Consider the following 55,747-nt stretch of genomic DNA (forward strand, 5'->3'; position numbering starts at 1 on the left):
CCACGGCCCCCCCCCCCCACAACACCCCCCCCCCCCCCCCCCCCCCCCCCCACCCCCCCCCCCCCGCCGCCCCCCCCCCCCCCCCCCCCCCCCCCCCGGTCCGCCGTCCCGACCTGACGATGGCGACCGAGGACCACAACGTCCCGACGCTCGACGTCCTCAAGCCGATCGCCGACCCGGTCAGCCGCGCGCAGGTCGAGGCGCTGCGCCGCAACGCCGCCGAGTTCGGCATCCGGCTGGCGCCCATGGGCGACCGCGACCAGGGGATCGTGCACGTCATCGGCCCGCAGCTCGGCCTCACCCAGCCCGGCACGACGATCGTCTGCGGCGACAGCCACACCTCGACCCACGGCGCGTTCGGCGCGCTGGCGTTCGGCATCGGCACCAGCGAGGTCGAGCACGTGCTGGCCACGCAGACCCTGCCGCAGTACCGGCCGAAGCAGATGGCGGTGACCGTCGACGGCGAGCTGCCCCCGGGCGTCTCGGCGAAGGACGTCATCCTGGCCGTCATCGCGCAGATCGGCACCGGCGGCGGCCAGGGCCACGTCATCGAGTACCGCGGCAGCGCCATCGAGAAGCTCTCGATGGAGGCGCGCATGACGATCTGCAACATGTCGATCGAGGCCGGCGCCCGCGCCGGGCTGATCGCCCCCGACGAGACCACGTTCGCCTTCCTGGAGGGCCGGCCGCACGCGCCGCAGGGCGCCGACTGGGACGCCGCGGTCGAGTACTGGCGGACGCTGCGCACCGACGACGACGCCGTCTTCGACCGCGAGGTGCACATCGACGCCTCGTCGCTGACCCCCTACGTCACCTGGGGCACCAACCCCGGCCAGGGCCTGCCGATCTCCGAGCGGGTGCCCGACCCGGCCGACTTCGCCGACGAGAGCGACCGCCGCGCCGCCGAGGACGCGCTGGCCTACATGGGCCTGACCGCCGGCACCCCGCTGCGCGAGATCAAGGTCGACACCGTCTTCCTCGGCTCCTGCACCAACGGCCGGATCGAGGACCTGCGCGTCGCCGCCGAGATGCTGCGCGGCAAGCGGATCGACGCCGACACCCGGATGCTCGTCGTCCCCGGCTCGGTGGGCGTCAAGGCGCAGGCCGAGGCGGAGGGGCTGGACCAGGTCTTCCTGGAGGCCGGCGCCGAGTGGCGCGGCGCGGGCTGCTCGATGTGCCTGGGCATGAACCCCGACCAGCTCAAGCCCGGCGAGCGCTCCGCCTCGACCAGCAACCGCAACTTCCAGGGCCGGCAGGGCAAGGGCGGGCGCACCCACCTGGTGTCGCCGGCCGTCGCCGCGGCGACCGCGCTGACCGGCCGCCTGACCGCCCCCGCCGACCTCGAGACGGTCTGACCAGCCCGCCCCGCCACCCCCTCGGAGATCCCCGCCTGATGGACGCCTTCACCACCCACACCGGCACCGCGGCCCCGCTGCGGCGGAGCAACGTCGACACCGACCAGATCATCCCGGCCGAGTACCTCAAGCGGATCACCCGCACCGGCTTCGAGGACGGGCTGTTCATCGCCTGGCGCACCAACGAGCCCGACTTCGTGCTCAACCGGCCGGAGTACGCCGACGCCTCGATCCTGGTCGCCGGCCCGGACTTCGGCACCGGCTCCTCCCGCGAGCACGCCAACTGGGCGCTGCTCGACGGGGGCTTCCGGGTGGTCATCAGCTCGCGGTTCGCCGACATCTTCCGCAACAACTCGACCAAGTCGGGCCTGCTCACGGTGATCCTGCCGCAGGAGGAGGTCGAGAAGCTGTGGACGGCGATCGAGGCCGACCCTGCGCTGCCGGTGACCGTCGACCTGCGGGCGAAGACCGTCTCCTACGCCGACGCCGTCGTGCCGTTCGAGATCGACGACTACGTGCGCTGGCGGCTGCTCGAGGGCCTGGACGACGTCGGCCTCACCGAGCGCCACCTCGCCGACATCGAGGCCTACGAGGCCCGGCGCCCCTCGTGGAAGCCGCAGGCCCTCCCGGCCCGCTGAGAGGACCCCGCTGCCCCCCCCACCGCTCGCACGCTCGCGGCGGGACCCTGCAGAGGGGCCACTCAGGACGGCGCGGCGAAGTCGCGGTAGTAGTCGGCGGCGAGGGCGCCGGGGCGGCCGCCGAGGGCCCAGGTGCTGCCCTTGGCCGACGGCGGCCACAGCGCCCCGCTCACGCCCTCCCAGCGCACGCCGAGGCTCTGCACCACCGAGGGGATCGCGCCGCCCTGGCTGCACAGCACGGTGACCCCCGGCTCGCGCGGGCCGAGGAGCCGCTCGACGACCGCCAGGCCGGCCTCGGGGTCGGCGGAGAACTCCTCCTCGCCGAGCTCCGGGCACGGGAGGACGTCGACCCCGAGGCGCTCGGCCAGCGGCTCGACGGTCTCCCGGCAGCGCGTGCGCTCGGCCGAGAGCACCGTCGTCGGGGCGAACAGCGGCAGCACCTCGGCCAGCCGGGCGGCCTGCCGGCGTCCCTTGCCGTCCAGCGGGCGCAGGTCGTCGGGGCCGTCCCACTCCTGCTTGTTCCCGGCGCTGCCGTGCCGGACCAGCAGCAGCGACGGCGCCCGCGGGACGTCGTCGCGCTCGAGGTCGGCCAGGACGGCGCGGTCGTGGTCGTGGGTGACCAGGTCGAGGGCCTCCTTGACGGTCAGCCAGCGCAGCTCGTCCACCTCGTGGTTCGGGGTGAACTCCCCGCCGACGGCCTGCATCAGCCAGTAGTCGACCTGCTTGTCGCCCTCCGCCACCCGGTACCGGGTGCGCACGCCGCGCCGGCCCGCGACGACGGCCAGCCCGGTCTCCTCGCCGACCTCCCGGACCGCGGTCTGCAGCGGGTGCTCGCCGGCGTCGAGCTTGCCCTTGGGCAGCGACCAGTCGTCGTACTTCGGCCGGTGCACCACCACCGTCTCCAGGCCGCCCTCGGGCGTGGGGCGCCAGACCGCACCACCCGCGGCCAGCACCAGCCCCTCAGCCAGCGTGCTCACCGGCCCGGGCCAGCAGCTGGGCCTGGTAGTCGCGGTCGCCGCGACGGGTCCACGCGCCGTCGGAGCCGAGCTGCCAGCACCGGACGTCGGGTGCCATGGCGAAGTCGACGATCTCCTGCAGCTCCTGCCGCGCGGCGTCGTCGCAGACCTTGAGCAGCACCTCGACGCGCCGGTCGAGGTTGCGGTGCATGAGGTCGGCGCTGCCCAGCCAGAACTCCGGCTCCCCGCCGTTGACGAAGGCCATCAGCCGCGAGTGCTCCAGGAAGCGGCCGACGATCGAGCGCACCCGGATGTTCTCGGACAGGCCGGGCACGCCGGGCCGCAGCGCGCAGATGCCGCGGATGACCAGGTCCACCGGGACCCCGGCGTTGGACGCCTCGTAGAGCGCGTCGATGATCCGCTCGTCGACCAGCGAGTTGACCTTGATCCGGATCCCGGCCGGCCGGCCCTCCTCGGCGTGCCGGATCTCCCGCCGGATCTTGTCGACCAGGCCGCTGCGGATCCCCCGCGGGGCCACCATGAGCGAGCGGTAGGCCGTCTGCCGCGAGTAGCCGGTCAGGGTGTTGAACAGGTCGGTCAGGTCGGCGCCCACCCGCGGGTCGGCGGTGAGGATGCCGAGGTCCTCGTAGGTGCGCGCCGTCTTGGGGTTGTAGTTGCCGGTGCCGATGTGGCAGTACCGCCGGATCACGCCGCCCTCCCGGCGGACCACCAGCGCGGTCTTGCAGTGGGTCTTGAGCCCCACCAGCCCGTAGACCACGTGGCAGCCGGCGCGCTCCAGCGAGCGCGCCCAGCTGATGTTGGCCTCCTCGTCGAACCGCGCCTTGATCTCGACCAGGACGACGACCTGCTTGCCGGCCTCGGCGGCGTCGATCAGCGCGTTGACGATCGGCGAGTCACCGGAGGTGCGGTACAGCGTCTGCTTGATGGCCAGCACGTTGGGATCGGCGGCCGCCTGCTCGATGAAGCGCTGCACGCTGGTGGCGAACGAGTGGTACGGGTGGTGGACCAGGACGTCGCCCTCGCGCAGCGTGGCGAAGACGCTCTTGGGGGTCTCGCCCTCCGACAGCCGCGGGTGGGTGGCCGGGACGAACGGTTCGTCCTTGAGCTCCGGGCGGTCGAGGTCGTAGAGGCCCCACAGCGACGCGAGGTCGAGCAGCCCCGGCACCTCGACGACGTCCTCCGGCCCGATCTCCAGCTCGGAGAGCAGCAGCTCGAGGATCTGCGGGTCCATGGTGTCGGTGACCTCGAGCCGCACCGCCGGGCCGAACCGGCGCCGGGCGAGCTCGCGCTCGAGGGCCTGCAGCAGGTCCTCGTCGCGGTCCTCCTCGACCTCGAGATCGGCGTTGCGGGTCACCCGGAACAGGTGGTGGGCGAGCACCTCCAGGCCGGGGAACAGCTGCGGCAGGTGCGCGGCGATGAGGTCCTCGAGCGGGAGGAACGTCGCCCCGCCGTCCACCGACCCCACCGGCACGAACCGCGGCACGTTGTTGGGCACCTTCACCCGCGCGAAGTGCGACGACCCGCCCTCGGGCTCGCGCACCGAGACGGCGAGGTTGAGCGAGAGCCCGCTGATGTAGGGGAACGGGTGCGCGGGGTCGACGGCGAGCGGCGTCAGGACCGGGAAGACCTGGTCGCGGAAGTACTCGCGCAGCCGCTTGGTGTCGGCCTCGGCGAGGTCCTCCCAGTGGACGATCCGGATGCCGGCGTCCTCCAGGCGCGGCGCGACGTCCTTGAGGAACACGTTGGTGTGGCGGTGCACGAGGTCCTGGGTGCGCTCGATGACCCGGGCCAGCTGCTCGCGGATCGTCAGCCCGTCGGGCGAGCGCACCGTCAGGCCGGTGCTCTGCCGCCGCTTGAGGCCGGCGATGCGCACCATGAAGAACTCGTCGAGGTTGCTGGCGAAGATCGCCAGGAACTTCACCCGCTCGAGCAGCGGGTTCGACTCGTCCTCGGCCAGCTCGAGCACGCGGGCGTTGAAGTCCAGCCAGGACAGCTCGCGGTTCAGGAAACGGTCGGGGGGCAGCCGCTGCTCGACTGAAGGGGTCCGCGCGGACGCGGTTTCCGGTGCCACGCCGTCATCGTGCCGCACGAACGTGAACGGCGTGCCCGCCTCTCACGGCGTCGCGCCGGTCAACCCCGTCCGCCGCGCGAGAGCCGTGGTGACCGGGCCGGCGCCCAGCCGCAGCGCGGCGTGCAGCGCGTCGGCGGTGTCGACGTCGAGGGACAGACCCGGCCAGTCGCCCTCCAGCCGCCGCGCGCCGCTGGCCGCGTGCGCCCGCGCCGAGTCCCGGCCGAAGCGCGGGTCCAGGGCGGTGCCGACGGCGGTGAGCAGCGTGGTGCCGGTGCCGTCGGCGTCGGGCACGAAGCAGCGCGGTGCCCCGGCGGCCGCGTCGAGGGCCGCGGCGAGCTCCTCCGGCCGCAGCGCCGGGACGTCGGAGGAGAGCGCGGCCACCGCCGTCGTCCCGGCCGCCCGGGCCCCGTGCTCCAGCGCGGGGTTGAGGCCCCGGTCCGGCACGTCGGGCACCGTGGCCGCCCCGAGGGCGCGCGCCGTCTCGACCGCGGCCGGGTCGTCGGTGACCACGAGCACCCGCCCCACCCGGGGGCAGTCGAGGGCCGCGGCGACGGTGTCGGCGAGGAAGGCCAGCACCAGGTCGGTGTGCGCGGTGCCGCCGAGGCCGGCCGTGAGCGGCCGCAGCCGGGTCTTGGCGCGGGCCAGCAGCTTCGCCGGCACCACCACCGACCAGGTCGTCACACCCACAATGTGAGCACACCGGTGGGGGCGCGCCGGGGACCCGCCTGCGGTGCTCCGGCGCCGCAGGGTCGATCATGGGCGGGATCACACCGAGGGAGGGGTGGTGCCGGTGGCGGAGCAGCCGCGACCTTCGAAGTGGCGGACGCGCGGGCCCGTGCCGGCCGGCATGGCCCTGTGCATCCTGACCGTCTACCCGACGGCGTCCCTGCTGTTCCGGCTGCGCTACCGGCACGGCGAGCGCATCCCGCCGACCGGCCCGGTCCTCGTGGTGGCCAACCACGTCTCGGTCCTCGACCCCCTCGCCTGCGCGCGGCTGGTCTTCGACAACGGCCGCATCCCGCACTTCCTCGCGAAGGAGTCGCTGTTCAAGGGCGCCGTGGGCTGGATCCTGCGGCACGCCGGCCAGATCCCGGTCGCCCGCTTCACCACCGACGCCCGCGGCTCGGTGTCCGCCGCGCAGGCCGACCTCGCCGCCGGCAACGTCATCGTGATCTACCCGGAGGGGTCGGTGACCCGCGATCCGGACTGGTGGCCGATGGAGTCGCGGACGGGCGTGGCCCGGCTCGCCCTGACCACCGACGCCGTCGTCGTCCCGGTCGCCCAGTGGGGTCCCCAGCGGCTGCACGACTACCACACGAAGAAGTGGCACCTGCGGCTGCGCTCCCCGGCCGACTACCTCGTCGGCGAGCCGGTCGACCTGTCCGCGCTGCGCGCCGAGGTGGCCGCCGGGCGCGCGCTCACGCCCGACCTGCTGCGCGAGACGACGGACCTGATCATGGGCCGCGTGCGCGAGCTGCTCGGCGAGCTCCGGGGGGAGACGCCGCCCACCACGTTCCACCCCCGTCCGCGGCGCGAGCTGCCCGGCGACGTCTCCGGGAGCGCGGCGTGACGCGGGCGGCGGTCCTGGGGGCGGGCTCCTGGGGGACGACGTTCGCCAAGGTCCTCGCCGACGCCGGTTGCGAGGTGGCGCTGTTCGCCCGGCGGCCGGAGCTGGCCAAGGCCATCACCGAGGACGGCGAGAACCGCGACTACCTGCCCGGCATCCGGCTGCCCGGCGGCGTGCGGGCCACCGCCGACGCGGGGGAGGCGCTGGTGGCGGCCGACGTCGTCGTCCTCGCCGTCCCCTCGCAGACGCTGCGCGCCAACCTCACCGAGTGGACGCCGCTGCTGCCGGCCGACGCCAGCCTGCTGTCGCTGATGAAGGGCATCGAGCTGGGCACCACCAAGCGGATGAGCGAGGTGATCTGCGAGGTGAGCGGCGCCGGTCCCGAGCGGGTGGCCGCGCTGTCGGGGCCCAACCTGGCCCGCGAGATCGCCGAGGAGCAGCCGGCCGCCACCGTTATCGCCTGCCCCGATCCGGGCCGGGCGGAGGCGCTGCAGGCGGCCTGCGTCACCCGCTACCTGCGCCCGTACACGAACACCGACCTGGTGGGCTGCGAGCTCGGCGGCGCGGTGAAGAACGTCATCGCGCTGGCCGCGGGCATCGCCGAGGGCCTCGGCTTCGGCGACAACACCCGCGCCTCGCTGATCACCCGCGGGCTGGCCGAGACCGCCCGGCTGGGCCTCGCGCTGGGGGCGGAGCTGACCACCTTCGCCGGCCTGGCCGGGCTCGGTGACCTCGTCGCGACCTGCAGCTCGCCCCTGTCGCGCAACCGCACGTTCGGGGAGAAGCTGGGGCGGGGGATGAGCGTCGAGGAGGTGCAGCGGAGCACCCGGCAGACGGCGGAGGGCGTCAAGAGCTGCCGCTCGGTGCTCGACCTCGCCCGCGCCCACGGCGTCGACGTGCCGATCACCGAGGCCGTCGTCCGGGTGTGCCACGAGGGCGAGTCCCCGAAGAACCTGGTCCGCGAGATCATGAGCCGGGAGGCCAAGCCGGAGTGAGTCCTCCGTACGGGGACGGGACGCGGTCGGTCCGCGCGGGGGAGCCGCCCGCCGTCCCGGGGGCGCCGCTGCGGCCCTCGCCGGTGCTCGCCGCGCCGTTCCACCTCGGCGACGTCCCGCCGCGCACCGGTGGCGCCGACGCCTACGCGCGCACCGAGCACCCGACGCTGCGGGTGCTCGAGGACGCGATCGGTGAGCTGGACGGCGGCCGCTGCCTGGCGTTCGCCACCGGGATGGCCGCGGTGAGCGCCGCCGTGCTGGCCTGCGCGGGGGCCGGCGACCGCGTCGTCCTGCCCGCCGACGGCTACTACGCCACCCGTGTGCTGGCCGCCGCCGAGCTCGGCCGCTTCGGCATGCGCGTCGAGTACGTCGCCACGACCGAGATCGGGCAGGTGGCCGCGCGCGGCGACCTCGACGGCGCGCGGTTCGTGCTCCTGGAGACGCCGAGCAACCCGCAGCTCGACGTGTGCGACATCGCCGCCGTCGCCGCCGCGACCCGGGCCGCCGGCGCCGTCCTGGCCGTGGACAACACGACGGCGACGCCGCTCGGCCAGCGCCCGCTCCAGCTCGGCGCCGACGTCACGATCGGCAGCGACACCAAGGCGCTGACCGGGCACAGCGACCTGCTCCTCGGGCACGTCAGCACGACCGACGACGACCTGCACGCCCGCATGAAGGCCTGGCGGGACGCGACCGGGGCGGTGCCCGGGCCGTTCGAGGCCTGGCTGGGGCACCGCTCGATGAGCACCCTCGACCTGCGCCTGGCCCGGCAGGCCGCCAACGCCGCCGCCGTCGCCGACCTGCTCGCCGACCACCCCGCCGTCACGGGCGTGCGGTGGCCGTGGCGCCCCGGCGACCCGTCGGCCGAGCTGGCGGCGCAGCAGATGCTGCGGCCCGGCGGCGTGGTCTCGGCGACGCTGCCCGGCGAGGACGCCGTCGGCCGGATGCTGGCCGCCAGCCGGCTGTGGACCGCCGCGACCAGCTTCGGCGGGGTGCACAGCACCGCCGACCGCCGGGCGCAGTGGGGCGGCGACGCGGTGGCGCCCGGCTTCGTGCGGTTCTCCTGCGGGATCGAGGACACCGCCGACCTCGTCGCCGACCTCGCGGCCGCACTCGACGCGGTCTGACGGGTGGCCGGCCGGGTCGGGATCCGCGGGCTGCTGGCCTCCCTGCTGCTCTGCGCCCTCCCCGCCGTCACCGGCTGCTGGCGGACGACGGCCGGCTCGGCCACCGCCGCTCCGACGACCGCGCCGCCGTCCTCGCCGGAGGAGCTCGAACGGCTGGTCGTGACCGAGGTGCCCTCGGGCCTGCCCCGCCTGCCCGACGACGCCCTGTCGCCGCCCGCGGGGGAGAAGTGGCCGCCCGACGTCGCCGCCTACGCCGGCGACCCCTCCGACGAGCGGGAGGCGCTGGCCGGCTACGGCTTCCGGTTCGGGTGGGAGCGCTTCTGGGGCACCGACGCCGCGCGGGGCCCGGTGACCAGCGTGTTCGTCTACCAGTTCGAGAGCCGCGCCGGCGCGGCCGCCTACGCCCACGACCTGGCCGGCAACGACGCCGAGCACTACGGCGGCGTGCTGCGCGAGGACGCGCCGGGAGTGCCGGGGGGCTGCCGGCTGATCGAGGTGCCCGAGCCCGCGGACGACCTGCCCGGCCCGGCCGTGCTGGCGTGGTGCGGGGCCGGGGTGTTCAGCGTCTCGGTGACGGCGGTGGCCGGGACCCCGGATGCGGCCGCCGCCGAGGTGGAGGCGCTGCTGGCGGACCAGCTGGAGCGGCTGCCGCCGTCCTGACTCACCGCCCCGGCTGCGGCTCCTGGAACGGCAGGGTCGTGGCGATGATCGTGCTCAGCGCCGTCGCGGGGCCGCTGTCGATCGAGCTCGGGATGCGCACCTCGACGTGGACCGGCCGGTCGACGGCCGTCCACACGACGACGTCGGGGTCGGAGTCGTCGACGAACCACTGGACGGCGTTGATCTGGATGAGGCTGGCCGTCACGTCGAACCCGGCCGGCCGGTCGACGCCGCACCGCAGCACGACCGGCGGATCGCCCCACGCGTAGACGAACGGCGAGTCGGACCGCACCGGCCGCGACAGCTCGCCGGCCAGCTCCAGGGGCATCGCGCCCAGCAGCGTGGTGCAGGGCGCCTCGGCCCCGGGGGCCACCGGCGGGGCCTCGACCGGCAGCGGGGGCAGGTCCTCCCGCTGCAGCGTCGGCGCGCCCTCGACCTGCGCCACGTCGTCGGGCCCGCCGCCGCCGAGGACGTTGACCAGCACGACCAGGGCGGCCACCACCGGCACGAGGACGGCGGTCGCGATCACGGCCAGCCGCCGGAACGGGTCGCGGGGCTGGTCGTCGCGGTCGGTCGTCCCGGGCGCGATCTGCGTGCTCAGGGCGTCAGAGGTTGACGACCGGGCAGGTGAGCGTGCGGGTGATGCCGTCCACCGACTGGACCCGCGCCACCACCAGGCGCCCCAGCTCGTCGACCGTCTCGGCCTCCGCGCGGACGATCACGTCGTAGGGCCCGGTCACGTCCTCGGCCTTGGTGACGCCGTCGATCTCGCTGATGGTCGAGGCGACCTGCGCGGCCTTGCCGACTTCGGTCTGGATGAGGATGTAGGCGTGGACCACGGAAGACCCTTCCTGGGGCAGCGCTGCCATGGGGACGTGCGGCGGAGCGGGCGTGAGCGAGCGGCGGTGTGCCCGCCGTTGCGCCACCTTACGGGAGCGACGGGAGTCACCCCGTGAGTCGCCCGCGCCCCCTCGTCCCGCGCAGCGACCCCGCCGACAGCGTCCAGGTGGTGGGCGAGTTCGGCGTCATCGCGCGCGTGGTGGCGCGGTCGGGCCACGCCACCGCCGCCGAGGTGGGGCCCGGGGACGACGCCGCCGTCCTGCGCGCCCCCGACGGCCGCGTGGTGGCGACGACCGACGTGCTCGTCGAGGGCCGGCACTTCCGGCGGGACTGGTCCTCGGCCGAGGACGTCGGGCACAAGGCCGCCGCGGCCAACCTCGCCGACGTCGCGGCCATGGGCGGCGTGGCGACGGCGCTGCTGGTCGGGCTGGCCTGCCCGCCGGACACCCCGACCGCGTGGCTCGAGGGGGTCGCCGCCGGGCTGGCCGAGGAGTGCGCGCCGCTCGGTGCGGCGGTGGTCGGCGGCGACACGGTGGCCACCGCGCCGGACAGCTCCGCCGTCGTCCTGTCGGTGACGGCGCTGGGCGACCTGGGCGGCCGGGCGCCGGTCCTGCGGTCGGGCGCCCGCCCGGGGGACGTCGTCGCGCTGGCCGGCCGGCTCGGCTGGTCGGCGTGCGGCCTGGCGGTGCTGCGCCGCGGCTTCGCCAGCCCGCTGGCGGCGGTGGCCGCGCACCGGCGCCCGGCGCCGCCGTACGCCGCCGGACCGGCCGCGGCAGCCGCCGGCGCCACCGCCATGTGCGACGTCAGCGACGGGCTGCTGGCCGACGTCGGGCACATCGCGCGGGCCAGCGGCGTGCTCGTCGACCTGGACCGGGCCGCGCTGGTGCGCGTGTGCCTGGAACCGCCCGGCCCGCTGCAGCAGGTGGCGTCGGCGCTGGGTGCCGACCCGATGGCGTGGGTGCTCACCGGCGGGGAGGACCACGCCCTGGTCGCCACCTTCCCGGGGGGCACCGCCCTCCCCGACGGGTGGGTGGCCGTCGGGTCGGTGCACGCGGCGGGGGAGGATCCGGCGGTGCAGGTGAGCGGAGAGCCGGCGGCCGAGGCCGCGCGGGCGGTCGGCGCGGAGGCCCCCGGGCATGTCCACTTCGGCTGAGGCGGTGCTGCGCGACGGCCGCGCGGTGCGGCTGCGGGCCGTGCCGTACGACGACCCGGTCGCGCGCGAGCTGGTCGCCCGCGTGCAGCAGGAGTACACGGTCCGCTACGGCGGACCGGACGGGGCCGTCGTCGACCCGGCCGAGTTCGTGCCACCCGTCGGGCTGTTCCTGGTCGCCGAGGTCGACGGCGTCCCGGCCGGGTGCGGCGCGTGGCGGGTGCACCGGGACGGCGTGGTCGAGGTCAAGCGGATGTACGTCGAGCCGGGCTTCCGGCGGCTGGGGCTGGCCCGGGTCGTCCTGGCGGCGCTGGAGGCCAGCGCGGCGGCCGCCGGGCACCGGGCGGCCGTGCTGAACTCCGGCAACCGGCAGCCCGAGGCGCTCGCGCTGTACGCCGACGCGGGATACGGCCCGGTGCCTGGGTACGGGATCTACGCCGACGCGCCGGACGCCGTATTCCTCGGCAAGGAGCTGCCGTCGGTGGTCCGGGGAGAGGAGCGCTCGTGGGCGTCGTGACGATCTCCGCGGCGTACGGAGCCGCGGGTGCCGAGGTGGCGCGGGCCGTGGCCGAGCGGCTGGGGCTGCCGTTCCACGACCGGGCCATCCCCGCCCAGGTGGCCGGCCGGCTGGGCGTGCCGGTGGCCGAGGCCGAGGCCAACGACGAGACGGTGGTGCGCGGCCTGTGGCGGCTGGTCGCCTCGCTGGGCACCATGCCCGACCCGGTCGGCGGCGTGGTGCCCTCGTCGTCCCTGCCGGACGAGCGGGCCTACCGCCACCAGACCGAGAAGGTGCTGGCCGAGATGGCCGACGGGGCCGGGGGAGTGGTGCTCGGACGGGCGGCCGCGCTCGTGCTCGGGGACCGCCTCGACGCGCTGCACGTGCGGCTCGACGGCCCGCCCGAGCGGCGGCTGGCGGCGGCCGTGGCGCGCTCCGGCCGGCCGGAGGCGGAGGTGCGCCGCGAGATGGAGGCCACCGACCGCACCCGGGAGGCCTACGTGCGGCACTTCTACCGCTGCAACCCGGCCTCGGCGCGGCACTACCACCTGGTGGTCGACAGCACCGTCCTGCCGCTGGAGACGGTGGAGGACGTCGTCGTGCTCGCCGCGACCGCACGGGGGATCGGCCCCCGCTGAGGCGGGGCCCGGCGCCCGTGGTGCGCGTCCACGGCGCATCCCCGGGCCGGAACCCGCCATCGCCGCGCATCGCTCGTGGGCGGACGCGAAGAACCCCGGAGGTCGGCGACCTCCGGGGTTCTCGGGCGTGAGCCCCTCAGCTCAGACGCGGACGACCTTGCCCGCGCGGATGCACGAGGTGCAGGCGTTGATGCGCTTGCGGGTGCCCGGCGCCACGAGGGCGCGCACGGACTGGATGTTCGGGTTCCAACGGCGCGGCGTGCGGCGGTGCGAGTGCGACACCGACATACCGAAACCGGGGCCCTTGCCGCAGACGTCGCAGTTGGCAGCCACGGTGGATCACTCCCAGGAGGTCGTTGCAGATCAGCGGTGCGCGAGAGCGCCCGCGAAGAAGTCCGTCGGTCAGTCTAACCGTTCCCCGCCGAGGACGTCGCCGCAGGCACCCGAGCGGGCGCCGATCCCCACGATCCGGCGGCTCCGTCGCCCTTCCTGGGTACCCTCCGGCCGTGCTGCAGGCGCTCGACGAGGAGGCGGCCGGCCGGTGGTGCCGGGCCGCGTGCGTCGCGCTGTCCGAGGCCCGCGCCCGCCTCGACGACCTCAACGTCTTCCCGGTGCCCGACGGCGACACCGGCACCAACCTCCTGCTCACCGCGCAGGCGGCGCTGGACGCCCTCGACGCGACCGGGGGGGCGACGGCGGAGTCCAGCTGGGCGGTGCTGGCCCGCGGCGCCGTCCTGGGTGCCCGCGGCAACTCCGGCACGATCCTCGCCCAGCTCTTCCGCGGCCTGGCCGACCAGCTCGCCGGTCAGGCCCCGGCCGACGGCCCCACGCTCGCCCTCGCGCTGCAGAAGGCCGCCGACACCGCCTACGCCGCGGTCGCCGACCCCGAGGAGGGCACCTTCCTCACGGTCGCCCGCGGCGGCGCCCGGGCGGCGGTCGCCGCCGTCGACGAGGGGCGCACCGCGCTCGCCGACGTCGTCCGCGCCGCCGCCGACGGCGCCCGGACCGCGCTGGAGGCCACCCCCGACCAGCTGGCGGCGCTGCGCGACGCCGGGGTCGTCGACGCCGGCGGTGCAGGTCTCTGCCTGGTGCTCGACGCGCTGGTCACCACCGTCACCGGCGTCGAGCCGGCCCGGCCGCCGCTGGCCCGCCGCTCGCCGGCCCCCGCACACCGCCACGACGACCCGCCGCACCAGCCCCCGGCCGGCCCCGGCAGCGAGGTGCAGTACCTGCTCGCCGAGGCCGACGAGGAGTCGGTGACCCGGCTGCAGGAGCGCCTCGCCGGGCTCGGCGACAGCCTCGTCGTGGTGGGCGTCGACACCCCCACCGGCCGGGAGTGGAACGTGCACGTGCACGTCACCGACATCGGCGCGGCGATCGAGGCGGGCATCGAGGCCGGCCGCCCCTACCGGATCTCGGTCACCCCGCTGGCCCCCGTGCGGCCGCCGGCGCCGGTGCCCGGCACCCGCGCGATCGTGGCGGTCGTCCCCGGCCCCGGCCTCGCCGAGCTGTTCTCCGGCGAGGGCGTCCGGGTGGTCACCTGCGGTCCCGACGGGGTCGCCGAGGACGACGTCCTGGCCGAGGTGCTCGCCTGCACCGCCGCGGACGTCGTCGTCCTGCCCAACGACGCCGCGCTCACCGCGCAGGCCTCCCGCGCCGCGGAGCGGGCCCGCGAGGAGGGCCGCGACGTCGCCGTCGTCCCCACCCGCTCGCCGGTGCAGGGCCTGGCCGCGATCGCCGTCGCCGACCCGGGCCGCCGCTTCGGCGACGACGTCATCGCCATGGCCGAGGCGGCCGCGGCCACGCGCTGGGCCGAGGTCACCGTCGCCGAGCAGGAGGCGCTCACCTCCGCCGGCCGCTGCCGGCCCGGTGACGCGCTCGGCTCGGCCGAGGGCGACGTCGTCGTCGTCGGCCCGGAGCTGCCGGCGGTCGCCTGCGAGCTGCTCGACCGGCTGCTCTCCGCCGGGGGCGAGCTCGCCACGCTCGTCGTCGGGGCCGACCAGGCGCTGGGCGACACCGTCTGCGCCCACCTCGCCACCGTGCACCCGACGGTCGAGGTGGCCCGGTACGACGGCGCACCGCCCGGGGTCCCGCTGCTCGTGGGGGTCGAGTGAAGGCCGGCATCACCTTGGACACCCCGCTGTCCAAGGTCCTCGGCGCCAAGACCGCGCAGGCGATGGAGGAGTCGCTGGAGCTGCGGACGGTGCGCGACCTGCTGCGCCACTACCCGCGCCGCTACGCGCGGCGCGGGGAGATCGCGCGGCTCGACGACCTGCAGGTCGGCGACCGCGTGACCGTCCTCGCGCAGATCCGCAAGGTCGAGTCGCGCAGGATGCGCAACCGCCCCGGCAGCATGACCGAGGTGACCGTCGGCGACGGCGCGAACTCCATGCAGCTGGTCTTCTTCAACCGCAAGCACGGGTCGCTGCGCGAGGGCGCCTGGGGCCTGTTCGCCGGCACCGTCGGGCAGTACCGCAACAAGCTGCAGTTCGCCCACCCCGACTTCCACCTGCTCACCGGCGACGACGACGAGGACTGGGCCCGCGCGCTCATCCCCATCTACCCGGCCAGCAAGGACGTCTCCAGCTGGGTCATCCAGCGCTCGCTCAAGCTGCTGCTCGACTCGCCCGGCGGCTTCGGCGGCATCGTCACCGACCCGCTGCCGGAGGAGGTGCGGGCGCGCCACGGCCTGCTGTCCCTCGACGCGGCGCTGCTCGACATCCACCGCCCCACCTCCGCCGACGACGTCGAGCGCGCCCAGCACCGGCTCAAGTGGGACGAGGCGCTCGTCCTGCAGCTGACCCTCGCCGCCCGTCGCCGAGCCGCGGCGCTCGAGCCCGGCGTGGCCCGCCCGCGCACGGCCGGCGGCCTGCTCGACGCCGTCGACGCCGCGCTGCCGTTCGCGCTCACCGACGGTCAGCGGGCCGTGGGGGAGGAGCTGGCCGCCGAGCTCGCGGAGGAGCAGCCGATGCACCGGCTGCTGCAGGGCGAGGTCGGCTCGGGCAAGACCGTCGTGGCGCTGCGGGCCATGGCGCAGGTCGTCGACGCCGGCGGGCAGGCCGCGCTGCTGGCGCCCACCGAGGTGCTCGCCGCCCAGCACCACCGCGGCATCTCCGCGCTGCTCGGCCCCCTCGGCCGGGCCGGCGAGCTCGACGGCGACCCCGAGGGCACCCGGGTGGTGCTCCTGACCGGGTCGCAGAAGGCCGCCGCCCGCCGGGAGGCCCGGGCCGCCGTCGCCGACGGCAGCGCGGGCATCGTGATCGGCACGCACGCCCTGCTGCAGGAGGGCGTCGACTTCGCCGACCTCGGCCTGGTCGTCGTCGACGAGCAGCACCGCTTCGGCGTCGAGCAGCGCGACGCCCTGCGGGCCAAGGGCAACCGGCCGCCGCACGTGCTGGTCATGACCGCGACGCCGATCCCGCGGACGGTCGCGATGACCGTCTACGGCGACCTGGAGACCTCCACGCTGCGGCAGCTGCCCAGCGGCCGCGGCGGCGTCGCCTCCTCGGTCGTGCCGGCCGGTGAGAAGCCGGCCTGGCTGGACCGCGCCTGGGCACGACTGCGCGAGGAGGTCGCCGAAGGGCGGCAGGCCTACGTCGTCTGCCCGCGCATCGGCGAGGACGGCGCCGACGCCGACGAGCCCGACATCGACGACGGAGCCCCCGCCGACGACGAGGGCCGCGGCGGCGACCGCCGGCCCCCGCTGGCCGTGCTCGACGTCGCCGAGATGCTGCGCGGCGGGCCGCTCGCCGGCCTGCGGCTGGACGTGCTGCACGGGCGGCTCACGCCCGAGGAGAAGGACGCCCGGATGCGCGCCTTCGCCGCCGGCGACCTCGACGTCCTGGTCGCCACCACCGTGGTCGAGGTCGGCGTCGACGTGCCCAACGCGACCGTGATGGTGGTCATGGACGCCGACCGGTTCGGCGTCAGCCAGCTGCACCAGCTGCGCGGCCGGGTCGCCCGCGGCAAGCACCAGGGGCTGTGCCTGCTGGTCACCGACGCGCCCACGTCCTCGCCCACCGGGCAGCGGCTGGCCGCGGTGGCCGCCACCTCCGACGGGTTCGAGCTGGCCCGCCTCGACCTCGAGACCCGGCGCGAGGGCGACATCCTCGGCGCCGCGCAGTCCGGCAGCCGGTCGGGGGTCAAGCTGCTGTCCCTGCTGGAGGACGAGGAGCTCATCGCGACCGCCCGCGCCGAGGCGAACGCGCTGCTGGCCACCGACCGCGGACTGGCCGGCCACCCCGGCCTCGCCGCCGAGGTGGCCGCGCTGGCCACCGACGAGCGCGCGGAGTGGCTGGAGAAGGCATGACCCGCGTCATCGCCGGCGCCGCCGGCGGGCGGCGGCTCAAGGTGCCGCCGTCGGGCGTCCGCCCCACCGGCGACCGGGCCCGCGAGGGCCTGTTCAACTCCCTGGGCTCGCTGCTCGACCTCGACGGCGCCCGGGTGCTCGACCTGTACGCCGGCTCGGGGGCGCTCGGGCTCGAGGCGCTCTCCCGCGGCGCCGCCGAGGTCGTGCTCGTCGAGTCCGGACCGCGCGTGCTGCCGGTGCTCCGGGCCAACGTGGCCGCGGTCGGGCTGCCCGGCGCCCGCGTCGTCGCCGGCTCGGTGCCCTCGGTGGTCGCCACCGCGTCGCTCGGCGCGTTCGACCTCGTGCTGGCCGACCCGCCCTACGCCACGACCGCCGACGAGGTGCTCGGCGTGCTCCGCGCGCTGGTCACCGGTGGGTGGCTGGCCGACGGCGCCGTCGTCGTCGTCGAGCGGTCGGCGCGGGAGGAGCCGTGGGAGTGGCCGACACCCCTGACCGGACTGCGGGACCGCCGCTACGGAGAGGCGCTGCTCCGGTACGGTCGCTTGCCGTGAGGCGTGCCGTCTGCCCCGGATCGTTCGACCCGGTCACCAACGGCCACGTCGACGTCATCACCCGGGCCGCCGCGCTGTACGACGAGCTGGTCGTCGCGGTGCTCGTCAACCCCGGCAAGGCCGGGCTGTTCACCGTCGAGGAGCGCATCGAGCTGCTCCGCGACGCGGTGTCCGAGCTGCCCAACGTGCGCATCGACAGCTTCCAGGGGCTGCTGGTCGACTACTGCCGCGCCCACGGCATCCCGGTGATCGTCAAGGGCCTGCGCGCCGTGGGCGACTTCGAGTACGAGCTGCAGATGGCGCAGATGAACCGCGAGCTCGCCGGCGTGGAGACGCTCTTCGTCCCGACGGCGCCGCAGGTCGGCCACCTGTCCTCGAGCCTGGTCAAGCAGATCGCGCAGTTCGGCGGGGACGTCTCGACCCTCGTGCCCAAGGCGGTCCTCGACCGGCTGGTGCACCTGCGCAACGGCGGGAGCTGACGTCCGTGACCCGGAGCCACTCGACCGAGGTCGTCTACCGGCTGTACGAGACGGTCGACGAGCTCACCACGGTCATCGAGAACGCCCGCAGCGTGCCCATGTCGGGCTCCTGCATGGTGCCCCGCGACCACCTGCTCGACCTGCTCGACGACCTGCGCGAGACGCTGCCGGCCGAGGTGCAGCGGGCCGGCCGGATCGTCGAGCAGCGCACGGAGATCCTCGAGCAGGCGCAGGCCGAGGCCGAGCGGCTGACCGAGGTCACCCGGGCCGAGTGCGCGCAGATGGTCGACGAGGCCGAGCGCACCCGCGACGAGGTGCTCGGCATGGCCCGCCGGTCGCGCGACGAGCTCATCGCCGAGGCGCGGGCGGAGGCCGAGGAGGTCCTCTCCCAGGCCGACGCGGAGGCCGAGCAGATCGTCGCCGAGGCGCGCGCCGCGGCCGAGGCCCTGCTGGCCCAGGCCCGCGAGCAGCAGGAGCAGGTGCTCGCCGCCGCGCACGCCGAGCACGCGCGGCTGGTCACCGAGACCGAGGTGTACCGCACGGCGGTGGCCCGCTCCGACGAGCTGGGCGCCCAGACGGTCGCCGAGGTCACCCGCATGCGCGCCGAGGTCGACGAGTACGTCGACACCCGGCTGGCCGACTTCGGCAGCACGCTGGAGCGCATGCTCCGCTCGGTCGAGGCGGCCCGGGGCAGCCTCCGCTCCTAGAAGGGCCCCCGTGCCCCCACCGCTCGCGAGCTCGCGGCGGGGCCCTGCACGGGGGCCGCTCCACCACCTCGCCTCCCGGCATCGGGTAGTCTCGTAGGCCGGTCCGAGCGCCGGCGGCACCCCGCCCGGCCGGCCGACCCTCCTGATCCCGACCGCGAGTACCGACATGCCTGCACCAGTTCCGCACCGCTCAGGCGCCGCGTCCACCGACGTCCGGCGTCCCGCAGGCAACCCCTGGGTCGTCGAGCTGCGCGAACTCGGCCGACGGGCCGGGTCGATGCACCCCTTCGAGAAGGTGCTGCCCGCCCCCGAGGGCTGGAAGGTCGAGCTGATCGGCGTCCCCGCGGGCGCCGAGGTCCAGCTGCGGCTGCGCCTCGAGTCGGTCATGGAGGGCGTGCTGGTCTCCGGCGAGGTCGACGTCCCGGTCGTCGGCTCGTGCGCCCGCTGCCTCGACCCGGTCGAGGACACCCTCGAGCTCGACGTCCAGGAGCTGTTCGCCTACGAGGGCAGCACCACCGAGGAGACGAGCGAGGAGGACGAGGTCCGCCTCGTCGAGAACGACCGCATCGACCTCGAGCCCATGGTGCGCGACCTCGTCGTGCTGTCCCTGCCGCTCTCGCCGGTCTGCAGCGAGGACTGCTCCGGGCTCTGCGCCGACTGCGGCCAGCGCCTCGACGACCTCCCTGCCGACCACTCGCACGAGGTCGTCGACCCCCGCTGGGCGGGGCTCGCCGACCGATTCGCTTCCCCGTCGGGCACCCCCGGCGCGGACAACCCAGAGGAGAACTGACGTGGCCGTCCCGAAGCGGAAGATGTCCCGCTCCAACACCCGCGCCCGGCGCTCGCAGTGGAAGGCCAGCGCGCCGTCCCTCACCCCGTGCCCGAACCGTGCCTGCGGCCAGCTGAAGCCGCCGCACACCGCCTGCCCGAACTGCGGCCAGTACGCCGGCCGCCAGGTCCTCTCCGTCTGACCTGCTGACCCCGCTCGCCGTGGCCACCGCTGCCGGACCGTCCCCAGGCCCGGACGGCGGCACGTCCCCGGCCGGGCAGGAGCACGCCGACGCCGCGGCCGCCTGGCTGCACGACGCCCTCGGGGTCGTGCTGCCCGGCGGCTTGCTGGCGTTGGCGCTGACCCACCGCTCCTACGCCTACGAGAACGGCGGCCTGCCCACCAACGAGCGCCTGGAGTTCCTCGGCGACTCGGTGCTGGGCCTGGTGGTCACCGACGAGCTCTACCGCAGCCAGCCCGACCTGCCCGAGGGGCAGCTGGCCAAGCTGCGCGCCTCGGTGGTCAACATGACCTCCCTGGCCCGGGTGGCGCGGTCGCTCGGCGACGGCGGCATCGGCCCGCAGCTGCTGCTGGGCCGCGGCGAGGAGACCACCGGCGGCCGGGAGAAGGACTCGATCCTCGCCGACGCGCTCGAGGCGCTGATCGGCGCGATCCACCTGGGCCGCGGCCTGGACACCGCGAGCGCGATCGTGCACCGGCTGTTCGACCCGCTGCTCGTGCAGGCGGCCACCCGGGGCGCCGGCCTGGACTGGAAGACCAGCCTGCAGGAGCTCGCGGCCGCCCGCGGGCTCGGCCCGCCCAGCTACGTGGTCGAGGACGACGGCCCTGACCACGCCAAGACGTTCACCGCCGCCGTCGTCCTCGCCGGCACCGTCTACGGCAAGGGCTCCGGCCGGACCAAGAAGGCCGCCGAGCAGGAGGCCGCCGAGGCCGCGTGGCGGACCATCTCCGCGGAGGCCTGACACCGTGCCCGAACTGCCCGAGGTCGAGGTCGTCCGGCGCGGGCTGGAGCAGTGGGTGGCCGGGCGCACCGTCGCCGCCGTCGAGGTGCACCACCCGCGCGCGGTCCGCCGGCACCTGGAGGGCACCGACCACTTCGTCGCGGCGTTGACCGGCCGCACGCTCACCGCGGCGCACCGCCGCGGCAAGTACCTGTGGCTCCCGCTCGCCGAGCCCGACGGCACTCCCAGCGGCCGGGCCCTCGTCGGCCACCTGGGCATGAGCGGTCAGCTGCTGGTCGAGAAGCCCTCCCAGCCCGACGAGACCCACCTGCGCGCCCGGCTCACCTTCACCGACGGTGGCCGGGAGCTGCGCTTCGTCGACCAGCGGACCTTCGGCGGGCTGGCGGTCGAGGACGCCGAGGGGGACGGGATCCCGCCGCGGCTGGCGCACATCGCGATCGACCCGCTGGACCCCTCCTTCGACGAGGCCGGGTTCAGCGAGAAGCTGCGGCGCCGGCACACCGAGGTCAAGCGCGCCCTGCTCGACCAGACGCTGATCGGCGGTGTGGGCAACATCTACGCCGACGAGGCGCTGTGGCGGGCCAAGCTGCACGGCGCCCGGCCCACCGACAAGCTGACCCGGCCGCAGGTCGCCGCGCTGCTCGAGGGGGTCCGCGACGTGCTGGGGGAGGCGCTGTCCCAGGGTGGGACGTCGTTCGACTCCCTCTACGTCGACGTCAACGGGCAGAGCGGCTACTTCTCCCGCTTCCTCGCCGTCTACGGCCAGGCCGACCGGCCGTGCCCGCGCTGCGGGACGCCGATCCGGCGCGAGTCGTTCATGAACCGCTCCAGCTACAGCTGCCCGCGCTGCCAGCCGCGGCCGCGCGCTCGACGCGCATGAGCGTCCGGACCGTCGCCGTCGTGTCGGGGCACGTGCAGGGCGTCGGCTACCGGTACTTCGTGCGCGGCCTGGCCGAGGACGCCGGGCTCACCGGCTCGGCGACCAACCTCCCCGACGGCCGGGTCGAGGTCGTGCTGGAGGGCCCGGACGACGCGGTGGCGCGCGTCGTCGCGCAGCTCGACGGTCCGCGGGCGCCCGGCAGCCCGACCCGGCTGGACGTCCGGCACGAGCCGGTGCAGGGGGTTCGGCGCTTCACCGTGCTGTGACAAATGCGACACCGCCACGACACGGTGAGTAGGCATTCTTGGCGTTGACCTGCGTGTCCTGTCCTGTCACCCTGGAGTCACCACTCCCGCGCCGACCGCTTCCCGGGGCGCAGGGACCGATTCCACGCTGCGGAAAGGCCGCCCCAGTCATGGCCAAGGCCCTGTTCGGTCACGTCGTCGCACCCGCGGAGCTCCGAGTAGCCGAGGAGAACGCCGTCCTGCGGGCGAAGGTGCGCCGGCTGGAGCAGGAAGTCGCCCAGCTGCGCGCCGAGCGCGACGCGCACATCGCGTCGGAGCTGATGAAGCTGGCGGACGAGAGCGCCGAGCCGGCGCTGGCCTGAACCCGTCCGTCACAGTCGCACCACACCACCCTCCGGCCCCGGAAGGCCGAGGTCGGAAGGCAGATCGCGGCTAAGATCCAGTTCCCGTGCACCTGTCGAGCCTCACGCTGAAGGGCTTCAAGTCCTTCGCGTCCGCGACCACGCTGCGGCTCGAGCCGGGGATCACCGCCGTCGTCGGCCCCAACGGGTCCGGTAAGTCCAACGTCGTCGACGCCATCGCCTGGGTCCTGGGCGAGCAGGGGGCCAAGAGCCTGCGCGGCGGCAAGATGGAGGACGTCATCTTCGCCGGCACCGCCGGCCGCCCGCCACTGGGCCGGGCCGAGGTGACGCTCACGATCGACAACGCCGACGGTGCCCTGCCGATCGACTACACCGAGGTGTCGATCACGCGCCGCATGTACCGCTCCGGCGAGAGCGAGTACGAGATCAACGGCGACAAGGTCCGGCTGCTCGACGTCCAGGAGCTGCTGAGCGACTCCGGCATCGGCCGCGAGATGCACGTCATCGTCGGCCAGGGCCAGCTCGACGCCGTCCTCTCCGGTCGCCCCGAGGACCGCCGCGCCTTCGTCGAGGAGGCCGCCGGCGTCCTCAAGCACCGCAAGCGCAAGGAGAAGGCGCTGCGCAAGCTCGACGGGATGCAGGCCAACCTCGACCGGCTGGCCGACCTCACCGCCGAGCTGCGCCGCCAGCTCAAGCCGCTGGGCAAGCAGGCCGAGGTGGCCCGCCGGGCGGCGAGCGTGCAGGCGGACCTGCGCGACGCGCGCCTGCGGCTGCTCGCCGACGACCTCGTCCAGCTGCGCGACGCGCTGGACAAGGACGTCGCCGACGAGGCCGCCGCCCGCGCCCGCCGCAGCACCGTCGAGGCGCAGCTGGCCGAGGTCTCCCGGCGCGAGTCGGCCCTGGAGTCGGCCCTGGCCGCCGACGCGCCGCGGCTGCAGACCGCCCAGGACACCTGGTACCGCCTCTCCGCCCTGAGCGAGCGCTTCCGCGGCATCGGCCAGCTGGCCGCCGAGCGGCACCGCCACCTCTCCACCGCCGTCCCCACCGCCGGCACCGGCCGCGACCCCGACCAGCTCGAGGCCGAGGCCGACCGGACCGCCGCGACCGAGGCCGGGCTGGCCGCCAAGGTCGAGGCCGAGCGCGGGCGCCTGGCCGCGGTCGTCGCCGAGCGCGCCGGGCTGGAGGCGGCGCTCACCGAGGCCGAGCGCGCCGTCGTCGCCGCCGCGCGGGCGATCGCCGACCGCCGCGAGCGGCTGGCCCGGCTCTCCGGCGAGGTCGCCGCCGCCCGCTCGAAGGTGGGCGCCGGCGAGGCCGAGATCGAGCGGCTCGCGCTGGCCGCCGGCGAGGCCGCCGACCGCGCCGAGGTCGCCGCCGAGCGGCTCGCCGAGCGCCGCGGCGCTGTCGCCGAGCAGGAGGACGGCGACCTCGCGCTGGTCGCCGCATACGAGGACGCCGTCGCCGCGCACCGGACCGCGGCGAGGCGGGTCACCGAGCTGGCCGAGGCCGAGCGGGCCGCCGAGCGCGACCGCGCCTCGTGGCGGGCCCGTCGCGACGCCCTCGTCCTCGGTCTCGCACCCGCCGACGGCGCCGCCACCGTCCTCACCGCCGGGCTGCCGGGTGTGCTCGGCCCGGTCGCCGAGCAGCTGTCGGTCGACGCCGGGTGGGAGGTCGCCGTGGCGGCCGCGCTGGGCGGGATGGCCGACGCCGTCGTCGTCGCCGGTGTCGCCGAGGCCGCCGGTGCCCTGCGGCACCTCAAGGACACCGGCGGCGGCCGCGCCGGCCTGCTGGTCACCGCCGGGCTGCCCCCGGTGCCGCGCGACGGCTGGCCCGAGCTGCCCGAGGGCGTCCGCTGGGCGCTGGACCTGCTCACCGCCCCCGACGACCTGCAGCCGGCGCTCGCGCGGGCGCTGGAGCGGGTCGCCGTCGTCCCGACGCTCGACGCGGCGGTCGCGCTCGTGCGCACCCACCCCCGCGTGCGGGCGGTCACCAGCGGCGGCGACCTGGTCGGCGCCGACTGGGCCGTCGGCGGCCAGACCGACGCCCCCTCCGGCCTGGAGGTGCGCGCCCGGGTGGACGAGGCCGAGGCCGAGCTGCGGGCCGCCGAGCGGCGCGCCGCCGAGCTCGCCGAGCAGCTCGCCGCCGCCCGCGAGGTGGCCACGGCCCGCTCCGCCGACGTCGACGCCGCGCTCGCCGCGCGCCAGGCCGCCGACAAGAGCCGCTCCGCCGAGGCCGCCGCGCTGGCCGAGCTGGGCGCCGCCGCCCGGTCCGCCGCGGCGGAGGCCGAGCGGTCCGCGGCCGCCCGGGTGCGCGCCGAGCAGGCCCTGGAGACCACCGCCGCGAAGCTGACCGAGCTCGAGGCCCGGCTGGCCGCCGCCGGGGCGGAGCCGGTCGAGGAGGAGCCGTCGACCGAGGAGCGCGACCGGCTGCGCCTCGAGGTCGCCGCCGCCCGCCAGTCGGAGACCGAGGCGCGGCTGGCGGTCCGCACCGCCGAGGAGCGGGCGCGGGCGCTGACCGGGCGCGCCGAGTCGCTGCGCCGCCAGGCCCGCCAGGAGCGCGCCGCCCGCGAGCGCGCCGCCGCCGCCCGGGCCGCCCGTGAGCGCGGCGCCCGCGTCGCGGCCGCCGTCCGGGCCGACGCCGAGGTCGCGCTGGCGGCGCTGGAGACCTCGCTGACCCGCGCCGCCGCCGAGCGCGACGCGCTGGCCGCGGCCCGCACCGGCCGGGAGGCCGAGCTGCTCGAGGTGCGCGCGCAGGTGCGCACCGCCACCGCCGAGCTGGACCGGCTCACCGACGAGGTGCACCGCGACGAGGTCGCCCGCGCCGAGCAGCGCTACCGCATCGAGTCGCTGGAGACCCGCGCCGCCGAGGAGTTCGGCGTCGACCTGCCGACGCTGATCGCCGAGTACGGGCCGGCCGCGCCGGTCCCGCCGGCGGCGGAGGAGGCCGCCGCGGCCGAGGCGGCGGGGGAGCCCGAGCCGGCGCCCACCGTCTACGACCGCGCCGTCCAGGAGCGCCGCGCCGCCAAGGCCGAGCGCGACCTGGCCACCCTGGGCAAGGTCAACCCGCTGGCCCTGGAGGAGTTCGCGGCGCTGGAGGAGCGGCACGGCTTCCTCGCCACCCAGCTGGAGGACCTCAAGGCCACCCGCCGCGACCTGCTCACCGTCGTCCGCGAGGTCGACGAGCGCATCCACGACGTCTTCGCGAACGCCTTCGCCGACGTGGCGCGGGAGTTCGAGCAGGTCTTCGCCGTCCTCTTCCCGGGCGGCTCGGGCCGGCTGGTGCTCACCGACCCCGAGGACATGCTCACCACCGGCGTCGAGGTCGAGGCCCGGCCGCCCGGCAAGAAGGTCAAGCGGCTCTCGCTGCTCTCCGGCGGCGAGCGCTCGCTGACCGCCGTCGCGCTGCTCGTGGCGATCTTCCGGGCGCGCCCCTCGCCGTTCTACGTCCTCGACGAGGTCGAGGCGGCCCTGGACGACGTCAACCTCGGCCGGCTGCTCACCCTGGTCGAGCAGCTGCGGGCGACCTCGCAGCTCATCGTCATCACGCACCAGAAGCGGACGATGGAGATCGCCGACGCGCTCTACGGCGTGAGCATGCGCGGCGACGGCATCACCGGCGTCATCAGCCAGCGCCTGCGCGAACCCGAGCTCGAATCCGCGTAGGCCTCAGGCATAGGTACCTTTACCTGCGTCTTCGGCTGGAGAACGCACGTAAAGGTACCTATGCCTAAACCCCCGAGCGGACCTCGAGGTCGACGGCGAGGGGCAGGTGGTCCGAGGCGCCCTGGCCGTCGAGGACCTGCGCCGAGGCGACCGCGACGCCCTCGGTGACCCAGACCTGATCGATCCGCCGGTGCGGGGAGCCGGCCGGGTGGGTGAAACCCTCGTCGTGCTGCCAGAACCGCCAGCCGGCGCGGTCCCCGCGCTCGCGGGCCAGCTCCCAGGCGTCGGTGAACAGCGGCTGCAGCGCCGCCAGCTCGGGGGCGTCGGGGGCGGTGTTGAAGTCGCCGACGACGACCCCGCCGGCCATGCGCTCGGTGTGCAGCGCGGCGATCGCGGCCAGCTGCGCCCGCCGCTGGTCGGCCGACCCGCGGCTGAGGTGTGTCGTCGTCACCCACAGCGTGCCGCCGTCGAGCTCGACGAGGGTGCGCAGGGCGCTGCGCGGCTCGCCGTCGCCGGGCAGCGGGTGGACGTCGCTGACCAGGATCGGCAGCCGCGACAGCAGCGCGTTGCCGTACTCCTTGTCCGGGCGGTCGCCGCTGCGCGGCTCGTCGATCGCCGGACCCCAGGCCAGCTGCATGTCCAGCGCGCGGGAGAGCAGCAGGGCCTGGTCGACGTCCTCGCTGCGGGCGCCGTAGTAGCGGTCGACCTCCTGCAGGCAGATGACGTCGGCATCGGCGGCCTGCAGGACCTTGGCCAGGCGGGGCAGGTCGACGCGGTCGTCGTGCCCGGCGCCGTGGCGGATGTTGAACGTGACCAGCCGGACCGGGATCGGCGGCTGGTCCGGACCGGGGGCGGGCTTGGTCATGCCCCCAGGTTCTCAAGTCCGGGACGTCGACGGTGCGGTCGGGCCGGTCAGACGCCGAGGACGCGTGCCAGGAGCGCCCGGCGGCTGCGGGTGCCGGTCTTGTCGAACACCGACTTCAGGTGGTCCTGCACCGTGTTCGGGGAGACGGACATGCGCTCCGCCACGTCCCGGGTGTCCGCGCCGGTGGCGAGGTGCCGGAGCAGCTCGGTCTCCCGAGCGCTGAGCCCCGTGCACCGGGCGAACAGCGAGAGCCGCTCGGCTGCGCTCGAGCGGTCGACGGTGACGGCGATGTCGCGGAGGTCGGCGGGGTCGTCGCCGTCCAGCCGGGCCGCGCGCAGCGTGAGCCACCGGTTGCCGGCCAGGTGCACCCGCGCACGCGGCGGCGCGTCGTCGACGCCGGCCTCGACGGCGAGCAGCTGGGCCGCGACGTTGTAGGCGCCGGCGGGCACGGGCGGGCCGCCGTCGTCGCGGGGGACCAGCACCCGGAGCGCCTCCTCGGTGCCGGGGGTCCGGCGGACCACCTCGAGGTCGTGCGAGAGGAGCAGCACGAGCGGCCCGCCGACGTCCTCGACCGGGGTGGCCGCCGCGAAGGTCCGCGCCTGGCCGCGGCGCAGGGCGGCGGTGACGGCGGGGGTGACGGAGCCGAGGAACGCCACGTCGTCCGACCCGAAGGTGCGCGGGCGCTGCCGCCACAGCTCGAGGAACGCCCACGTGCCGAAGGCGTCGGCGAACACCACCGTGGCGACGTCGGCGACGTCGTACCGGCAGAGCAGCTCCCGCCACAGGCGGCTGCGCGCGAGGTCGCCCTCGGTGGCGGCGGCGAGCGACGCGACCGGCGACGACAGGCCGGTCCACCGGTTCAGGGCGGTGAGGTAGCGCAGGCGGACCAGTCGCGGCAGGTCGGGCAGGCACGGGACGTCGGCCAGCGGCGCGCAGCCCACCCGCGTCCGCGGATCGGTGAGCACCCAGGCGTGGGCGTCGAACCCCAGGGCGCGGTGCAGCTCGGCGAGCACGCGCAGCCGCAGGGTGCGGGCGTCCGCGCCGGTCGCGCAGATCCGCTCGACCCTCTCCCGTGCCGCCGCCGACCCGGCCACGAGGGCAGGGTAGGGACGTCCGGCCGCGACGGAACCCCACATCCCTGGGATGGAGCCCGCCGCGGCCGCTCCCTAGCCTCGCCGCCATGGTCACCCTGCACATCGAGCACCCGGTCACCGACCTCGTCACCTGGCGGCTTGCCTACGACCGCTTCGCCGAGCACCGGCGGCGCGCCGGTGTCCGCGGCGAGCGGGTGCGGCACCCCGTCGACGACGACCGCTACGTCGTGGTCGACCTGGACTTCGCGACACCGGAGGAGGCGCGGCGGTTCCAGGCGTTCCTGGAGACGACGGTCTGGGCCTCCCGGGACAGCTCCCCGGCGCTGTCCGGCACACCCCGCACGCGCATCCTCGAACCGGTCTGATCAGGCGTCGGTCAGCGGCAGGTCGAGCACGCGGCGCAGCCCCTCAGCACCCCTGTGGTGGTCGGTGAGCCACAGGACGAACCGGGCCTCCCGGCCGTCGAGCACCAGCTCGCCGAGCTGGTTGCCGAAGAAGGGGCCGGCCTGCTTCTGCCACGCGTAGGGCATCCGCCGGACGCGGGCCAGCCGGGCCATCCCGGCGGTGAGCCTGCGCGCCCACCGGCTCCAGCCGATCCGGAAGCCGACCTGGATCGGGTGCGGCGCCTGGTTGTGCAGCGGCGAGACGGTCAGCTGGTGCACGCGCGTGGTCAGCCCGCCCGGTTCGACCAGCTCCGCGGCGTAGGCGTGGTGGACGTCGCCGGAGAGGACCAGCGCGCTGGCCGGCGCCCGGCCGTGCTCCCCGCGGGCCAGCGCGACCAGCGCCGCCCCCATGCGCTCGAAGGACCGGCCGAACGCCGCCCAGTGCTCCAGGTCGGAGGCCTGCCGCAGCTTCTCCGAGAGCCGGCCGAGCGGGCGTCCCTCGTGCCGGACGTTGAGCGTCTCGTTCCAGCGCTCGAGGTTGTGGATCGCCGGGGGCAGCAGCCACGGCAGCGACGTGCCGATCACGAGGTGCTCGACGTCCTCCTCGACGGCGCGGCGCATGGCGGCCTCGACCCAGTCGAACTCGTCGTCGTCGAGCATCTGCCGGTCCTGCTCGTCCAGCACCCGCCCGGCGCGGCTGTCCACCATGATCATCCGTGCACTGCCCCAGTGCCGCACGTAGCTCCAGCGGACGCCGACCGGCTCGGCGTCGGCCTGGTGCGCCATCTTGCGCAGGATCGGCTCGGCGTCGTCCGACCCGCTGTCGCCGAGCGCGCGCACCGCCTGCCAGGTCTCGTTCTCGGCCAGCTCCTGCGGGCTGAGGTTGCCCAGGTGCTGGTAGACCCAGTAGCTGACCAGACCGCCGCTGATCCGCTCCTCCCACCAGTCCGACGTGGCGACCTCGTCGCGCCACGCGCGGGAGGTGTTCCAGTCGTCGATCATCTCGTGGTCGTCGAAGATCATCGACGACGGGATCGTGGAGAGCAGCCAGCGCACCTGCGGATCGCTCCACGACTCGGCGTAGAGCCGGGTGTACTCCTCGAAGTCGGAGATCTGCGCGTCCGGCCGCACCTCCTCGCCGCGGCGCAGGCGCAGCCACCGGCGGGTGTGCGGCGTCAGCTCGTCGGCGTAGACCTGGTCGCCGAGCAGGACCAGGGCGTCGGGCCACTCGTCCTCCGGCGTCGCCGCCACCTGCGTCGCGTAGGCGTCGAGCGCGTCCGGCGGGATGCCCTCCCGGACGTCGACGGTCGTCGGCGAGGCGTACCGGCAGGAGCCGAACGCGATCCGGAAGGGCCCCGGCCGGCCCGGGGTGCGGATCCGGCTGGGCGGGAAGGACGACGCCGCCGGGGGCCACACGCGCGCGCCGTCCAGGTGCACCTCGTAGGGGGTGGTCGAGCCGGGCTCGAGGTCCTCGACGAGCACCAGGGCGTAGTGGTGCCCGCCGACGCAGAAGGTGCGGGCCCGGCGGCCCAGCACCGACACCTCGCACGGCCGGTCGGTCTCGACCCACACGGTCGCCGACACCGGGTCGACGTGCCGCAGCAGCGGCCCGAGCAGCAGGACGGGGGTGTCGCCGTCGGCGGGTGCGGTCACGAGCGGACACCTTTCCCTACGAACCCGTGTTCCGCCCAGGTCTCCCCCGTTCGGGGCTGGGAGGATCGGGGCATGGAATTCGTGCTCATCGCGATCGCGATCCTGGTGGTCGCGCTGATCGCCGGGGTCGGGCTGCTCGTCAACCGCGGCCGGAGGACCACCCGTCTGGACGACGACGCCGCGAGCGGCACGACGCTGACCCGCCCCCGCCCACCCCAGGCGCCGCCGACCGGGAAGCCCTCGGGCGCCACCGCTGCGCCGCCGCCCACCCGACCCGCCACCGCCGACCAGGTCCAGCCCGACACCGTGCAGCCCGAGGCGGCGCCCGAGGTCGAGCTGCCGCCGGCCGAGCCCGAGCCGGGGCTGGTCTTCGAGACGCCGCTGCCCTCGGCCGGCCGCCTGGTGCGCCTGCGCTCCCGGCTGGCCCGCTCGCAGTCCTCGCTCGGCCGCGGCCTGCTCACCGTCCTGGCCCGCGAGAAGCTGACCGAGGACGACTGGGAGGAGATCGAGGAGACCCTCCTCACCGCCGACGTCGGCGTCGCCGCCACCACGCAGATCGTCGAGCGGCTGCGCACCCAGTCCATGGTGCTGGCCACCGCCTCCGGCGAGCAGCTGCGCGAGCTGCTGGTGCGCGAGCTCACCGGCGTCCTGGGCCCCGACCTCGACCGCTCCCTCGGCGTCGACCGGCACGACGGCAAGCCCGGCGTCGTCCTGGTGGTGGGGGTCAACGGCGCGGGCAAGACGACGACGGTCGGCAAGATCGCCCGCGTCCTCGTCGGCGACGGCAAGAGCGTCGTCCTCAGTGCCGCCGACACGTTCCGCGCGGCCGCCGCCGACCAGCTGGAGACCTGGGGCGAGCGGGTCGGCGTCCTCACCGTGCGCGGGCGCGAGGGCGGCGACCCGGCGTCGGTCGCGTTCGAGGCGGTGCGCACCGGCATGGAGGGCGAGGTCGACACCGTCGTCGTCGACACCGCCGGGCGGCTGCACACCAAGTCCGGGCTGATGGACGAGCTGGGCAAGATCAAGCGGGTCGTGGAGAAGCAGGCGCCGGTCACCGAGACGCTGCTCGTGCTCGACGCGACCACCGGCCAGAACGGCGTCGTGCAGGCCCGGGTGTTCACCGAGGCCGTCGACGTCACCGGCGTCGTCCTCACCAAGCTCGACGGCACGGCCAAGGGCGGCATCGTCGTGTCGGTGCAGCGCGAGCTCGGCATCCCGGTCAAGCTCGTCGGCCTGGGCGAGGGGCCCGACGACCTCGCGCCGTTCGAGCCGCAGGCGTTCGCCGAGGCGCTGGTCGGCGGCGCGGAGAACGACCGCGCCGCCTGATCAGCGCAGCGCGCGGGGGTCGACCCCGTACGGCAGCTCGAGGCGGTGCGCCGCGAGCAGCTCGGGGTCGGCCAGCAGCTCCCGCGTCGGCCCGTCCGCGACGACGAACCCGCCGTCCAGGACGACGGCGCGGGGGCACAGCTGCAGGGCGTACAGCAGGTCGTGGGTGACCATCAGCATGGTCACCGGCAGCGCCTCGAGGACCTCGGCCAGCTCCCGCCGGCCGGCCGGGTCGAGGTTCGACGACGGCTCGTCGAGCACCAGGACCTCCGGGTGCATCGACAGCACCGTGGCGACGGCGACGCGGCGGCGCTGCCCGAAGGAGAGGTGGTGCGGCGGCCGGTCGGCCGAGCCGGCCATGCCCACCTGCGCCAGCGCCGCCGCCACCCGGGCGGCGACCTCCGGCTCGGGGAGACCCAGGTTGCGGGGGCCGAACGCGACGTCCTCACCGACGGTGGGCATGAACAGCTGGTCGTCGGGGTCCTGGAACACGATGCCGACCCGGCGGCGGACCTCCTGCAGCGCCCGCCCCTCGACCGGCAGCCCGGCCACCTCCACCCGCCCGCGCCCGCCGCGCAGGATCCCGTTGAGGTGCATCACCAGCGTCGTCTTGCCGGCGCCGTTCGGGCCCAGCAGCGCCACCCGCTCGCCGCGCTCGAGGCGCAGGTCGACGCCGTAGAGCGCCTGGTGTCCGTCCGGGTAGGCGAACGCCAGGTCCTCGACGAGCAGCGACGGCGGGGGAGCGCTCACCCCCACAGCACCCCCGCCACCAGCACGGCGGCGGCCGCCCCGGGCAGGGCGAGGGCGGTGAGCCAGGCGCCGGCGCCGGGAGGCGTGGTGGGGCCGGTGGGCAGCCGCCCGGTGTACCCGCGCGACAGCATCGCCAGGTGGACCCGCTCGCCGCGCTCGTAGGAGCGGATGAACAGCGACCCGGCGGCCGGCCCGAGCACCCGCAGCGCACCCAGGTGCCGGGGGCGGAAGCCCCGCGACTCCCGGGCGACCCGCATCCGGCGCAGCTCGCCGGCGACCACGTCGGCGTACCGGACCATGAACAACAGGATCTGCACCAGCACCGCCGGCAGCCGCAGCCGCTCCAGCCCGCGGACCAGCGCGCGCGGGTCGGTGGTGGCGGCCAGCACGGTGGCGGCGAGCACCGAGAGCGTGGCCTTGGCGAGGATGCCGCCGCCGGTGGCCAGGCCGCTCTCCGACAGCGACAGCCCGGCGACCTCCACCCGCGGCCCGCGGGCGACGAACGGCAGCAGCAGCGCGAACAGCAGGAACGGCGTCTCCACGACCAGCGCCCGGGCCAGCCGGCCGGGCCGGACGCGGGCGGCCGCGGCGACGCCGAGCACCAGCACCAGGTCGGCGGCGTAGACGGCCGCCGCCCAGCCGGCGTGCACCGGCGTGGCGACGACGACCAGCGCGAACGCCAGGACGGCGACGAGCTTCAGGTGCGCCGGCAGCCGGTGGACGACGGTGTCGTCCCCGGTGGCGGCGGCGAGGACGCCGGCGTGCGCCGCACCCACCTCAGGAGGTGCTGTCGACCGGGTGCGCCGGGCGGCGTCGGCGCACCACGAGCGCGAGCCCGCCGGCCACGACGAGGGTCACGGCGACGCCGATCACCCCGGCCAGGCCGCCGGAGAGCCGGCCGTCGTCGACGCCGCTGACGGCGTAGTCGGCCAGCGGGGAGCCGGCCACGGCGCTGTCCTCGGCGGTGTGCGCGAACCCCGCCTCCTCGGCGCTGTGCTCGAGCCCGTCGGGGGCGGAGCTGGCGTAGTAGCTGCCCACCCCGGCGATGAGCAGGGCCAGCAGGACGCCGGCGACCCAGAAGCCCGTGCGGCGCCTCACCGGGCACCCCCGGCGGCTGCCGCGGCCGCGGGCCGGTCGGCCAGCGCCAGGTCGCGCCGCAGGTGCCGCGCGCCGTGCACCAGGTCGGGCCGGACGGCGAGGACGGCGCCGAGCACCGCGACGGTGATCGCCGCCTCGCCCAGGCCGATCAGCAGGTGGACGCCGAGCATCGTCGCCGTCACCGCGCCCAGCGGGACGTCGGCGACCGCGCCGACCGCGAACAGGCCCACGAAGGCCAGCGCCGCGACCGGCACGGAGAGGAACGCGCCGACACCGGCCGAGGCCAGCAGCGACGCGCGGGTGCGGGGGAGGACCCGCACGAGCAGGCGGGTGGTGCCGTAGCCGACCGCGACCGCCACGACCGCCATGAGCGTCACGTTGGTCCCCAGCGCTGTCAGCCCGCCGTCGGCGAAGAGCAGGGCCTGGACGATGAGGACGACGGTCAGGCACAGCACCGCCGTCCACGGCCCGACCAGCACGGCGGTCAGGGCGCCGCCGATGAGGTGACCGCTGGTCCCGGCGGCGACCGGGAAGTTCATCATCTGGACGGCGAAGACGAAGGCCGCGGTGAGCCCCGCCAGCGGGGTGGTGCGCTCGTCGAGCTCCCGCCGCGCGCCGCGCAGCGCCACCGCGACGGCGCCGGCGGCGACCGCGGCGGTCGCCACGGACGTGCCGGCGTCGAGGAATCCGTCGGGGACGTGCACGTCGCCTCCAGGGTCGTCGGGTGGGAGGTGCGCTCCGACCTTATTGCACATCGTTTGCAACTGCGACGCCCCGGTCGGCCGGGAGGCGGCCGCGGATGTGGCGTCGGCCACGCCGGGAGGTCCGCGCAACACGGCTGGAACACGAGGGCCGGACACGCGGCGCGGAGTTCACCGTCCCGAAACAGCGTCGCGCGCCCAGGCGAAACAGGTCGACGGCACCGTGAACGCCACGTCGCCCCCAGGGACGGGGGCGCCGGCCCCACCCACCCGTCCCCGGTGCGCCCCCGTGGTCCCGGGTCCGTTCCTTCCACGTGGCCGTCCCCGTGACGGCCACCGATCCCGTCAGGAGGTTGCCGTGGACACCGGCGACACCGCCTGGGTTCTCGCCAGCGCCGCCCTGGTGCTGCTGATGACCCCCGGTCTGGCGCTCTTCTACGGCGGCATGGTCCGCGCGAAGAGCGTCCTGAACATGATGATGATGAGCTTCGGGGCGCTCGCGCTGATCGGCGTCCTGTGGGTCCTCTACGGCTACTCGATGGCGTTCGGCGACGACGTCGGCGGCGGCCTGCTGGGCAACCCGTTCGAGTTCCTCGGCCTCTCCGGCCTGCTCGGCACCGAGGGCATCGACAACGGCTTCGCGGCCACCGAGCTGGTCTTCACCGTCCCGTCGATGGCCTTCGTCGCCTTCCAGGGGATGTTCGCCATCCTCACCGTCGCGCTGATCTCCGGGGCGATCGCCGACCGCGCCCGCTTCGGCCCCTGGATGGTCTTCGCGGGCATCTGGGCCACGGTCGTCTACTTCCCGGTCGCGCACTGGGTCTTCGCCTTCGACGGCGCGGAGTCCGAGACCGGCGGCTGGATCGCCAACAGCGTCCTCGCGATCGACTTCGCCGGCGGCACCGCGGTGCACATCAACGCCGGTGCGGCGGGCCTGGCCCTCGCCCTGGTGCTCGGCAAGCGCCGCGGCTTCGGCCGCGACCCCATGCGGCCGCACAACCTGCCGCTGGTCATGGCCGGCGCCGGCCTGCTGTGGTTCGGCTGGTTCGGCTTCAACGCCGGCTCGGCGCTGGCGGCCAACGGCCAGGCCGCCGAGGTGTTCGTGACCACCCTGGTCGCCACCTCCGCCGCGGCCCTGGGCTGGCTGGCCACGGAGAAGATCCGGGACGGCCACGCCACCTCGCTGGGCGCCGCCTCCGGTGTCGTCGCGGGCCTGGTCGCGATCACGCCGGCCTGCTCCTCGGTCACGCCGGTCGGCGCGATCCTCGTCGGCCTGATCGCCGGCGTCCTCTGCGCCCTCGCCGTCGGCCTGAAGTACAAGCTGGGCTACGACGACTCGCTCGACGTCGTCGGCGTCCACCTCGTCGGTGGCCTGTGGGGCACGCTCGCGGTCGGCCTGTTCGCCTCGGCGGCCACCACGGCCGGCGTCGACGGGCTCTTCTACGGCGGCGGCGTCGACCAGCTGTGGCGGCAGGCCATCGGCGCGTTCGCCGTCCTGGCGTTCTCCTTCGTGGTCACCTTCGTCATCGGCTTCGCCATCCAGAAGGTCATGGGCTTCCGGATCTCCGAGGAGGAGGAGGTCAGCGGCATCGACACCGCCGTGCACGCCGAGTCGGGGTACGACTTCGCGTCGCTCGGCGGCGGTGGGGGAGCATCGGTCACCGGCCAGACGTCCGTCTCGGCCCGTAGCACGGAAGGGGTCGGGGCGTGAAGCTGGTCACCGCCATCATCAAGCCGTTCAAGCTCGACGACGTGAAGAACGCCCTCGAGCTGATCGGGATCGCCGGCCTCACGGTCAGCGAGGTCCAGGGCTTCGGCCGCCAGCGGGGGCACACCGAGGTCTACCGCGGGGCGGAGTACCAGGTGGACTTCGTGCCGAAGGTCCGCATCGAGGTCGTCGTCAGCGAGCTCGACGCCGCCCGCGTGGTCGACGCCGTCGTGGAGGCCGCCTCCACGGGGCAGATCGGCGACGGCAAGGTGTGGGTCACCACGATCGACGAGATCGTGCGGGTCCGCACCGGCGAGCGCGGGGACGACGCACTCTGAGCAGGGCTGCGTGAGCAGCTGAGCACGCGTCGGCCGGGGCAGCGCGGCCGGGGCGGTGGGCGACCGACACCGCCCCGGCCGACGCACTTCCACCGAGGCCGGACCGGTCGCAGAGGGGACGACGTGCTGGACATCGAGGCGCTGCCAGGGATGCTCCGCGCCGAGCGGGTGGCGGCGCTGGACTCCTGGCTGACCGGCCTGCTGGCCGACGCCGCGGCGGGGACGCCGCCGCCGAAGCAGCGCCGCGGGGCCCCGCCGCCCCGCTCGGGCACCGAGGGTCTCGCGCTCGTCGCCGTCGGCAGCCTGGGCCGGCGCGAGCTGCCGCCGCACGGCGATCTCGACCTGGTGCTCGTCCACGACGGCCGTCCGGAGATCGCTGCCCTCGCCGACGCCCTCTGGTACCCGATTTGGGACGCCGGCCTGCGCCTGGACCACTCGGTGCGGTCGGTGTCGGAGGCGGTCTCGGTCGCCTCGGCCGACGTCAAGGCCGGGCTGGGGCTGCTCGACGCCCGCCTCGTCGCCGGCGATCCCGAGCTGGCCGCCGGCCTGCGCGCGGCGACGCTGGCCAGCTGGCGCGCGTCGGCGTCGAAGCTGCTGCCGCAGCTGCGCGACCTGCGGCGCGGCCGGGCCCGCCAGGTCGGCGAGCTGGCCTTCCTCCTCGAGCCCGACCTCAAGGAGGCCTACGGCGGCCTGCGCGAGGGGCAGGTGCTGCGCGCCGTCGCCGCCGCCCAGCTGGCCGACGAGCCGACCGCCGAGGCCGAGCAGGCCTACGCCTTCCTGCTCGACGTCCGCGACGAGCTGCGCCGGCGCAGCGGCCGGCCCGGCGACGTCCTGGTCCGCCAGGAGCAGCGGCCGGTGGCCGACGCCCTGGGGCTGGCCGACGAGGACGCGCTGCTGCGCGAGGTGAGCCTGGCCGGGCGCCGGCTGGCCTTCGTCGCCGACGAGACGTGGCGGCGGGTCGACGCGGCGCTGGTCCGCCGTCCCCGCGGCCGCTACCGCCGGGTCCGCCGCGAGCCGCTGGCCGACGGCGTCGTCCGGCAGGGCGACGAGGTCGTGCTGGCCCGCGACGCGAAGCCCGCCGCCGACCCCGGGCTGCTGCTGCGCGCCGCGGCGGCCGCGGCCCGGGCCGACGTGCCGCTGTCGCCCTACACGCTCAAGGTGCTCGCGGTGCACACGCCGCCGCTGCCGGAGCCCTGGCCGGCCGAGGTGCGCTGGTGGTTCCTCAGACTGCTGGCCAGCGGTCGGCCCGCCGTCGCCGTCCTGGAGCAGCTCGACCAGGAGGGCCTGCTGGCCCGGTTGCTGCCGGAGTGGGACCGGGTGCGCTCGCTGCCGCAGCGGCACCCGTGGCACCGCTTCACCGTGGACCGGCACCTCGTGGAGGCCGCCGCGGCCGCCGCCGAGCTCACCCACGACGTCGACCGGCCCGACCTGCTCCTCGTCGGGGCGCTGCTGCACGACATCGGCAAGGGCTGGCCCGGCGACCACAGCGTCGTCGGCGAGCCGATCGCCGCCGCCATCGCCGCGCGGATGGGGTTCACCCCGGCCGACGTCGCCACGGTCGCCGCGCTCGTGCGGCACCACCTGCTGCTGCCCGACACCGCCACCCGGCGCGACATCGACGACCCGGCGACGGTCGACCGGGTGGCCGACACGATCGGCCGCGACCCGGCGGTGCTGCAGCTGCTGCACGCGATCGCCCAGGCCGACGGCGCGGCGACCAGCGCCTCGGCGTGGTCGCCGTGGAAGGCGCACCTCGTCGCCGGGCTCGTCGCCCGAGTGCAGGCGCGGCTCGGCACGACGGCGGCCGACGATCCGGAGCCGGTGCTGCACCCCACCGAGCCGCAGGTGAGCGCGACGGCGCCGGGCGGCCCCGGCGCGCTGACCGTCGGCGTGGAGGACGTCGCCGACGGCCAGCAGGTGACCATCGGCGCACCCGACCAGCACGGCCTGTTCAGCGTCCTGGCCGGGGTGCTCGCGCTCAACCAGCTCGACGTGCGGGCGGCCAAGGTGTCGGCGGAGAACGGGCACGCGACCGCCGTCTTCGCGGTGCGCCCGCGGTTCGGGCGGGCGCCGGTGCCCGAGATCCTGGCCGACGGCGTGCGGGCGGCGCTGGAGGGCACGCTGTCGCTCTCCGACCGGCTGCGCCAGCGGGAGGCCGACTACCGGCAGAACGGCGGGCGCAGCGCGCCGCCGCGCATCTCGTGGCACGACTCGGAGGTCAGCGGCGTGGCCACGGGCATCGTCGAGGTCCGCGCCGGCGACCGGGCGGGGCTGCTGTACCGGCTCACCGCCGCGATCGCCGACGAGGGGCTCGACGTGACCTCGGCCCGGATCGAGACCTTCGGCGCCGACGCGGCCGACAGCTTCTACGTGGTCAACCCCGAGGGGCGGCCGATCGACGCGGAGCAGCGGCAGCGGGTCGAAGCGGCGCTGGTCGACGCCGCGCGGGGGGCTCCGGCCGACGTCTCCTAGCGCACGCGACCCCGTCCTGTCGCGCGACACGCCGGGCCGGGTTCCCGGCTCCCGTCGGTGGGTCGTGCGAGTGTCGACGCAGCGGGACGGACCGGTCCCGCCGAGCGACGAGGGGGAGTTCTCGTGGACAGCCGGACCTGGCCCTGCCCGACCTGCGGCGACGACCGCGACTTCGTGCAGCCGCCGTGCGCCGACGGCCACACCGGGGACGGCGGCGAGTGCCCCGAGTGGGCGTGCGCGGACTGCGGCACCGCGCTGGTGGTCGGCGACGTCGTCCCCCTGGCCGCGATGCCGCTGCGCCACGCGGCGTGAGAAAGGACCCCCTCCTCCCCACCCCTCGCAAGCTCGGGGCGGTGCCCTGGAGGGGGCCTCTACCCTGGGGGCGGGAGGCGCGGCTCGGCCGTGCCCGGAATCTCTGCTGAGGACGTGCTGTGTTCGAGACGCTCTCCGACCGCCTGGACAAGGTCTTCACCGGCCTGCGGGGCAAGGGTCGGCTGACCGACGCCGACATCGACGCGACGGCGCGGGAGATCCGCATCGCGCTGCTCGAGGCCGACGTCGCGCTGCCCGTGGTGCGGGCGTTCATCAACGCGATCAAGGAGCGGGCCCGCGGGTCCGAGGTCTCGCAGGCGCTGAACCCGGCGCAGCAGGTCATCAAGATCGTCAACGAGGAGCTCATCGGCATCCTCGGCGGCGAGACCCGCCGGCTGCGGTTCGCCAAGACCTCGCCGACGGTGATCATGCTCGCCGGCCTGCAGGGCTCCGGCAAGACGACGCTCGCCGGCAAGCTGGGCCGCTGGCTGAAGTCGCAGGGGCACACGCCGCTGCTCGTGGCCGCCGACCTGCAGCGGCCGAACGCGGTCAACCAGCTGTCGATCGTCGCCGGCCAGGCCGGGGTCGACGTCTTCGCGCCCGAGCCCGGCAACGGCATCGGCGACCCGGTGCGGGTGGCGGCCGACTCGATCGAGCACGCCCGCCGCACCATGCACGACGTCGTCGTCGTCGACACGGCCGGGCGGCTGGGCATCGACGCCGAGCTGATGGCGCAGGCGGCGGCGATCCGCGACGTCGTCCAGCCCGACGAGACGCTGTTCGTCGTCGACGCGATGATCGGTCAGGACGCCGTCACCACGGCCGAGGCCTTCCGCGACGGCGTGGGCTTCTCCGGCGTCGTCCTCACCAAGCTCGACGGCGACGCCCGCGGTGGTGCCGCGCTCTCGGTCCGCTACGTGACCGGGCAGCCGATCATGTTCGCCTCCACCGGCGAGAAGCTCACCGACTTCGACGTCTTCCACCCCGAGCGGATGGCCTCGCGCATCCTCGGCATGGGCGACGTGCTCACGCTCATCGAGCAGGCCGAGCAGGCCTTCGACGCCGAGCAGGCCGAGAAGATGGCCGGCAAGCTCGTCAGCCGCGAGGGCTTCACGCTCGAGGACTTCCTCGAGCAGATGATGGCGATCCGCAAGATGGGCCCGATCGCCAACCTGCTCGGCATGCTGCCCGGCGCCGGGCAGATGAAGGAGCAGCTCAAGCAGATCGACGACCGCGACCTCGACCGGACCGCGGCGATCATCCGCTCGATGACGCCGGAGGAGCGGGTCAACTCCAAGATCATCAACGCCTCGCGGCGGGTCCGGATCGCCAACGGATCGGGCGTGAGCGTCACCGACGTCAACCAGCTGCTGGAGCGCTTCGCGCAGGCCCAGAAGATGATGGGCCAGATGGCCGGCAGCATGGGCCTGCCCGGGATGGGCCCCATGTCGAAGAAGGCCCGGGGCCGGCAGATGCAGGCCCAGTCGAAGAAGGGCAAGAAGGGCAAGGGGAAGGGCAAGAGCGGCCCCGCCCGCCGGCCCATGGGCGCGCCCGGCGGGCTGCCGGGTGGCTTCCCCGGCGGCGCCGGCGGCTTCCCCGGCGGCATGCCGAGCCTGCCCCCGGGTCAGGGTCTGCCGGACCTGTCCAAGCTCAACTTCGACCAGTTCAAGGACGACGGCGGCCGGTGACCCCCGCCGTCCACCTCGCCGGTGTCGTCCTCCCCGAGGGCGAGCACCGCGACCTGTGGGTGCGCGACGGGCGGATCACCTTCGACCCGGTGCCCGGCGCCGAGACGGTCAGCCGCGGCGGCTGGCTGCTGCCCGGCCTGGTCGACGCCCACTGCCACGTCGGCATCGGCCCGGGCGGCGCCCCCGTGGAGGACCCCGCGGAGCTGCGCGCGCAGGCCATCGCCGAGCGGGACGCCGGCGTCCTCGCGCTGCGCGACTGCGGCGTCCCGGTCGACACCCGCTCCCTCGACGACGACCCGGAGCTGCCGCGGATCATCCGCGCCGGCCGGCACGTCGCGGCGCCGCGCCGCTACATGCCCGGCGTGGCCGTGGAGGTCGCGCCCGCCGATCTCGCCGCCGAGGTGACCACGCAGGCCGGCCGCGGCGACGGCTGGGTGAAGCTGGTCGGCGACTGGATCGACCGCGGCGTCGGCGACCTTGCCCCCGAGTGGCCGCGCGAGGCGGTGGAGGCCGCGATCGCCGCCGCGCACGCCGCGGGCGCCCGGGTCACGGCGCACACCTTCGGCACCGACGCGCTGCCCGACCTCATCGACGCCGGCATCGACTGCATCGAGCACGGCACCGGGCTGACCGAGGAGCTCATCGGCCGGATGGCCGCCCGGGGCACCGCCGTCGTCCCCACGCTGGTCAACGTCGAGAACTTCCCCGGCTTCGCCGCGGCGGGGGAGCAGAAGTTCCCCGCGTACGCCTCCACGATGCGCCGGCTGCACGCCTCGGCCGGCGCCGTCGTCCGGGCGGCGTACGACGCCGGCGTGCCCGTGTTCGCCGGCACCGACGCCGGCGGCGGGATCGCGCACGGCCGGATCGCCGACGAGATCCGCGCCCTCGCGGCGGCCGGGCTGCCCGCCGAGGCCGCCCTGGCGGCCGGGTCGTGGGCCGCCCGGGACTGGCTCGGGCTGCCCTGCCTCGAGGAGGGGGCGCTGGCCGACGTCGTCGTCTACGGCGCCGACCCGTGCGCCGACCTCGACGTGCTGGCCCGCCCCGCGCTGCGCATTCTGCGCGGCCGCATCGTCTGAGCGGAGTCCGAGGGCGCGGGAAGTGCGGTCCTCGGACTCCGCACGGCTCAGACGCTGACCCCGGCGGCCGCGGAGACCTCGTCGGCGGCGGCGAGCAGCGCGGCGACGGCCTGGCAGAGGCCCGCGTCGCCCGGCCCGCTTGCCCGGGACCTGCCGCGCGCTAGGCGGGTGGCCCGAGAGAGAGGGTGAGCACCGCGCCGGCGGCGGACGACGTCACGCGCAGGGCCCCGCCGGAGCTCTCCGCCGTCCGCCGGGCGATGTCGAGGCCGAGGCCCGTGGAGCCGCCGCCGCTGCGGCCGCGCTCCACCGACGCCTCGGGCACGCCCGGGCCGGAGTCGGCGACGGACACCTCGGCCCCGCCGTCGGCGCGGGGGCGGACCGCCACCCGGAACGCCGTCCCCTCCGGGGTGTGCGCGAAGACGTTGCCCAGCAGCGCGTCGACCGCGGCGCCGAGGTCGGCGGCGGCCACCCGGACCGGCAGCGCGGCCTCGGGCAGCTCCAGGGCGAGGTCCCGGCGCTCCTCCTCGGCCAGCACCGACCAGAAGGCGACCCGTTCCCCGACGACGGCGACGGCGTCCGCGGCGGCCCCGAGCCCCTCGCGCACCGGACGCCGGGCCTCCGAGATCACCTCGTCGACGGTGCGGGCCAGGGCGTCGACGTCGTCGAGGATGCGCTCGCGCTCGGCCGGCGGCAGCGACTCGGCGTCGAGCCGGAGGGCGGTCAGCGGGGTGCGCAGCCGGTGCGCGAGGTCGGCGGCGGACTCCCGCTCGGCGGCGAGCAGCTCCCCGATCCGGCCGGCCAGCCGGTTGAGCGCCGTCCCGACCTCCTGCACCTCCGCCGGCCCGGCCGGCTCGACGCGCGCGGCGAGGTCGCCGGTGCCCAGCTGGGTCGCCGTGCCGGCCAGCTCCGTGACCGGCCGCGTGAGGGAGCGGGCCAGCCGGTCGGCCACCAGCAGCGCGAGCAGGAAGAGCACCAGGCCCAGCCCGGCGAGGACCAGCCAGGTCCGCGTGACCCCGGCCCGGAGCTCGTCGGCCGGCACGAGGACCTCGACGACGGCGCTGCCGTCGGCCCGGCGCACCGGCTGCACCAGCCGCGTCCCGCCGTCCTCCTCGACCTCCTCCGCCGTCGTCGGCGTCTCGCCGGGGGCGGTCGCCCCGGCTTCGCGGAGCCAGGTGCCGTCCACCCAGCGGACGGCGACGGTGCGCCCGTCGGGCAGCCCGGCCAGCGCCCCGCGGACGTCGTCGGCGGAGTCGAGGCCGACGGTGGGGACGAGGAACTGCAGCTGCTGGCGCGCGGAGTCCAGCGCGCGGGCCTCGGCGACCCGCGCGACCAGCGCGGCGGCCGGCAGCAGGAAGGCCAGCAGCACGACCGAGGTGGTCGCGGCCACCAGCAGGGTGATCTGCCGCCTCACAGCTCGGGCTCCGGGTCGGGCTCGGCGAGCCGCACGCCCACGCCGCGGACGGTCTGGATCAGCCGCGGCTGCGCGGCCGACTCCCCGAGCTTGCGGCGCAGCCAGGAGAGGTGGACGTCGACGGTCTTGTCGGAGCCCCCGTAGGGCAGCTGCCAGACCTCGCGCAGCAGGTCCCGCTTCGGCACCACGGTCCCGACGCGGGCGGCGAGGTAGGCGAGCAGGTCGAACTCCTTGGGCGCGAGCTCCACTGACCGGCCGGCGAGGGTCACCCGCCGGGCGCGCGGGTCGACGGTCAGGTCGGCGACCGTGACCGGTGCAGGGCCGGCGTCGGGGCTCCCGGTCCGCCGCAGCACCGCCCGGATGCGGGCCTCGAGCTGATCGACCTGGAAGGGCTTGAGCACGTAGTCGTCGGCGCCGGCGTCGAGCGCCGACACGATGCTCGCGTCGTCGTCGCGGGCGGTGGCGACGATGACCGGGACGGGGGAGACCGCGCGGATCATGCGCAGCAGCTGCGCGCCGTCGAGGTCGGGCAGGCCGAGGTCGAGCACGACGAGGTCCGGCCGGGTGTCCACGGTCTGCTGGAGGCCGGCCATCGCGGTGGCCGCGGAGGCGATGGTGTGCCCCCGCTGCCGCAGCGCACGGATGAGCGCACCGCGGATGCGTTCGTCGTCCTCGACCACCAGCAGTTGCGCCACGCATCGCACGCTAGGGCGACATCCGCGCGTTCCGGCGCAGCCCAGCCGTACCTTGACCCTTCCTTGGGACCGCCTTAACCCGACCGCGTGGAGTCTCCCCGGCATGAAGCGATCACTCCCCCTCGTGGCGGGCTGGCTCCTCGCGGTGGCCGCCGCCGTCGGCATCGGGTTCCTGGCCGTGTCCCTCGTCGACGCCTCGGCGCCGGCCGCGGCTCCCAGCAGCGTGGACGTCAGCCCGGCGGGGACCGCCGCGTCGACGTCGTCCTCCTCTGCGCCGTCCACGACCTCGCCGCCCGCGGCGCCCTCGGGCGAGCACGCCACGGCCGGTGGCACCGTGCTCGCCTCCTGCGTCGGCGGCGTCGCGCAGCTGGCCGGGGCTCCGGCCGCCGGCTGGTCGGTGGAGCACTACGCCGACCACGTCGAGTTCGAGAGCGCGTCGCAGAAGGTCGAGGTCTACGTCAGCTGCGTGTCGGGGTCCCCGCAGTTCTCCGTGGAGGGCCCGCGGCCGCAGGGCAGCGGCGGCAGCGGTGGCGGCGACGACGACTCGTCCTCGCACCCGTCGTCCTCGTCCGCGGCGTCGTCCTCCAGCGGCGGGCACGGCTCGGACGACGGGCCGGGCGACGACAACGGCGGCGACGACGGCAGCAGCGGCCACGGCTCCGACGACGGGCCGGGCGACGACAACGGCGGCGACAGCGACAACAGCGGCCGCGGCTCCGACGACTGACCGCACCGCTCCCGGGGCGGGCCCGGCCGAGTCCTCGGCCGGGCCCGCACACATCGGTTGAGGTCTGCTGGGAGACTGGGTCCGTGCTCCTGCGGATGTCCTCTCTGTTCCTGCGCACGCTGCGCGACGACCCGGCCGACGCCGAGGTGCCGAGCCACCGGCTGCTCGTCCGCGCCGGCTACATCCGCCGCGCCGCGCCCGGCGGCTTCACCTGGCTGCCGCTGGGCTACCGGGTCTTCCGCAACGTCGAGCGGGTGATCCGCGAGGAGATGGACGCCATGGGCGCCCAGGAGGTGCACTTCCCGGCCCTCCTGCCGCGCGAGCCCTACGAGGCCACCCGCCGCTGGACCGAGTACGGCGACAGCCTGTTCCGGCTGCAGGACCGCCGCGGCAACGACTTCCTGCTCGGGCCGACGCACGAGGAGATGTTCACGCTCCTCGTGAAGGACGTGTACTCGTCCTACAAGGACCTGCCGCTCTCGCTGTACCAGATCCAGACCAAGTACCGGGACGAGGCGCGTCCGCGGGCCGGCCTGTTCCGCGGTCGCGAGTTCACCATGAAGGACAGCTACTCCTTCGACGTCGACGACGCCGGGCTGGACCGCTCCTACACCGCCCACCGCGACGCCTACATCCGGATCTTCGACCGGCTGGGCCTGGAGTACGTCATCGTCTCGGCGATGTCGGGCGCCATGGGCGGGTCCAAGAGCGAGGAGTTCCTGCACCCGACCGAGATCGGCGAGGACACCTTCGTCCGCTCGCCCGGCGGGTACGCGGCCAACGTCGAGGCGGTCACCACCGTCGTCCCCGAGCCCGTGCCGCTCGACGGCCTGCCCGACGCGCACGTCGAGGACACCCCCGACACCCCGACCATCGAGACGCTCGTCGCGGTCGCCCAGCAGCTGTTCCCCGACGCGGGCTACACCGCGGCGTCCACGCTGAAGAACGTCGTGGTCACCCTCGTGCACCCGGACGGCGTCCGCGAGCCGCTCGTCGTCGGCGTCCCGGGGGACCGCGAGGTCGACGCCAAGCGCCTCGAGGCGCAGGTCGCACCGGCCGAGGTCGAGCCGTTCGCCGACTTCGAGAAGCACCCGGCGCTGGTCAAGGGCTACATCGGCCCGGAGGTGCTGGGCAAGGACAGCGCGACCGGCATCCGCTACCTGGTCGACCCGCGCGTCGTGCCCGGCACCCGGTGGATCACCGGCGCCAACGAGGCCGGCAAGCACGTCTTCGACCTGGTGGCCGGGCGGGACTTCACCTGGGACGGCGTCATCGAGGCCGCCGAGGTGCTGCCGGGCGACCCCGCGCCCGACGGCTCCGGCCCGCTCGAGCTCGCCCGCGGCGTGGAGATGGGCCACATCTTCCAGCTGGGCCGCAAGTACGCCGACGCGCTGGACCTCAAGGTGCTCGACGAGAACGGCAAGCTCGTCACGGTCACCATGGGCTCCTACGGCATCGGCGTCTCCCGCGCCGTCGCCGCGATCGCCGAGTCCACGCACGACGAGCTGGGGCTGTGCTGGCCGCGGAGCATCGCGCCGGCCGACGTGCACGTGGTCGCCACGGGCAAGGACGCCGCGGTGTTCGAGGCGGCGCAGGCGCTGGCCGACGAGCTGGTCGGCGCCGGGCTCACCGTGCTCTACGACGACCGGCCCAAGGTCAGCCCGGGGGTGAAGTTCAAGGACGCCGAGCTGCTCGGCATGCCGACGATCGTCACGGTCGGCCGCGGGCTGGCCGAGGGCGTGGTCGAGCTGCGCGACCGGGCGAGCGGGGAGCGCCAGGAGGTGCCGGTGGGCGAGGCCACCGCCCGCGTGCTCGCCGCCGTCCGCGGCTGAAGCCGCCGCCGTCAGGGATCTCGACGAGGATCACCCCGCGGCCGCGAGGCGTCGTCCCGGCATCTGGCATGATGGTCGGTCGAACACGGCGGTGGGCGGCCCTCTCACCGTTGCCGGCCGTGTCCCTGGCTCCGCCACCGGCGTACCCCCACACGTCGCGTCCGGCGAGCACCGACACTGCGTTCGAGGAGTACACCACCCACCGTGGCCACCAAGATCAAGCTCATGCGCCTGGGCAAGATGCGCGCGCCCTACTACCGCATCGTCGTCGCCGACGCCCGCACCAAGCGGGACGGGCGCTCGATCGAGACGATCGGCAAGTACCACCCGAAGGAGGAGCCCTCCTTCATCGAGGTCGACAGCGAGCGCGCCCAGTACTGGCTGGGCGTCGGCGCGCAGCCGACCGAGGCCGTCGCCGCGATCTTCCGCGTGACCGGTGACTGGCAGAAGTTCAAGGGCGAGCCGGCCCCGGCGCCGATGAAGGTCGCCGAGCCCAAGCCGGACAAGAAGGCCCTGTACGAGGCCGCCGTCCGCGCCGCCGGTGGCGAGGAGGCCGCCGAGGGCGCCACCACGCCGAAGAAGAAGGCCGCCCCGAAGAAGGCCGCCGAGGCGCCTGCCGAGACCGTGGCCGAGGCCTCGGCCGCCGGCGGCGAGGGCCCGGCCTCCGGTGGGCCGGCTGCGACGCCCGCCGAGTAAGACGTGCTCGAAGAAGCGCTCGAGCACCTGGTCAAGGGCATCGTCGACCACCCCGACGACGTCACCGTCGACCTGCTCAACAGCCGCCGCGGCAAGACCCTCGAGGTCCGGGTGCACCCCGACGACCTCGGCAAGGTCATCGGCCGCGGCGGGCGCACCGCCAAGGCGCTGCGCCAGGTCATGACCGGCGTCGGCGGCCGCGGCCTGCGGGTCGACGTCGTCGACACCGACGGACGCTGAACGCACCTGAGCACGACCCCTGGCACCCCGGACACCGTGGTGGTCGGCCGCATCGGCCGGCCCCACGGTGTCCGGGGTGAGGTCACCCTCGAGGTCCGCACCGACGACCCCGACCTGCGCTTCACCCCCGGGGCCGAGCTGGTCACCGACCCCGCCTCCCGCGGTCCGCTGACGATCGAGCGCGCCCGCTGGCACCGCGACGTGCTGCTGCTGACGTTCGAGGGCGTCGAGAGCCGCGAGGCCGCCGAGGAGCTGCGCGACACCCTCCTGCTCGTCGACGTCGCGGCGCTGCCCGACCTCGACGACCCCGACGACTTCTACGACCACCAGCTGCTCGGTCTCACCGCGCGGCTGACCGACGACACGGTCCTGGGCGAGGTGGCGGCCGTCCGCCACGAGGGCGCCGACCTGCTGGTCGTGCGCCGGCCGGACGGCGGCGAGGTGCTGATCCCGTTCGCCAAGGCCATCGTCCCCACCGTCGACCTCGCGGCCGGGCACCTCGTGGTCGACCCGCCCGAGGGGCTGCTGGAGCTCTGATGGGCTACCGCATCGACGTCGTCACGATCTTCCCCGAGTACCTGGCGCCGCTGCGCCAGTCCCTGCTCGGCAAGGCCGCCGAGCGCGGGCTGGTGAGCATCGCCGTCCACGACCTGCGGCGGTGGACCGACGACGTCCACCGCACCGTGGACGACGCCCCGTACGGCGGCGGACCCGGCATGGTGATGCGCCCCGAGCCGTGGGGACGGGCGCTCGACGACGTCCGCACGCCGGGCACCCGGCTGGTCGTGCCGACGCCGGCCGGGCGCCGGTTCACCCAGGCCATGGCCGCGGAGTGGGCCGCCGAGCCGGGGCTGGTCTTCGCCTGCGGCCGCTACGAGGGCATCGACCAGCGGGTCGCCGACTGGGCCGCGGCCGCCGGGCCGGTGTCCGAGGTCTCGCTGGGCGACTACGTGCTGGCCGGCGGCGAGTCCGCCGTCCTCGTCATGGTCGAGGCGGTCACCCGCCTGCTCCCCGGGGTCGTCGGCAACCGCGAGTCGGTCGAGTACGACTCGCACGCCGACGGCCTGCTCGAGGGGCCCTCCTACACCCGCCCGGCGTCGTGGCGCGGGCTCGACGTCCCGCCGGTGCTGCTCTCCGGCGACCACGCGGCGATCGCGCGCTGGCGGCGGGCCGAGTCGCTGCGGCGCACCGCCGCCCGCCGGCCCGACCTGCTGACCGCCCTGCCGGAGGAGGCGCTGTCGGACGCCGACCGGGCGGTCCTCGAGGATGGCTGAGCGACCCCGGATCCGCGCCAGCGCGCGCGTGGTCCTGCTCGACCCGGCGGGACGGGTCCTGCTGTTCGGCGCGCGGCTGGTCGACCTGAGCACCCCGCCCGGGCCGGTCCTGTACTGGTACACGCCCGGCGGCGAGGTCGAGGCGGGGGAGCCGGTGCGGCTGGCCGCGGCGCGGGAGCTGGCCGAGGAGATCGGGCTCGTCGTCGACCCGGCGGTCCTGGAGGGGCCGGTGTGGATCCGCCGCGTCGTCGTCCCGTTCCTCGGCGAGCTGGTCGACGCGCGGGAGACCTACTTCGTCCTCCGCGACGTCGAGCACGAGGTCGACGTCAGCGGCCAGACCGAGCTGGAGCTCTACGAGGACCAGCCGTGGCGGTGGTGGACGCCGGCGGAGGTCGCCGCGAGCGGCGAGGAGTTCGCCCCGCGCGAGCTCGCCGTGGTGCTGCCCGAGCTGCTCGCGGGCCCCTGGACGGGGCCGCCGCGCAGCGTCGACTGAAGTTGTGGCACAGTAGAGAGCTGCTGCAGACGTCAGTGCCGCTGACGCGCGCGCTCCGCGAGAGCCACTGCCCCCGCCGAAGGTCAGCCGGGGACCACGGCTGTCCGGACCGGGAACGAACCACCGCTAGGACGACAGGACTGCTGAGATGAACACCCTGGACGCACTCGACGCCGACTCGCTGCGCGACGACATCCCCGAGTTCCGTCCCGGCGACACCGTCAAGGTGCACGTCCGCGTCGTCGAGGGCAACCGCTCGCGCATCCAGGTCTTCCAGGGCGTCGTCATCCGCCGTCAGGGCGGCGGCATCCGCGAGACCTTCACCGTGCGCAAGGTGAGCTTCGGCGTCGGCGTGGAGCGCACCTTCCCGGTGCACACCCCGGTCGTGGAGAAGATCGAGGTCGTCACCCGCGGCGACGTGCGCCGCGCGAAGCTGTACTACCTCCGCGAGCTGCGCGGCAAGGCCGCCAAGATCAAGGAGAAGCGCGAGCCGGTCGCGCGCTGACCCCACGCACCACTCGTCGCACCGGGGTCCCCGGGGTGACCACGGCGGGTCCTGCCCGGCCGTACGCTGGTCCCCGATGAGCAGCGATCGGCCCGCGGGGCCCGCCGACGGCGTTCCGGGGGACGACGGCCAGCCCCGTTCCGGTCAGCCGGAGACCACGGAGGACGAGCCGACGCCGGAGCGGCCCGCCCGCTCCCGGCGCCGGCGCCGCGACGAGCCGAAGAAGAAGGGCTCGCTGCTGCGCGAGCTCCCGGTCCTGCTGCTGATCGCCTTCGTCCTGGCGCTGCTGGTCAAGACCTTCTTCGTGCAGGCGTTCTTCATCCCCTCCGGGTCGATGGAGCAGACGCTGCACGGCTGCACCGGCTGCACCGGCGACCGCGTGCTGGTCAACAAGGTGCCGTACTGGTTCGGCGAGCCCGAGCCCGGCGACATCGTCGTCTTCAAGGGCCCCGACACCTGGTCGCCCGAGGTCGAGGTCTCCGACCCCAGCAACTGGTTCTCCGGCGCCCTGCTGTGGCTGGGCCGCTCGATCGGCGTCGCGCCGCCCAGCGAGGACGACTACGTCAAGCGGGTAATCGCCACCGGCGGGCAGACCGTCGAGTGCTGCGATCCCGAAGGACGGGTGACCGTCGACGGCGACCCGCTCGACGAGCCCTACATCTACGAGGACAACCCGATCGAATCGCGCCGTTTCGGCCCGGTGACCGTTCCCGACGGCCGGCTGTGGGTGATGGGGGACCACCGGTCGGCCTCGGCCGATTCCCGCAACCACGTCGGCGACGAGTACTCCGGGACCATCGCGGTGTCCGACGTCATCGGCAAGGCCGCCGTCATCGTGTGGCCGCTGGACCGGTTCGGCCTGCTCGCCTCCCCGGACATCCAAGGGCTGGAGGCCGCCGGCAGGCCCGGTGCGGTCGTCGCCCCGGAGGCCGTGGGCCTGGCGGCCGTGGTGCCGTTCGCGCTGTGGCGCCGTCGGCGCCGTCGCTGAAACCATTCGCGCCGCCATTACCGAATGGCCGAGCGCCGTTTCGCGTGTGACCCGGGACGCAGGGAACGGCATTTGCGCGCCGTCCCAGAAATTTCCCGGAAAGGGGTAAAGCAACCGTTTCACCCTTCCGATGGAGGTGTTGGAACTTCCCGGAGTTGAAACGGAGTCAGTTGTGTCTGCACCCTTGGCGAGCACCGCCCGCGGCGTGACCCGCGTGCTCCTCCTCGCCGACAGCCCCGTGCTGCGTCGCGGCCTGGTCAGCATGGTCAACGAGACCGCCGGCATGCAGTCCGTGGGCACCCCGGGCGAGCTGCGCCGGGCCCTGACCCTGGTCGAGACCGCCCGCCCCGACGCCGTCGTGGTCGAGCTGGGTTCGGGCAAGGCGGCCACCCTCAACGCCTGCCGCGACCTGCGTCGCCGGTTCCCCCGCGTGACGATCGTGGCCCTGGCCACCTCCGAGGACCCGGCCGTCGTCAACGAGGCCGTGGCCGCCGGTGTCCGGGGCTACCTGCTGATGAACACCTCGCCGACGCTGCTCGGCTGGGCGATCCTGGCCGCCCGCGCCGGCCGCACCGTCGTCGACCCGCAGATCCGCCGGGTCGAGCCCTCGGCCGTGCCGGCGGGCAAGCCGTTCGTCCCCGAGGTGCCGTTGACCCGCCGCGAGCAGGACGTGCTCGACGAGCTGATCCAGGGCCAGTCCAACCGCCAGATCGGGCGCAACCTGTTCATCAGCGAGGACACGGTCAAGAGCCACGTCAAGGCCATCCTGCGCAAGCTGGGTGCCCGCGACCGCGCCCACGCGGTGTCGCTGGTGCTCTCCTCGCGCGGCGGTGCCGGCGGCGCCTGCACCTGCGGCGCGCACGCCCTGACCGCGGCCGAGGTCGACGCGGACGCCTGACCCGCACCACCCGCAGCTCGGACCGTCCGCCTCCTCGGCGGTCCGACCACGGCCCGGGCCGGTCCCCCTCGCAGGGGACCGGCCCGAGCCGTGTCCGCCGGGTGGTGTCGGCCGCCGTCCTGTCCCCGCCTCGTCGTAGGGTCGGACGGCGATGGCTCTGCGTCCCCTCCCCGCCCGCTCCGCTTCCCCCGAGCAGCCGGCCGACGAGCGTGCCGATGCGCTGTGGGACATGGAACGACGCCTGCGCCGGCGCGGGTTCGCCGCGATCGCCGGCGCCGACGAGGCCGGCCGCGGCGCCTGCGCCGGACCGCTCGTCGCCGCGGCGTGCATCCTCCCGGCGGGGCGCCGCGGCCGGGTGCCCGGGCTGGCCGACTCGAAGCTGCTCACCGCCGCCGCGCGGGAGCGGGTCTACGCCGAGGTCGTCGCGCGCGCGGTCGCCTGGTCAGTCGTCGTCATCCCGGTCGAGGACCTCGACGCCCGCGGCATGCACGTCACCAACCTCGAGGCGCTGCGCCGGGCGGTGTGCGCGCTCGACCCGTCGCCCGACTACGTGCTCACCGACGGTTTCCCGGTGCCCGGCCTGGCCCGGCCCACCCTCGCGGTCTGGAAGGGGGACCGGGTGGCCGCCTGCGTGGCCGCCGCCTCGGTGCTGGCCAAGGTGACGCGGGACCGGATGATGCTCGAGCTGCACGAGCGCTGGCCCGAGTACGACTTCGCGGGCCACAAGGGCTACATCACCGACGTGCACAGCGCCGCCCTGGAGCGGCACGGGCCCTGCCCGGAGCACCGGATGCGCTTCATCAACGTCGCCCGGGCCCGCGATGCGCACCGCGCCTCCGAACTCGCCGCCCACGCCGGGCGGGCCCTCCAGCTGACCGGTCCCGCCGGGATGGTCGATGATGGACCCATGACGCCGGGGACTGGGCGATGAGCACCGAGGATCTCGAGAAGTACGAGACCGAGATGGAGCTGCAGCTCTATCGCGAGTACCGGGACATCGTCCGCCAGTTCACCTACGTGGTGGAGACCGAGCGGCGGTTCTACCTGGCCAACTCGGTGGACCTGCAGGTCCGCGAGGCCGGCGGCGAGGTGTTCTTCGAGCTCAAGCTCAGCGACGCCTGGGTGTGGGACATGTACCGGCCGGCCCGGTTCGTCCGCAACGTGCGCGTGCTGACGTTCAAGGACGTCAACGTCGAGGAGCTGGACAAGCCCGACCTCGAGCTGCCCTCCTCCTAGCTCCGTCCACAGCCGGGAGCCGGATCCACAGACCGCGGTCGAGCGGTCCGCACCGCCCGGCGGGGGACGAGGGTCGGGGGGTGTCCACCACCTCGGACCTGGGGGTCCACGGCGAGCGGGTCGCCGCCGCCTACCTGACCGACGCGGGCCTGCGCCTGCTCGACCGCAACTGGCGCTGCCGCGAGGGCGAGCTCGACATCGTGGCCCGCGAGGGCGACGCGCTGGTCTTCTGCGAGGTGAAGACCCGGCGCGGCACCGGCTTCGGCCACCCGGTCGAGGCGGTGACCCCCGCCAAGCAGCGCCGGCTGCGCACGCTGGCGCAGCGCTGGCTGGCCGCGCACGACGAGCACGCGCCCGACCTGCGCTTCGACGTCGTCGGTGTGCTCGTGCGACCCGACCGGCCGGCGCTGGTCACCCACCTGCGCGGGGCGTTCTCGTGACGCTCGCCCGCACGTGGTCGGTGGGGCTGGTCGGCGTCTCCGGGGCGCTGGTCGAGATCGAGGTCGACGCGGCCTCCGGGGTGCCGCACACGGCGCTGGTGGGGCTGCCCGACGCGGTGGTCCGCCAGTCGGTCGACCGGGTGCGCGCGGCCATCACGACGGTCGGGGCGACCTGGCCGCAGCGCCGGGTCACGATCGGCCTGTCGCCGGCGTCCATGCCGAAGCAGGGGAGCGGCTTCGACCTCGCGCTCGCCGTGGCCGTGCTGGCCGCCGCCGAGGTCGTCCGCGGCCCCGACGTGGAACGCCTCGTGCTCCTCGGCGAGCTCGGGCTCGACGGGTCGGTGCGCGGCATCCGCGGGGTCCTCCCCGCCGTCCTCGCGGCCGCCCGGGCCGGGCACCGGCGGGTCGTGGTGCCACCGGCCAACGCCGACGAGGCGGCGCTGGTCGCCGGCGCCGAGGTCCTCGCCGCGCCCACGCTGGCCGCGCTCGTCGGCCATCTCACCGGCGGCGAGCGGCTGGTCCCGCACGTCCGCGGGGCGCTGCCGCCGCCGCGGCCCGGGCCCGACCTCGCCGACGTCGTCGGCCAGACCGCGGGACGGCGGGCCGTGGAGGTCGCCGCCGCCGGCGGGCACCACCTGTACCTGACCGGACCGCCGGGAGCGGGCAAGACGATGCTGGCCGAGCGGCTGCCCGGGCTGCTCCCACCGCTCGACGACGACGCCGCGCTCGAGGTCACGGCGATCCACTCGATCGCGGGCACGCTGCCGCCCGGGGCGCCGCTGATCACCCGCCCGACCTTCGAGTCACCGCACCACTCGGCCACCCTCGCCTCCCTGGTGGGCGGCGGGTCGGGGCAGATCCGGCCGGGCGCGGTGTGCCGGGCGCACCGCGGTGTCCTCTTCCTCGACGAGGCGCCGGAGTTCCCGCGGGCGGTGCTCGACACGCTGCGCCAACCGCTGGAACGGGGCTCGGTGACGATCCAGCGGGTCGGTGGCTCGGCGACCTTCCCGTGCCGCGCCCAGCTGGTGCTGGCGGCCAACCCGTGCCCGTGCGCCAGCGCGGCGGGTGACGCCGCCTGCACCTGCAGCGCCCTCGAGCGGCGGCGGTACCAGTCCCGGCTGTCCGGTCCGCTGCTCGACCGCATCGACCTGCGGGTCGACCTGCCGCCCGTCACCCGGGCCGCGTGGCTGGACGGCCTGGGGACGCCGGAGCCGTCGGCGGCGGTCGCCGCCCGGGTGGCCGCCGCTCGGGCCGCGGCGGCCCAGCGGCTGCGGGGGAGCGGGTTCGCCCTCAACGCGCACGTGCCCGGGCGGCTGCTCCGCGAGCGGTGGACGGTCCCGCGGTCGTCGTTGACGCTGGTCGAGCGGGCGCTGGAGCGCGGCGCGCTGTCGGTCCGCGGCTACGACCGGGTGCTGCGGGTGGCGTGGACCGTCGCCGACCTGGCCGGTCGCACGGTGCCGGACGCCGACGACGTCGCCGAGGCCCTCGGCATGCGCCTGCAGCGGGCGGCGGCATGAGCCTCGACGAGGACCTCGCCGAGGCGGCCGCGGCGCCGGGGGAGCGCACCCCCGGCCTGCTGCGGGCCCGCGCCTGGCTCAGCCGGGCCGTGGAGCCCGGCACCGTCGACCTCTGGCGGTTCGTCGAACGGCACGGCCCGGTGGAGGCCGTCCGCCGGATCCGGGCCCGGACGGCGTCCCCCCGGGTGCTGGGCCTGGTCGGTGCGCGCGCCGAGCGCGACGACACCCTCGAGGACCTGCGCCGCGCCGAGCGGTGCGGGGCCCGGCTGGTCGTGCCCGAGGACGACGAGTGGCCGGCCTTCCCGCTGCACGCGCTCACCCTGGCCACCGCCGAGGAGCCCGACGAGCCGAAGCGCCAGTCCGACCGCACGACCGCCCCGGTGCCCCCGCTGGCGTTCTGGGTGCGCGGCCCGGGCCGGCTCGACGAGCTCGTCGACCGGTCGGTGGCGATCGTCGGTTCCCGTGCCTGCACGGCCTACGGCGAGCACGTCGCCGGCGACCTCGGCCACCAGCTGGCCGGGCGCGGCTGGACCGTGGTCTCCGGCGGTGCCTTCGGCATCGATGCGGCCGCCCACCGCGGCGCCCTGGCCGCCGACGGGCCGACCGTCGCCGTGCTGGCCTGCGGAGTCAACCGGCCCTACCCGGCGGGCAACGGCGCCCTGCTGCACCGCATCGCCGACAGCGGGCTGCTGGTCAGCGAGTGGCCACCGGGAGCGGCACCGCACCAGCACCGGTTCCTCGTGCGCAACCGGATCATCGCGGCGCTCACCCGCGGCACCGTGGTGGTCGAGGCGGCGGCCCGGTCCGGGGCGATGGCCACGGCGAACCGGGCGAGGAAGCTGGGCAGGTCCGTCATGGCGGTGCCGGGGCCGGTGACGTCCGCGATGTCGGTCGGCTGCCACGAGCTGCTGCGGGGGACCGGAGACGAGCGGCCGGCGCGGCTGGTGGCCTCCGCCGCGCACGTGCTCGACGAGGTGGGCGGTCTCGGCCTCGACCTGGCCCCGCCGCCGGACCGCCCGGCCGCCGCCCGGGACGGGCTCTCCGACGTCGCCCGGCGGGTCCTCGACGCCTGCCCGGTGCGGATCGGCGTGGCACCCGAGCGGCTCGCCGCCGTGGCCGGCTGCGACGTCGTCGAGGTGCTCCGCGTGCTGCCGGCCCTCGAGCTGGCCGATCTCGTGCAGTGGACCGGCACGGGGTGGCGGCTCACCCCGCCGCCGAAGCCCGCCGGCTGACCGCCGTCGGGGTCGGTTGCGGGCAACCCGACGGCGCGGCGCCTTGACCGGCGCGCCCTCGCCACGGACGGTTTCCGCCGTGACGGCATCGACGGCAGAGCTGCGCGCGGGACTGCCCCCCGCGCTGTCCGAGGCGCTCGACGCGTTCGAGGAGCACCTCGTCTCCGCCCGCGACCTGTCCGAGCACACCGTCCGCGCCTACGTCGGCGACGTCGTCCGCCTGCTCGACCACCTCGCCCGGCGCGGCGGCGGCACCCCCGACGACCTCGACCTCGCGTCGCTGCGCAGCTGGCTCGCCAAGGGCCGCACCACCGGGCACAGCCGGGCGACCACGGCGCGCTCGGCCGCGGCCGCGCGCTCCTTCACCGCGTGGCTGCGCCGCAGCGGCCGGGCGGCGGAGGACGTCGGCCTGCGGCTGGTCAGCCCCAAGGCGCACCGCACGCTGCCCGACGTGCTGGCCCCGGACCAGGCGCGCGCGGTCCTCGAGTCCGTGGCGGGCGCCGACGAGCCGGTGGCCCTGCGCGACGCCGTCGTCCTCGAGCTGCTCTACGCCAGCGGCATCCGGGTGAGCGAGCTGGTCGGGCTCGACGTCGACGACGTCGACCGCGGCCGGCGGCTGCTGCGGGTGCTGGGCAAGGGCC

General features: G+C 75.6%; 60 protein-coding genes (1 of these 60 cut by a window edge). 45 read left to right on the forward strand and 15 right to left on the reverse strand.

Features of this window, described 5'->3' with window-relative positions:
* Together leuC and leuD are read left to right on the forward strand one after the other, a co-directional pair.
* Positions 1–1,355, forward strand: a 1,355-nt coding sequence (gene leuC, locus ACI8AF_RS13505; protein ID WP_456540233.1) for a 3-isopropylmalate dehydratase large subunit, incomplete at its 5' end; no start/stop codon positions are given.
* A gap of 38 nt (positions 1,356–1,393) precedes the next feature.
* On the forward strand, positions 1,394–1,993 hold the full coding sequence (gene leuD / locus ACI8AF_RS13510; RefSeq protein WP_456540234.1) for a 3-isopropylmalate dehydratase small subunit: 600 nt from the start codon (positions 1,394–1,396) through the stop codon (positions 1,991–1,993).
* Between the two features lie 62 nt (positions 1,994–2,055).
* On the opposite strand, the gene ACI8AF_RS13515 is transcribed toward leuD, so the two are convergent.
* The 3 genes from ACI8AF_RS13515 to cofC are packed head-to-tail and all read right to left on the reverse strand — an operon-like array spanning position 2,056 to position 5,722.
* Positions 2,056–2,970: an NUDIX hydrolase gene (locus ACI8AF_RS13515; RefSeq protein WP_456540235.1), complete on the reverse strand. Its 915-nt coding sequence runs from the start codon at positions 2,968–2,970 to the stop codon at positions 2,056–2,058.
* Entirely contained in the window at positions 2,954–5,041 is a 2,088-nt protein-coding gene (locus ACI8AF_RS13520) for an RNA degradosome polyphosphate kinase (RefSeq protein ID WP_456540236.1), read from the reverse strand. The genes ACI8AF_RS13515 and ACI8AF_RS13520 overlap by 17 nt, the downstream gene beginning before the upstream one ends.
* Positions 5,042–5,083: 42 nt before the next feature.
* On the reverse strand, positions 5,084–5,722 hold the full coding sequence (gene cofC, locus ACI8AF_RS13525; RefSeq protein WP_456540237.1) for a 2-phospho-L-lactate guanylyltransferase: 639 nt from the start codon (positions 5,720–5,722) through the stop codon (positions 5,084–5,086).
* Positions 5,723–5,888: 166 nt separating this feature from the next.
* Between cofC and ACI8AF_RS13530 the strand changes: the two genes are divergently transcribed.
* Genes ACI8AF_RS13530 through ACI8AF_RS13545 form a run of 4 tightly spaced genes read left to right on the forward strand, consistent with a single transcriptional unit; the run spans position 5,889 to position 9,390 of the window.
* Positions 5,889–6,611 carry a lysophospholipid acyltransferase family protein gene (locus ACI8AF_RS13530; protein ID WP_456540238.1) on the forward strand — a complete coding sequence of 241 codons (723 nt, stop codon included), beginning with the start codon at positions 5,889–5,891 and terminating at the stop codon, positions 6,609–6,611.
* Positions 6,608–7,603 (forward strand): NAD(P)H-dependent glycerol-3-phosphate dehydrogenase, encoded by a 996-nt coding sequence (locus tag ACI8AF_RS13535; protein ID WP_456540239.1) that lies wholly within the window; start codon positions 6,608–6,610, stop codon positions 7,601–7,603. The genes ACI8AF_RS13530 and ACI8AF_RS13535 overlap by 4 nt, the downstream gene beginning before the upstream one ends.
* Positions 7,600–8,730 (forward strand): cystathionine gamma-lyase, encoded by a 1,131-nt coding sequence (locus ACI8AF_RS13540; protein ID WP_456540240.1) that lies wholly within the window; start codon positions 7,600–7,602, stop codon positions 8,728–8,730. Before ACI8AF_RS13535 ends, ACI8AF_RS13540 begins: the two co-directional genes overlap by 4 nt.
* A gap of 3 nt (positions 8,731–8,733) precedes the next feature.
* A complete protein-coding gene (locus ACI8AF_RS13545; RefSeq protein WP_456540241.1) occupies positions 8,734–9,390 on the forward strand; it encodes a DUF7373 family lipoprotein in 657 nt (218 codons plus the stop codon).
* A 1-nt stretch (position 9,391) separates the two neighbouring features.
* Here ACI8AF_RS13545 and ACI8AF_RS13550 read toward each other — a convergent pair whose 3' ends face one another.
* Positions 9,392–9,919 carry a DUF3515 domain-containing protein gene (locus ACI8AF_RS13550; RefSeq protein WP_456540242.1) on the reverse strand — a complete coding sequence of 176 codons (528 nt, stop codon included), beginning with the start codon at positions 9,917–9,919 and terminating at the stop codon, positions 9,392–9,394.
* A 76-nt stretch (positions 9,920–9,995) separates the two neighbouring features.
* Positions 9,996–10,229: an Lrp/AsnC ligand binding domain-containing protein gene (locus tag ACI8AF_RS13555; protein WP_179715053.1), complete on the reverse strand. Its 234-nt coding sequence runs from the start codon at positions 10,227–10,229 to the stop codon at positions 9,996–9,998.
* 113 nt (positions 10,230–10,342) lie between these two features.
* Here ACI8AF_RS13555 and ACI8AF_RS13560 point away from each other — a divergent pair, with 113 nt between their 5' ends.
* The 3 genes from ACI8AF_RS13560 to ACI8AF_RS13570 are packed head-to-tail and all read left to right on the forward strand — an operon-like array spanning position 10,343 to position 12,514.
* Entirely contained in the window at positions 10,343–11,383 is a 1,041-nt protein-coding gene (locus ACI8AF_RS13560; RefSeq protein WP_456540243.1) for a thiamine-phosphate kinase, read from the forward strand.
* Positions 11,367–11,897 (forward strand): GNAT family N-acetyltransferase, encoded by a 531-nt coding sequence (locus ACI8AF_RS13565; RefSeq protein WP_456540244.1) that lies wholly within the window; start codon positions 11,367–11,369, stop codon positions 11,895–11,897. The genes ACI8AF_RS13560 and ACI8AF_RS13565 overlap by 17 nt, the downstream gene beginning before the upstream one ends.
* A complete protein-coding gene (locus ACI8AF_RS13570) occupies positions 11,885–12,514 on the forward strand; it encodes a cytidylate kinase-like family protein (protein ID WP_456540245.1) in 630 nt (209 codons plus the stop codon). The genes ACI8AF_RS13565 and ACI8AF_RS13570 overlap by 13 nt, the downstream gene beginning before the upstream one ends.
* A gap of 141 nt (positions 12,515–12,655) precedes the next feature.
* Here ACI8AF_RS13570 and rpmB read toward each other — a convergent pair whose 3' ends face one another.
* Positions 12,656–12,847 carry a 50S ribosomal protein L28 gene (gene rpmB / locus ACI8AF_RS13575; protein ID WP_456540246.1) on the reverse strand — a complete coding sequence of 64 codons (192 nt, stop codon included), beginning with the start codon at positions 12,845–12,847 and terminating at the stop codon, positions 12,656–12,658.
* A gap of 173 nt (positions 12,848–13,020) precedes the next feature.
* Between rpmB and ACI8AF_RS13580 the strand changes: the two genes are divergently transcribed.
* From ACI8AF_RS13580 to smc, 12 genes are all read left to right on the forward strand, one after another.
* Positions 13,021–14,628 carry a DAK2 domain-containing protein gene (locus ACI8AF_RS13580; protein WP_456540247.1) on the forward strand — a complete coding sequence of 536 codons (1,608 nt, stop codon included), beginning with the start codon at positions 13,021–13,023 and terminating at the stop codon, positions 14,626–14,628.
* Positions 14,625–16,823: an ATP-dependent DNA helicase RecG gene (recG, locus tag ACI8AF_RS13585; RefSeq protein WP_456540248.1), complete on the forward strand. Its 2,199-nt coding sequence runs from the start codon at positions 14,625–14,627 to the stop codon at positions 16,821–16,823. Before ACI8AF_RS13580 ends, recG begins: the two co-directional genes overlap by 4 nt.
* Positions 16,820–17,374 carry a 16S rRNA (guanine(966)-N(2))-methyltransferase RsmD gene (rsmD, locus tag ACI8AF_RS13590; RefSeq protein WP_456540249.1) on the forward strand — a complete coding sequence of 185 codons (555 nt, stop codon included), beginning with the start codon at positions 16,820–16,822 and terminating at the stop codon, positions 17,372–17,374. Before recG ends, rsmD begins: the two co-directional genes overlap by 4 nt.
* Positions 17,371–17,853, forward strand: a complete 483-nt coding sequence (gene coaD, locus ACI8AF_RS13595) for a pantetheine-phosphate adenylyltransferase (protein WP_456540250.1) — start codon at positions 17,371–17,373, stop codon at positions 17,851–17,853. The genes rsmD and coaD overlap by 4 nt, the downstream gene beginning before the upstream one ends.
* 5 nt (positions 17,854–17,858) lie before the next feature.
* Positions 17,859–18,560: a hypothetical protein gene (locus tag ACI8AF_RS13600; RefSeq protein WP_456540251.1), complete on the forward strand. Its 702-nt coding sequence runs from the start codon at positions 17,859–17,861 to the stop codon at positions 18,558–18,560.
* A 166-nt stretch (positions 18,561–18,726) separates the two neighbouring features.
* The gene (locus ACI8AF_RS13605; RefSeq protein WP_456540252.1) at positions 18,727–19,350 is read left to right on the forward strand and encodes a YceD family protein; all 624 of its coding nucleotides are present in this window, start codon (positions 18,727–18,729) and stop codon (positions 19,348–19,350) included.
* A 1-nt stretch (position 19,351) separates the two neighbouring features.
* Positions 19,352–19,531, forward strand: coding sequence for a 50S ribosomal protein L32 (gene rpmF / locus ACI8AF_RS13610; RefSeq protein ID WP_456540253.1), 180 nt, complete (start codon positions 19,352–19,354; stop codon positions 19,529–19,531).
* Between the two features lie 19 nt (positions 19,532–19,550).
* The gene (gene rnc / locus ACI8AF_RS13615; RefSeq protein ID WP_456540254.1) at positions 19,551–20,312 is read left to right on the forward strand and encodes a ribonuclease III; all 762 of its coding nucleotides are present in this window, start codon (positions 19,551–19,553) and stop codon (positions 20,310–20,312) included.
* 4 nt (positions 20,313–20,316) lie between these two features.
* Positions 20,317–21,192: a bifunctional DNA-formamidopyrimidine glycosylase/DNA-(apurinic or apyrimidinic site) lyase gene (mutM, locus tag ACI8AF_RS13620; protein WP_456540255.1), complete on the forward strand. Its 876-nt coding sequence runs from the start codon at positions 20,317–20,319 to the stop codon at positions 21,190–21,192.
* Positions 21,189–21,458 (forward strand): acylphosphatase, encoded by a 270-nt coding sequence (locus ACI8AF_RS13625; protein ID WP_456540256.1) that lies wholly within the window; start codon positions 21,189–21,191, stop codon positions 21,456–21,458. Before mutM ends, ACI8AF_RS13625 begins: the two co-directional genes overlap by 4 nt.
* A gap of 149 nt (positions 21,459–21,607) precedes the next feature.
* Positions 21,608–21,799 carry a hypothetical protein gene (locus ACI8AF_RS13630; protein ID WP_456540257.1) on the forward strand — a complete coding sequence of 64 codons (192 nt, stop codon included), beginning with the start codon at positions 21,608–21,610 and terminating at the stop codon, positions 21,797–21,799.
* Positions 21,800–21,885: 86 nt separating this feature from the next.
* Positions 21,886–25,458: a chromosome segregation protein SMC gene (gene smc, locus ACI8AF_RS13635; RefSeq protein ID WP_456540258.1), complete on the forward strand. Its 3,573-nt coding sequence runs from the start codon at positions 21,886–21,888 to the stop codon at positions 25,456–25,458.
* Positions 25,459–25,522: 64 nt separating this feature from the next.
* Here smc and ACI8AF_RS13640 read toward each other — a convergent pair whose 3' ends face one another.
* Positions 25,523–26,323 carry an endonuclease/exonuclease/phosphatase family protein gene (locus tag ACI8AF_RS13640; RefSeq protein WP_456540259.1) on the reverse strand — a complete coding sequence of 267 codons (801 nt, stop codon included), beginning with the start codon at positions 26,321–26,323 and terminating at the stop codon, positions 25,523–25,525.
* 47 nt (positions 26,324–26,370) lie between these two features.
* Positions 26,371–27,417, reverse strand: a complete 1,047-nt coding sequence (locus tag ACI8AF_RS13645) for a LuxR C-terminal-related transcriptional regulator (RefSeq protein WP_456540260.1) — start codon at positions 27,415–27,417, stop codon at positions 26,371–26,373.
* An 86-nt stretch (positions 27,418–27,503) separates the two neighbouring features.
* Between ACI8AF_RS13645 and ACI8AF_RS13650 the strand changes: the two genes are divergently transcribed.
* On the forward strand, positions 27,504–27,782 hold the full coding sequence (locus tag ACI8AF_RS13650) for a hypothetical protein (protein ID WP_456540261.1): 279 nt from the start codon (positions 27,504–27,506) through the stop codon (positions 27,780–27,782).
* Here the strand turns inward: ACI8AF_RS13650 and ACI8AF_RS13655 are convergent, their stop codons facing one another.
* Positions 27,783–29,453, reverse strand: coding sequence for an alkaline phosphatase D family protein (locus tag ACI8AF_RS13655; RefSeq protein ID WP_456540262.1), 1,671 nt, complete (start codon positions 29,451–29,453; stop codon positions 27,783–27,785).
* A 72-nt stretch (positions 29,454–29,525) separates the two neighbouring features.
* Between ACI8AF_RS13655 and ftsY the strand changes: the two genes are divergently transcribed.
* Complete coding sequence (ftsY, locus tag ACI8AF_RS13660) at positions 29,526–30,779, forward strand: signal recognition particle-docking protein FtsY (RefSeq protein ID WP_456540263.1); 1,254 nt, start codon at positions 29,526–29,528, stop codon at positions 30,777–30,779.
* On the opposite strand, the gene ACI8AF_RS13665 is transcribed toward ftsY, so the two are convergent.
* Genes ACI8AF_RS13665 through ACI8AF_RS13680 form a run of 4 tightly spaced genes read right to left on the reverse strand, consistent with a single transcriptional unit; the run spans position 30,780 to position 33,331 of the window.
* Positions 30,780–31,529, reverse strand: coding sequence for an energy-coupling factor ABC transporter ATP-binding protein (locus ACI8AF_RS13665; protein WP_456540264.1), 750 nt, complete (start codon positions 31,527–31,529; stop codon positions 30,780–30,782). It lies immediately after the preceding gene.
* Positions 31,526–32,305, reverse strand: a complete 780-nt coding sequence (cbiQ, locus tag ACI8AF_RS13670) for a cobalt ECF transporter T component CbiQ (RefSeq protein ID WP_456540265.1) — start codon at positions 32,303–32,305, stop codon at positions 31,526–31,528. The genes ACI8AF_RS13665 and cbiQ overlap by 4 nt, the downstream gene beginning before the upstream one ends.
* A 1-nt stretch (position 32,306) precedes the next feature.
* On the reverse strand, positions 32,307–32,627 hold the full coding sequence (locus ACI8AF_RS13675; protein ID WP_456540266.1) for a PDGLE domain-containing protein: 321 nt from the start codon (positions 32,625–32,627) through the stop codon (positions 32,307–32,309).
* Entirely contained in the window at positions 32,624–33,331 is a 708-nt protein-coding gene (locus tag ACI8AF_RS13680) for an energy-coupling factor ABC transporter permease (RefSeq protein WP_456540267.1), read from the reverse strand. The genes ACI8AF_RS13675 and ACI8AF_RS13680 overlap by 4 nt, the downstream gene beginning before the upstream one ends.
* 355 nt (positions 33,332–33,686) lie before the next feature.
* Between ACI8AF_RS13680 and ACI8AF_RS13685 the strand changes: the two genes are divergently transcribed.
* The 6 genes from ACI8AF_RS13685 to ACI8AF_RS13710 all read left to right on the forward strand — a co-directional run bounded on the left by ACI8AF_RS13685 (position 33,687) and on the right by ACI8AF_RS13710 (position 40,922).
* Positions 33,687–35,039, forward strand: coding sequence for an ammonium transporter (locus ACI8AF_RS13685; protein WP_456540268.1), 1,353 nt, complete (start codon positions 33,687–33,689; stop codon positions 35,037–35,039).
* Positions 35,036–35,374, forward strand: coding sequence for a P-II family nitrogen regulator (locus ACI8AF_RS13690; RefSeq protein WP_456540269.1), 339 nt, complete (start codon positions 35,036–35,038; stop codon positions 35,372–35,374). Before ACI8AF_RS13685 ends, ACI8AF_RS13690 begins: the two co-directional genes overlap by 4 nt.
* A gap of 123 nt (positions 35,375–35,497) precedes the next feature.
* Positions 35,498–37,846: a [protein-PII] uridylyltransferase gene (locus tag ACI8AF_RS13695; RefSeq protein WP_456540270.1), complete on the forward strand. Its 2,349-nt coding sequence runs from the start codon at positions 35,498–35,500 to the stop codon at positions 37,844–37,846.
* A 123-nt stretch (positions 37,847–37,969) separates the two neighbouring features.
* A complete protein-coding gene (locus ACI8AF_RS13700; RefSeq protein ID WP_456540271.1) occupies positions 37,970–38,158 on the forward strand; it encodes a hypothetical protein in 189 nt (62 codons plus the stop codon).
* A 119-nt stretch (positions 38,159–38,277) separates the two neighbouring features.
* Positions 38,278–39,846 carry a signal recognition particle protein gene (gene ffh / locus ACI8AF_RS13705; protein ID WP_456540272.1) on the forward strand — a complete coding sequence of 523 codons (1,569 nt, stop codon included), beginning with the start codon at positions 38,278–38,280 and terminating at the stop codon, positions 39,844–39,846.
* Positions 39,843–40,922, forward strand: coding sequence for an amidohydrolase family protein (locus tag ACI8AF_RS13710; RefSeq protein ID WP_456540273.1), 1,080 nt, complete (start codon positions 39,843–39,845; stop codon positions 40,920–40,922). Before ffh ends, ACI8AF_RS13710 begins: the two co-directional genes overlap by 4 nt.
* 160 nt (positions 40,923–41,082) lie before the next feature.
* Here the strand turns inward: ACI8AF_RS13710 and ACI8AF_RS13715 are convergent, their stop codons facing one another.
* Together ACI8AF_RS13715 and ACI8AF_RS13720 are read right to left on the reverse strand one after the other, a co-directional pair.
* Entirely contained in the window at positions 41,083–42,333 is a 1,251-nt protein-coding gene (locus ACI8AF_RS13715) for a sensor histidine kinase (RefSeq protein ID WP_456540274.1), read from the reverse strand.
* A complete protein-coding gene (locus ACI8AF_RS13720; RefSeq protein WP_456540275.1) occupies positions 42,330–43,028 on the reverse strand; it encodes a response regulator transcription factor in 699 nt (232 codons plus the stop codon). The genes ACI8AF_RS13715 and ACI8AF_RS13720 overlap by 4 nt, the downstream gene beginning before the upstream one ends.
* Before the next feature lie 103 nt (positions 43,029–43,131).
* Between ACI8AF_RS13720 and ACI8AF_RS13725 the strand changes: the two genes are divergently transcribed.
* From ACI8AF_RS13725 to ACI8AF_RS13800, 16 genes are all read left to right on the forward strand, one after another.
* On the forward strand, positions 43,132–43,755 hold the full coding sequence (locus tag ACI8AF_RS13725) for a hypothetical protein (protein WP_456540276.1): 624 nt from the start codon (positions 43,132–43,134) through the stop codon (positions 43,753–43,755).
* A gap of 83 nt (positions 43,756–43,838) precedes the next feature.
* Positions 43,839–45,587, forward strand: coding sequence for a proline--tRNA ligase (locus ACI8AF_RS13730; protein ID WP_456540277.1), 1,749 nt, complete (start codon positions 43,839–43,841; stop codon positions 45,585–45,587).
* A 204-nt stretch (positions 45,588–45,791) separates the two neighbouring features.
* Positions 45,792–46,283: a 30S ribosomal protein S16 gene (rpsP, locus tag ACI8AF_RS13735; RefSeq protein ID WP_456540278.1), complete on the forward strand. Its 492-nt coding sequence runs from the start codon at positions 45,792–45,794 to the stop codon at positions 46,281–46,283.
* 3 nt (positions 46,284–46,286) lie between these two features.
* Complete coding sequence (locus tag ACI8AF_RS13740; RefSeq protein ID WP_448627359.1) at positions 46,287–46,523, forward strand: RNA-binding protein; 237 nt, start codon at positions 46,287–46,289, stop codon at positions 46,521–46,523.
* Between the two features lie 36 nt (positions 46,524–46,559).
* Positions 46,560–47,060, forward strand: coding sequence for a ribosome maturation factor RimM (gene rimM, locus ACI8AF_RS13745; RefSeq protein ID WP_456540279.1), 501 nt, complete (start codon positions 46,560–46,562; stop codon positions 47,058–47,060).
* Entirely contained in the window at positions 47,060–47,797 is a 738-nt protein-coding gene (gene trmD / locus ACI8AF_RS13750; protein WP_456540280.1) for a tRNA (guanosine(37)-N1)-methyltransferase TrmD, read from the forward strand. Before rimM ends, trmD begins: the two co-directional genes overlap by 1 nt.
* Positions 47,790–48,290, forward strand: coding sequence for an NUDIX hydrolase (locus ACI8AF_RS13755; RefSeq protein WP_456540281.1), 501 nt, complete (start codon positions 47,790–47,792; stop codon positions 48,288–48,290). The genes trmD and ACI8AF_RS13755 overlap by 8 nt, the downstream gene beginning before the upstream one ends.
* Before the next feature lie 148 nt (positions 48,291–48,438).
* Positions 48,439–48,795 carry a 50S ribosomal protein L19 gene (gene rplS, locus ACI8AF_RS13760; protein ID WP_456540282.1) on the forward strand — a complete coding sequence of 119 codons (357 nt, stop codon included), beginning with the start codon at positions 48,439–48,441 and terminating at the stop codon, positions 48,793–48,795.
* Positions 48,796–48,871: 76 nt separating this feature from the next.
* Positions 48,872–49,783, forward strand: coding sequence for a signal peptidase I (gene lepB, locus ACI8AF_RS13765; RefSeq protein ID WP_456540283.1), 912 nt, complete (start codon positions 48,872–48,874; stop codon positions 49,781–49,783).
* A 172-nt stretch (positions 49,784–49,955) separates the two neighbouring features.
* The gene (locus ACI8AF_RS13770) at positions 49,956–50,681 is read left to right on the forward strand and encodes a LuxR C-terminal-related transcriptional regulator (protein ID WP_456540284.1); all 726 of its coding nucleotides are present in this window, start codon (positions 49,956–49,958) and stop codon (positions 50,679–50,681) included.
* Positions 50,682–50,832: 151 nt separating this feature from the next.
* Positions 50,833–51,612 carry a ribonuclease HII gene (locus tag ACI8AF_RS13775; protein ID WP_456540285.1) on the forward strand — a complete coding sequence of 260 codons (780 nt, stop codon included), beginning with the start codon at positions 50,833–50,835 and terminating at the stop codon, positions 51,610–51,612.
* The gene (locus tag ACI8AF_RS13780) at positions 51,609–51,917 is read left to right on the forward strand and encodes a DUF2469 domain-containing protein (protein ID WP_448627367.1); all 309 of its coding nucleotides are present in this window, start codon (positions 51,609–51,611) and stop codon (positions 51,915–51,917) included. The genes ACI8AF_RS13775 and ACI8AF_RS13780 overlap by 4 nt, the downstream gene beginning before the upstream one ends.
* 80 nt (positions 51,918–51,997) lie before the next feature.
* Positions 51,998–52,357: a YraN family protein gene (locus tag ACI8AF_RS13785; RefSeq protein WP_456540286.1), complete on the forward strand. Its 360-nt coding sequence runs from the start codon at positions 51,998–52,000 to the stop codon at positions 52,355–52,357.
* The gene (locus tag ACI8AF_RS13790) at positions 52,354–53,874 is read left to right on the forward strand and encodes a YifB family Mg chelatase-like AAA ATPase (protein ID WP_456540287.1); all 1,521 of its coding nucleotides are present in this window, start codon (positions 52,354–52,356) and stop codon (positions 53,872–53,874) included. Before ACI8AF_RS13785 ends, ACI8AF_RS13790 begins: the two co-directional genes overlap by 4 nt.
* Positions 53,871–55,106, forward strand: coding sequence for a DNA-processing protein DprA (dprA, locus tag ACI8AF_RS13795; protein ID WP_456540288.1), 1,236 nt, complete (start codon positions 53,871–53,873; stop codon positions 55,104–55,106). Before ACI8AF_RS13790 ends, dprA begins: the two co-directional genes overlap by 4 nt.
* 79 nt (positions 55,107–55,185) lie before the next feature.
* Positions 55,186–55,747, forward strand: partial view of a tyrosine recombinase XerC gene (locus ACI8AF_RS13800; RefSeq protein ID WP_456540289.1) — the 5' portion only. 374 nt of this gene lie beyond the right edge of the window; only the first 562 of its 936 coding nucleotides appear in the window; it begins with the start codon at positions 55,186–55,188; its stop codon lies off the right edge, out of view.

The organism is Blastococcus sp. SYSU D00669 (assembly GCF_054050715.1).

What these genes read in the sequence shown, in the direction of transcription:
- leuD (WP_456540234.1), top strand. Translation starts at nt 1,394, where the DNA reads ATGGACGCCTTCACCACCCACACCGGCACCGCGGCCCCGCTGCGGCGG.
- ACI8AF_RS13530 (WP_456540238.1), top strand. Translation starts at nt 5,889, where the DNA reads ATGGCCCTGTGCATCCTGACCGTCTACCCGACGGCGTCCCTGCTGTTC.
- ACI8AF_RS13565 (WP_456540244.1), top strand. Translation starts at nt 11,367, where the DNA reads ATGTCCACTTCGGCTGAGGCGGTGCTGCGCGACGGCCGCGCGGTGCGG.
- rsmD (WP_456540249.1), top strand. Translation starts at nt 16,820, where the DNA reads ATGACCCGCGTCATCGCCGGCGCCGCCGGCGGGCGGCGGCTCAAGGTG.
- ACI8AF_RS13605 (WP_456540252.1), top strand. Translation starts at nt 18,727, where the DNA reads ATGCCTGCACCAGTTCCGCACCGCTCAGGCGCCGCGTCCACCGACGTC.
- ACI8AF_RS13625 (WP_456540256.1), top strand. Translation starts at nt 21,189, where the DNA reads ATGAGCGTCCGGACCGTCGCCGTCGTGTCGGGGCACGTGCAGGGCGTC.
- ACI8AF_RS13630 (WP_456540257.1), top strand. Translation starts at nt 21,608, where the DNA reads ATGGCCAAGGCCCTGTTCGGTCACGTCGTCGCACCCGCGGAGCTCCGA.
- ACI8AF_RS13640 (WP_456540259.1), bottom strand. Translation starts at nt 26,323, where the DNA reads ATGACCAAGCCCGCCCCCGGTCCGGACCAGCCGCCGATCCCGGTCCGG.
- ACI8AF_RS13650 (WP_456540261.1), top strand. Translation starts at nt 27,504, where the DNA reads ATGGTCACCCTGCACATCGAGCACCCGGTCACCGACCTCGTCACCTGG.
- ftsY (WP_456540263.1), top strand. Translation starts at nt 29,526, where the DNA reads ATGGAATTCGTGCTCATCGCGATCGCGATCCTGGTGGTCGCGCTGATC.
- ACI8AF_RS13725 (WP_456540276.1), top strand. Translation starts at nt 43,132, where the DNA reads ATGAAGCGATCACTCCCCCTCGTGGCGGGCTGGCTCCTCGCGGTGGCC.
- trmD (WP_456540280.1), top strand. Translation starts at nt 47,060, where the DNA reads ATGGGCTACCGCATCGACGTCGTCACGATCTTCCCCGAGTACCTGGCG.
- ACI8AF_RS13755 (WP_456540281.1), top strand. Translation starts at nt 47,790, where the DNA reads ATGGCTGAGCGACCCCGGATCCGCGCCAGCGCGCGCGTGGTCCTGCTC.
- rplS (WP_456540282.1), top strand. Translation starts at nt 48,439, where the DNA reads ATGAACACCCTGGACGCACTCGACGCCGACTCGCTGCGCGACGACATC.
- lepB (WP_456540283.1), top strand. Translation starts at nt 48,872, where the DNA reads ATGAGCAGCGATCGGCCCGCGGGGCCCGCCGACGGCGTTCCGGGGGAC.
- ACI8AF_RS13775 (WP_456540285.1), top strand. Translation starts at nt 50,833, where the DNA reads ATGGCTCTGCGTCCCCTCCCCGCCCGCTCCGCTTCCCCCGAGCAGCCG.
- ACI8AF_RS13780 (WP_448627367.1), top strand. Translation starts at nt 51,609, where the DNA reads ATGAGCACCGAGGATCTCGAGAAGTACGAGACCGAGATGGAGCTGCAG.
- dprA (WP_456540288.1), top strand. Translation starts at nt 53,871, where the DNA reads ATGAGCCTCGACGAGGACCTCGCCGAGGCGGCCGCGGCGCCGGGGGAG.